Source organism: Ancylobacter sp., from assembly GCF_965249975.1.
In the GTDB taxonomy this organism is placed as follows: Bacteria; Pseudomonadota; Alphaproteobacteria; order Rhizobiales; family Xanthobacteraceae; genus Ancylobacter.
Window position 1 is genome coordinate 443587 of the sequence record NZ_CBDFNE010000003.1, and the last position, 56697, is coordinate 500283.

At 67.9% G+C, this 56697-nt stretch carries 51 protein-coding genes (2 of these 51 cut by a window edge); 11 read left to right on the plus strand and 40 right to left on the minus strand.

All coding sequences use genetic code 11. The annotated features are described in order from the left end of the window. The 15 genes from urtE to recJ all read right to left on the minus strand — a co-directional run. Positions 1 to 385, minus strand: the 5' portion of a protein-coding gene (gene urtE, locus ACP2AH_RS02350; protein ID WP_425104317.1) for an urea ABC transporter ATP-binding subunit UrtE. Its footprint begins 311 nt before the window's first position; only the first 385 of its 696 coding nucleotides appear in the window; the start codon lies at positions 383 to 385; the stop codon falls past the left edge of the window. 5 nt (positions 386 to 390) lie between these two features. Next, positions 391 to 1197 (minus strand): urea ABC transporter ATP-binding protein UrtD, encoded by an 807-nt coding sequence (urtD, locus tag ACP2AH_RS02355; protein ID WP_425104318.1) that lies wholly within the window; start codon positions 1195 to 1197, stop codon positions 391 to 393. Between the two features lie 11 nt (positions 1198 to 1208). Beyond that, a complete protein-coding gene (gene urtC, locus ACP2AH_RS02360; protein ID WP_425104319.1) occupies positions 1209 to 2351 on the minus strand; it encodes an urea ABC transporter permease subunit UrtC in 1143 nt (380 codons plus the stop codon). 17 nt (positions 2352 to 2368) lie between these two features. After that, positions 2369 to 4003: an urea ABC transporter permease subunit UrtB gene (gene urtB, locus ACP2AH_RS02365; RefSeq protein WP_425104320.1), complete on the minus strand. Its 1635-nt coding sequence runs from the start codon at positions 4001 to 4003 to the stop codon at positions 2369 to 2371. Between the two features lie 193 nt (positions 4004 to 4196). After that, positions 4197 to 5504, minus strand: coding sequence for an urea ABC transporter substrate-binding protein (urtA, locus tag ACP2AH_RS02370; RefSeq protein WP_425104321.1), 1308 nt, complete (start codon positions 5502 to 5504; stop codon positions 4197 to 4199). A 483-nt stretch (positions 5505 to 5987) separates the two neighbouring features. Next, positions 5988 to 6851, minus strand: coding sequence for an outer membrane protein (locus ACP2AH_RS02375; protein ID WP_425104322.1), 864 nt, complete (start codon positions 6849 to 6851; stop codon positions 5988 to 5990). 119 nt (positions 6852 to 6970) lie between these two features. After that, positions 6971 to 8122: an aminotransferase gene (locus ACP2AH_RS02380; protein ID WP_425104323.1), complete on the minus strand. Its 1152-nt coding sequence runs from the start codon at positions 8120 to 8122 to the stop codon at positions 6971 to 6973. Positions 8123 to 8215: 93 nt separating this feature from the next. Beyond that, entirely contained in the window at positions 8216 to 9328 is a 1113-nt protein-coding gene (locus tag ACP2AH_RS02385; protein WP_425104324.1) for a DUF1513 domain-containing protein, read from the minus strand. Positions 9329 to 9339: 11 nt separating this feature from the next. Next, on the minus strand, positions 9340 to 10464 hold the full coding sequence (locus tag ACP2AH_RS02390; RefSeq protein WP_425104325.1) for an imelysin family protein: 1125 nt from the start codon (positions 10462 to 10464) through the stop codon (positions 9340 to 9342). Between the two features lie 15 nt (positions 10465 to 10479). Next, positions 10480 to 11823, minus strand: coding sequence for a di-heme oxidoredictase family protein (locus ACP2AH_RS02395; RefSeq protein ID WP_425104326.1), 1344 nt, complete (start codon positions 11821 to 11823; stop codon positions 10480 to 10482). A gap of 113 nt (positions 11824 to 11936) precedes the next feature. Beyond that, positions 11937 to 13406: a multicopper oxidase family protein gene (locus ACP2AH_RS02400; protein WP_425104327.1), complete on the minus strand. Its 1470-nt coding sequence runs from the start codon at positions 13404 to 13406 to the stop codon at positions 11937 to 11939. Between the two features lie 7 nt (positions 13407 to 13413). Further along, the gene (locus tag ACP2AH_RS02405; RefSeq protein WP_425104328.1) at positions 13414 to 14706 is read right to left on the minus strand and encodes an imelysin family protein; all 1293 of its coding nucleotides are present in this window, start codon (positions 14704 to 14706) and stop codon (positions 13414 to 13416) included. A 160-nt stretch (positions 14707 to 14866) separates the two neighbouring features. After that, the gene (locus tag ACP2AH_RS02410) at positions 14867 to 15166 is read right to left on the minus strand and encodes a hypothetical protein (protein ID WP_425104329.1); all 300 of its coding nucleotides are present in this window, start codon (positions 15164 to 15166) and stop codon (positions 14867 to 14869) included. 312 nt (positions 15167 to 15478) lie between these two features. Further along, complete coding sequence (locus tag ACP2AH_RS02415) at positions 15479 to 16789, minus strand: TIGR03862 family flavoprotein (protein WP_425104330.1); 1311 nt, start codon at positions 16787 to 16789, stop codon at positions 15479 to 15481. Between the two features lie 86 nt (positions 16790 to 16875). Continuing rightward, positions 16876 to 18696 carry a single-stranded-DNA-specific exonuclease RecJ gene (gene recJ, locus ACP2AH_RS02420; RefSeq protein WP_425104331.1) on the minus strand — a complete coding sequence of 607 codons (1821 nt, stop codon included), beginning with the start codon at positions 18694 to 18696 and terminating at the stop codon, positions 16876 to 16878. A gap of 168 nt (positions 18697 to 18864) precedes the next feature. On the opposite strand from recJ, the gene ACP2AH_RS02425 reads away from it, so the two are divergent. Further along, entirely contained in the window at positions 18865 to 20223 is a 1359-nt protein-coding gene (locus ACP2AH_RS02425; RefSeq protein WP_425104332.1) for an esterase-like activity of phytase family protein, read from the plus strand. Positions 20224 to 20274: 51 nt separating this feature from the next. Here ACP2AH_RS02425 and ACP2AH_RS02430 read toward each other — a convergent pair whose 3' ends face one another. Then, on the minus strand, positions 20275 to 21150 hold the full coding sequence (locus tag ACP2AH_RS02430; protein ID WP_425104333.1) for a DMT family transporter: 876 nt from the start codon (positions 21148 to 21150) through the stop codon (positions 20275 to 20277). A 194-nt stretch (positions 21151 to 21344) separates the two neighbouring features. On the opposite strand from ACP2AH_RS02430, the gene ACP2AH_RS02435 reads away from it, so the two are divergent. Beyond that, positions 21345 to 22040 (plus strand): alpha/beta hydrolase, encoded by a 696-nt coding sequence (locus tag ACP2AH_RS02435; protein ID WP_425104334.1) that lies wholly within the window; start codon positions 21345 to 21347, stop codon positions 22038 to 22040. Positions 22041 to 22305: 265 nt separating this feature from the next. On the opposite strand, the gene ACP2AH_RS02440 is transcribed toward ACP2AH_RS02435, so the two are convergent. The 6 genes from ACP2AH_RS02440 to ACP2AH_RS02465 form a co-directional block, all read right to left on the minus strand. Beyond that, positions 22306 to 22647, minus strand: a complete 342-nt coding sequence (locus ACP2AH_RS02440) for a hypothetical protein (RefSeq protein WP_421697417.1) — start codon at positions 22645 to 22647, stop codon at positions 22306 to 22308. 207 nt (positions 22648 to 22854) lie between these two features. Next, positions 22855 to 23850 (minus strand): class II fructose-bisphosphatase, encoded by a 996-nt coding sequence (gene glpX, locus ACP2AH_RS02445; RefSeq protein WP_244377021.1) that lies wholly within the window; start codon positions 23848 to 23850, stop codon positions 22855 to 22857. Between the two features lie 13 nt (positions 23851 to 23863). Further along, complete coding sequence (locus tag ACP2AH_RS02450) at positions 23864 to 25183, minus strand: homoserine dehydrogenase (protein WP_425104335.1); 1320 nt, start codon at positions 25181 to 25183, stop codon at positions 23864 to 23866. Positions 25184 to 25241: 58 nt separating this feature from the next. Beyond that, complete coding sequence (locus ACP2AH_RS02455) at positions 25242 to 26459, minus strand: LL-diaminopimelate aminotransferase (RefSeq protein ID WP_421697415.1); 1218 nt, start codon at positions 26457 to 26459, stop codon at positions 25242 to 25244. 135 nt (positions 26460 to 26594) lie between these two features. Further along, the gene (locus ACP2AH_RS02460) at positions 26595 to 26990 is read right to left on the minus strand and encodes a hypothetical protein (RefSeq protein ID WP_425104336.1); all 396 of its coding nucleotides are present in this window, start codon (positions 26988 to 26990) and stop codon (positions 26595 to 26597) included. 93 nt (positions 26991 to 27083) lie between these two features. After that, positions 27084 to 27716, minus strand: a complete 633-nt coding sequence (locus ACP2AH_RS02465; protein ID WP_425104337.1) for a hypothetical protein — start codon at positions 27714 to 27716, stop codon at positions 27084 to 27086. Between ACP2AH_RS02465 and phaC the strand changes: the two genes are divergently transcribed. Continuing rightward, the gene (gene phaC / locus ACP2AH_RS02470) at positions 27715 to 29424 is read left to right on the plus strand and encodes a class I poly(R)-hydroxyalkanoic acid synthase (protein ID WP_425104338.1); all 1710 of its coding nucleotides are present in this window, start codon (positions 27715 to 27717) and stop codon (positions 29422 to 29424) included. The two genes, ACP2AH_RS02465 and phaC, sit on opposite strands and share 2 nt — an antisense overlap. 6 nt (positions 29425 to 29430) lie before the next feature. Then, the gene (locus ACP2AH_RS02475) at positions 29431 to 30216 is read left to right on the plus strand and encodes a class I SAM-dependent methyltransferase (RefSeq protein ID WP_425104339.1); all 786 of its coding nucleotides are present in this window, start codon (positions 29431 to 29433) and stop codon (positions 30214 to 30216) included. Between the two features lie 18 nt (positions 30217 to 30234). Here the strand turns inward: ACP2AH_RS02475 and argC are convergent, their stop codons facing one another. Next, positions 30235 to 31290 carry an N-acetyl-gamma-glutamyl-phosphate reductase gene (gene argC / locus ACP2AH_RS02480; RefSeq protein WP_425104340.1) on the minus strand — a complete coding sequence of 352 codons (1056 nt, stop codon included), beginning with the start codon at positions 31288 to 31290 and terminating at the stop codon, positions 30235 to 30237. Positions 31291 to 31491: 201 nt separating this feature from the next. On the opposite strand from argC, the gene ACP2AH_RS02485 reads away from it, so the two are divergent. Then, entirely contained in the window at positions 31492 to 31776 is a 285-nt protein-coding gene (locus ACP2AH_RS02485; RefSeq protein WP_425104341.1) for a hypothetical protein, read from the plus strand. Positions 31777 to 31890: 114 nt separating this feature from the next. After that, entirely contained in the window at positions 31891 to 33924 is a 2034-nt protein-coding gene (gene parE, locus ACP2AH_RS02490; RefSeq protein ID WP_425104342.1) for a DNA topoisomerase IV subunit B, read from the plus strand. Between the two features lie 12 nt (positions 33925 to 33936). Here parE and ACP2AH_RS02495 read toward each other — a convergent pair whose 3' ends face one another. Continuing rightward, a complete protein-coding gene (locus ACP2AH_RS02495; RefSeq protein ID WP_425104343.1) occupies positions 33937 to 34566 on the minus strand; it encodes a LysE family translocator in 630 nt (209 codons plus the stop codon). A gap of 5 nt (positions 34567 to 34571) precedes the next feature. Continuing rightward, positions 34572 to 35054: a GreA/GreB family elongation factor gene (locus ACP2AH_RS02500; RefSeq protein WP_425104344.1), complete on the minus strand. Its 483-nt coding sequence runs from the start codon at positions 35052 to 35054 to the stop codon at positions 34572 to 34574. 219 nt (positions 35055 to 35273) lie between these two features. Here ACP2AH_RS02500 and ACP2AH_RS02505 point away from each other — a divergent pair, with 219 nt between their 5' ends. Next, on the plus strand, positions 35274 to 36881 hold the full coding sequence (locus tag ACP2AH_RS02505; RefSeq protein WP_425104345.1) for a DEAD/DEAH box helicase: 1608 nt from the start codon (positions 35274 to 35276) through the stop codon (positions 36879 to 36881). Here ACP2AH_RS02505 and ACP2AH_RS02510 read toward each other — a convergent pair. The 10 genes from ACP2AH_RS02510 to ACP2AH_RS02555 form a co-directional block, all read right to left on the minus strand. Then, positions 36868 to 37776: a mechanosensitive ion channel family protein gene (locus tag ACP2AH_RS02510; RefSeq protein ID WP_425104346.1), complete on the minus strand. Its 909-nt coding sequence runs from the start codon at positions 37774 to 37776 to the stop codon at positions 36868 to 36870. The genes ACP2AH_RS02505 and ACP2AH_RS02510 overlap by 14 nt on opposite strands. A 93-nt stretch (positions 37777 to 37869) precedes the next feature. Next, positions 37870 to 38220 carry a TfoX/Sxy family protein gene (locus ACP2AH_RS02515; protein ID WP_425104347.1) on the minus strand — a complete coding sequence of 117 codons (351 nt, stop codon included), beginning with the start codon at positions 38218 to 38220 and terminating at the stop codon, positions 37870 to 37872. 16 nt (positions 38221 to 38236) lie between these two features. After that, entirely contained in the window at positions 38237 to 38623 is a 387-nt protein-coding gene (locus ACP2AH_RS02520; RefSeq protein ID WP_425104348.1) for a HesB/IscA family protein, read from the minus strand. Positions 38624 to 38871: 248 nt separating this feature from the next. Beyond that, the gene (locus tag ACP2AH_RS02525) at positions 38872 to 39303 is read right to left on the minus strand and encodes a VOC family protein (RefSeq protein WP_425104349.1); all 432 of its coding nucleotides are present in this window, start codon (positions 39301 to 39303) and stop codon (positions 38872 to 38874) included. Beyond that, positions 39300 to 39674, minus strand: coding sequence for an SUF system Fe-S cluster assembly protein (locus ACP2AH_RS02530; protein WP_244377049.1), 375 nt, complete (start codon positions 39672 to 39674; stop codon positions 39300 to 39302). Before ACP2AH_RS02530 ends, ACP2AH_RS02525 begins: the two co-directional genes overlap by 4 nt. After that, positions 39671 to 40921 (minus strand): cysteine desulfurase, encoded by a 1251-nt coding sequence (locus tag ACP2AH_RS02535; RefSeq protein ID WP_425104350.1) that lies wholly within the window; start codon positions 40919 to 40921, stop codon positions 39671 to 39673. Before ACP2AH_RS02535 ends, ACP2AH_RS02530 begins: the two co-directional genes overlap by 4 nt. Positions 40922 to 41070: 149 nt before the next feature. Then, positions 41071 to 42384, minus strand: a complete 1314-nt coding sequence (gene sufD / locus ACP2AH_RS02540) for a Fe-S cluster assembly protein SufD (protein WP_425104351.1) — start codon at positions 42382 to 42384, stop codon at positions 41071 to 41073. A 10-nt stretch (positions 42385 to 42394) separates the two neighbouring features. Further along, entirely contained in the window at positions 42395 to 43159 is a 765-nt protein-coding gene (gene sufC, locus ACP2AH_RS02545; RefSeq protein WP_425104352.1) for a Fe-S cluster assembly ATPase SufC, read from the minus strand. A 124-nt stretch (positions 43160 to 43283) separates the two neighbouring features. Continuing rightward, entirely contained in the window at positions 43284 to 44756 is a 1473-nt protein-coding gene (gene sufB, locus ACP2AH_RS02550; RefSeq protein ID WP_425104353.1) for a Fe-S cluster assembly protein SufB, read from the minus strand. A gap of 114 nt (positions 44757 to 44870) precedes the next feature. Then, positions 44871 to 46040, minus strand: coding sequence for a cysteine desulfurase family protein (locus tag ACP2AH_RS02555; protein ID WP_425104354.1), 1170 nt, complete (start codon positions 46038 to 46040; stop codon positions 44871 to 44873). Between the two features lie 337 nt (positions 46041 to 46377). Between ACP2AH_RS02555 and ACP2AH_RS02560 the strand changes: the two genes are divergently transcribed. After that, positions 46378 to 47043, plus strand: a complete 666-nt coding sequence (locus tag ACP2AH_RS02560) for an alpha/beta hydrolase (protein ID WP_425104355.1) — start codon at positions 46378 to 46380, stop codon at positions 47041 to 47043. 80 nt (positions 47044 to 47123) lie between these two features. Here ACP2AH_RS02560 and ACP2AH_RS02565 read toward each other — a convergent pair whose 3' ends face one another. Beyond that, positions 47124 to 47492 carry a hypothetical protein gene (locus ACP2AH_RS02565; protein ID WP_425104356.1) on the minus strand — a complete coding sequence of 123 codons (369 nt, stop codon included), beginning with the start codon at positions 47490 to 47492 and terminating at the stop codon, positions 47124 to 47126. Positions 47493 to 47694: 202 nt separating this feature from the next. Then, on the minus strand, positions 47695 to 48807 hold the full coding sequence (locus ACP2AH_RS02570) for an anhydro-N-acetylmuramic acid kinase (RefSeq protein ID WP_425104357.1): 1113 nt from the start codon (positions 48805 to 48807) through the stop codon (positions 47695 to 47697). A gap of 125 nt (positions 48808 to 48932) precedes the next feature. On the opposite strand from ACP2AH_RS02570, the gene tyrS reads away from it, so the two are divergent. Beyond that, positions 48933 to 50192 (plus strand): tyrosine--tRNA ligase, encoded by a 1260-nt coding sequence (tyrS, locus tag ACP2AH_RS02575; RefSeq protein ID WP_425104358.1) that lies wholly within the window; start codon positions 48933 to 48935, stop codon positions 50190 to 50192. Positions 50193 to 50306: 114 nt separating this feature from the next. Here the strand turns inward: tyrS and ACP2AH_RS02580 are convergent, their stop codons facing one another. Next, the gene (locus tag ACP2AH_RS02580; protein WP_425104359.1) at positions 50307 to 53816 is read right to left on the minus strand and encodes a hypothetical protein; all 3510 of its coding nucleotides are present in this window, start codon (positions 53814 to 53816) and stop codon (positions 50307 to 50309) included. Positions 53817 to 54051: 235 nt separating this feature from the next. Between ACP2AH_RS02580 and ACP2AH_RS02585 the strand changes: the two genes are divergently transcribed. Continuing rightward, positions 54052 to 54519 (plus strand): peroxiredoxin, encoded by a 468-nt coding sequence (locus ACP2AH_RS02585; protein WP_425104360.1) that lies wholly within the window; start codon positions 54052 to 54054, stop codon positions 54517 to 54519. 36 nt (positions 54520 to 54555) lie between these two features. Here the strand turns inward: ACP2AH_RS02585 and prfB are convergent, their stop codons facing one another. Then, positions 54556 to 55686 (minus strand): peptide chain release factor 2, encoded by a 1131-nt coding sequence (prfB, locus tag ACP2AH_RS02590; RefSeq protein ID WP_425104361.1) that lies wholly within the window; start codon positions 55684 to 55686, stop codon positions 54556 to 54558. A 177-nt stretch (positions 55687 to 55863) separates the two neighbouring features. On the opposite strand from prfB, the gene ACP2AH_RS02595 reads away from it, so the two are divergent. Next, entirely contained in the window at positions 55864 to 56481 is a 618-nt protein-coding gene (locus tag ACP2AH_RS02595; RefSeq protein ID WP_425104362.1) for a glutathione S-transferase family protein, read from the plus strand. A gap of 18 nt (positions 56482 to 56499) precedes the next feature. Here ACP2AH_RS02595 and ACP2AH_RS02600 read toward each other — a convergent pair whose 3' ends face one another. Then, positions 56500 to 56697: the 3' end of a penicillin-binding protein 1A gene (locus tag ACP2AH_RS02600; protein WP_425104363.1), read on the minus strand. 2241 nt of this gene lie beyond the right edge of the window; the window shows 198 of its 2439 coding nt (coding positions 2242-2439); the start codon falls outside the window, past its right edge; the stop codon is at positions 56500 to 56502.

Here is a 56697-nt window from a genome sequence, read left to right on the forward strand (position 1 = left end):
GCCGGCGCATCATCGAATCGAGCACCGGGAACAGCGAGAACACGTCGTCGGGGATGAAGCGTTCCGACCGCTTAAGGGGGGCGAAGCCGGTCTGCAGATTTTCCGCCACGGTGAGCAGCGGGAAGATCTCGCGCCCCTGCGGTACGAAGGCAATGCCCCGCCGCGCCCGCTCGGACGGCGCCATCGCGGTGATGTCCTCGCCATTGAAGCGGATCGTGCCCTTGGCGATGGGCGCCTGGCCGACAATGGCGCGCATCAGGCTGGTCTTGCCGACGCCGTTGCGACCGAGCACGCAGGTCACCTTGCCGGGCTCGGCGGTCAGCGAGACGCCGCGCAAGGCCTGCGCCGCGCCGTAGAAGAGGTTGATGTCCTGAACTTCCAGCATGAGCCCTAGCGCCCCAGATAGACTTCGATGACGCGTTCATTGGCGCTCACCTGATCGAGCGTACCCTCGGCCAGGACCGAGCCTTCATGCAGGCACATGACCCGCACGCCGAGGTCGCGCACGAAGGTCATGTCGTGCTCGACCACAACGACCGAATGGCCGTTGGCGTTGATCGCCCGCAGCAGTTCGGCGGTCTGGGCGGTCTCCGCGTCGGTCATACCGGCCACCGGCTCGTCGACCAGCAGGAGCTTGGGATCCTGCGCCAGCAGCATGCCGATCTCCAGCCACTGCTTCTGCCCGTGCGACAGCGCACCGCCGAGGCGATCGCGATGCTCGGTGAGACGGATGGTCTCGAAAATCTCGTCGATGCGCTCGCGCTCGGCCGCGCTTTCGCGCCGGAAGATGTTGGGCAGAGCGCGCCGTTGGCCCTTCAGCGCGAGGCGGAGATTGTCGAGCACCGTGTGGCTCTCGAACACGGTCGGCTTCTGGAACTTGCGACCGATGCCCAGCGTGGCAATCTGCGTCTCGTCCAGCTTGGTGAGATCGGTGGTGCCGCCATTGAAGAACACGTCGCCCCGATCGGGACGGGTCTTGCCGGTGATGACATCCATCATCGTCGTTTTGCCCGCGCCATTTGGGCCGATGACGGCCCGCATCTCGCCGGGATCGACGGTGAAGGACAGCGCGTTGAGCGCGCGGAAGCCATCGAAGGTGACGGTGACGGCGTCGAGATAGAGCAGCGCCTCGGTCAGTTCCTTCTTCGCGGCAGGTGCCGCCTCGGCAATGGTTTCGAGCGTCGCGGTGTCGGTCATGTCGCTCTCCCTCACTCGGCCGGGCCGGGCGCGGCTATGGGTGCGCCCGGTATGTCGTCGTGCGGCCGGCGCTTTTCGCGCCAGTCGTAATAGGTGCCGACAATGCCCTTGGGCAGGAACAGGGTAACGGCGACGAACAGGCCGCCGAGCATGAAGAGCCAGTAGGGGGCGAGAATGCCTGACGTGAAATAGGTCTTGGCGTAGTTCACCAGCACCGCCCCCAGCGCCGCGCCGACCAGCGTGCCGCGCCCGCCGACCGCCACCCAAACGATGATTTCGATGGAATTGGCCGGCGAGAATTCCGAGGGGTTGATGATGCCGACCTGCGGCACATAGAGCGCGCCGGCGATGCCCGCGAGCATGGCGGAGACGACGAAGGCCACCAGCTTGTAGTTCTCCGCCCGGTAGCCGGTGAAGCGCACCCGCGTCTCCGCATCACGGATGGCGACCAGCACCTTGCCGAAATGCGAGCGGACGAGGAAGCGGCACAGAACATAGCCGAGCCCCAGCGCCACCGCCGATAGCACGAACAGCACCAGCCGCGTGCCGTCCGCCTGGATGTTGAAGCCGAGAATGTCCTTGAAGTCGGTCAGGCCGTTATTGCCGCCAAAGCCCATATCGTTGCGGAAGAAGGCCAGCAGCAGCGCGAAGGTCATCGCCTGGGTGATGATGGACAGGTACACGCCAGTGACGCGCGAGCGGAAGGCGAACCAGCCGAACACCAGCGCAAGAAGGCCCGGCGCGAGCAGCACCATCAGCGCGGCGAAGGGGAACATGTCGAAGCCGTACCAGAACCAGGGAAGTTCCTTCCAGTTGAGGAACACCATGAAATCCGGCAGCACCGGATCACCATAGACGCCGCGCGTGCCGATCTGGCGCATCAGGTACATGCCCATCGCATAGCCGCCGAGCGCGAAGAACGCGCCCTGGCCAAGCGAGAGAATGCCAACATAGCCCCAGATCAGGTCGACGGAGAGCGCCAGCAGCGCATAGGTCAGATATTTGCCGAGCAGCGAGACCACATAGGTCGGCACATGCACCGCCGAATTCGGCGATACGGCAAGGTTAAGGACGGGCACCAGCACCGCGACGACGGCGAGGACGATGAGAAAAACGATGCCGCTGGTGCCGAGCAGGGCGGGCGGACGGGTCATGGCTAAGCCCTTGCTACTCATGCCTCAATCGACCTTCCCTTGAGGGCGAAGAGGCCTCTGGGGCGCTTCTGGATGAACAGGATGACGATGACCAGCAGCGCGATCTTGCCGAGCACGGCGCCGGCATAGGGTTCGAGCAATTTGTTGGCGACGCCGAGCGTCATCGCACCGACGAGCGTGCCCCAGAGATTGCCGACACCGCCGAACACGACGACCAGGAAGCTGTCGATGATGTAGCTCTGTCCGAGGTTTGGCGACACGTTGTCGATCTGGCTCAGCGCCACGCCGGCCATGCCGGCGATGCCGGAACCAAGGCCGAAGGTCATCGCATCGACCCAGTTGGTGCGGATGCCCATGGAGGCGGCCATCCGGCGGTTCTGCGTCACGGCCCGCATTTCAAGGCCGATGCGGGTTAGCCGAAGCGTCGCGAGCAGCGCGAAAAACACCAGCAATGAGAAGACGATAATCCAAAGCCGCCCCGAGGTGATCGCCAGCTGACCGATCTCGAAACTGCCGGACATCCAGCTTGGGGCGCCGACTTCGCGGTTGGTGGGGCCGAAAATGGTGCGGATCGCCTGCTGCAGGATCAGCGAAATGCCCCATGTCGCAAGGAGTGTCTCGAGCGCCCGGCCATAGAGAAAGCGGATGACGGTGCGTTCGATGAGGACGCCGATGAGACCGGTGAAGACGAAAGCGAGCGGGATCGCGATCAGCAGCGACACGTCGAACAGGCCGGGATAGGAGGTGCGGATCACCTCCTGCACGACGAAGGTGGTGTAGGCGCCGAGCATGACCATTTCGCCATGCGCCATGTTGATGACGCCCATCACGCCGAAGGTGATGGCGAGGCCGATGGCGGCCAGCAGCAGCACCGACCCGAGCGAGAGGCCGTACCAGACATTCTGCGCCATGCCCCACAGAGCGAGGTTGCGCTCGATGCCGGCGATCGCGTCGGCAGCGGCCTGTTTCACCTCCGGCGCCGCGCTCTCCGGCACCGAGCGCAGGATGGCGAGCGCGTCCTGATTGCCCTCGGCCCCCACCAGCTGGACAGCGGCAATGCGCTCAGCCGGGGTGATGCCTTCCTTACCGATCAGGATCGACGCGCGGGCGAGGTTCATCGCCGACTTCACCTTCGGGTCGCTTTCCTTGGCGAGCGCGGCCTCAAGTGCCGGCAGGGCGGCCTCGTCACGCGAGCGGCCCACCGCCAGCGCCGCCTCGCGCCGCTTGCCGGCATCGGGGCTCACCAGCGAGAGGGCGCCATTGGCGGCATCGATGGCGCGGCGGACGCGGTTATTGACGCGCACCGGCTTGACGGCGGGCGCCTCGGCGACCGACTGCAGGGTCAGCGGGTCAAGCAGCGCCCCGCCGTCGCCCTGGATGAACAGGCGCGGCGGGGTGCCGCCGAAGACGAGCTTGCCCTCGGCCAGCGCCGTGACGATGCCGGCGGCGGCCGGGCTGCCGCTCAGCGCCAGCGCGCCGAGCGCGGCTTCGGTGTCGTCATATTTGTTGGTGGTGAGCTGGGCCAGCGGGGCGCTGATGTCCGGGGCGCTGCCGCCCTGCGCGGCGGCGCGCCCGAACGGGACGGCGGCACACAGCAGGGCGAGCGCACAAAGCAGGCGGGCGAAGCGGAAAAGGCGAGCGCGTGAGGTCATCATCGTCCGTCGATGTGGCGCTGCGGAAGACCGGAGCGGACTCCGGCGGCGACGGCGGTACGCGAAAGCGGGAGGGGTTCCCGAGCAACCCGGAGCCCTAGAGGGCCCCGGGCCGGTTCCGGCCGCCGCAGGGGCGGCCGGAGATATCAGGCGAAACAGGCGGGAGGGGATGCCCCCCGCCTGCGGCGCGGCCTCACTGGCCGGCGCCGCCGCACTTGCCGGTCTTGACGTTGAAGTTGCCGCAGGAGAGCGGCTTGCGCCAATCGGCAATCAGGTCCTTGGAGCCTTCGAGATAGGGGGACCATTCCTCGGCGACGATCAGGCCGGGGGTCTGCTCGACGATGTCGAACTGGCCGTCTTCCTTGATCTCGCCGATGAGCACCGGCTTGGTGATGTGGTGGTTCGGCATCATGGCCGAGAAGCCGCCGGAGAGGTTCGGCACGGTCACGCCGATGAGCGCGTCGATGACCTTGTCGGCATCGGTGGTGCCGGCCTTCTCGACCGCCTTCACCCACATGTTGAAGCCGATGACGGTGGCTTCCATCGGGTCGTTGGTCACGCGCTTGTCGTTCTTGGTGTAGGCCTGCCACTTCTTGATGAAGGCGGCGTTCTCCGGCACGTCGACCGACTGGAAGTAGTTCCAGGCCGCGAGGTGGCCGACCAGCGGCTTGGTGTCGATGCCGGCGAGTTCTTCTTCACCCACCGAGAAGGCCACGACCGGAATGTCGGTCGCCTTGATGCCCTGGTTGCCGAGCTCCTTGTAGAACGGCACGTTGGCATCGCCGTTGATGGTGGAGACCACCGCCGTCTTCTTGCCCGCCGAACCGAACTTCTTGATGTCGGCGACGATGGTCTGCCAGTCGGAATGACCGAACGGCGTGTAGTTGATCATGATGTCTTCGGCCTTGACGCCCTTGGACTTCAGATAGGCTTCAAGGATCTTGTTGGTCGTACGCGGATAGACATAGTCGGTGCCGGCGAGCACCCAGCGCTGCACGCCCTCATTCTCCATGAGGTAGTCGACCGCCGGAATGGCCTGCTGGTTCGGAGCGGCGCCGGTGTAGAACACGTTGCGCTCGCTCTCCTCGCCCTCATACTGGACCGGGTAGAACAGAATGCTGTTGAGCTCCTTGAAAACCGGGAGCACGGACTTGCGCGACACCGAGGTCCAGCAGCCGAACACGACCGCGACCTTCTCCTTGGCGATGAGTTCGCGCGCCTTTTCGGCGAAGAGCGGCCAGTTCGAGGCGGGATCGACCACCACGGCTTCCAGCTTCTTGCCGAGCACGCCGCCGGCCGCGTTCTGCTCCTGCACCATGAACAGCACGGTGTCCTTCAGCGTCGTCTCGCTGATCGCCATGGTGCCGGACAGAGAGTGCAGCACGCCGACCTTGATCGTCTCCTGGGCGCTCGCGACGCCGCCTCCGGCCAGCGCCAGCGCAGCCGCACCCACAAGCGCGCGACCGGCCATGCGCCGGGCATGCGTGAACATGTTCAGCATCTTTATTCCCTTCTGGAGTACACACGCAGGACCCCCGTCCGCGTGCCGAAGGAATTGTTTGCAACCCGCGTGCCAAGGGCGGCATTGCGGCGATTGGCGGGCGATGCGTCGGCCCAGTTGCCAGCCAACGTCGGAACGGCGCACCAATTCGCCCATTTTTTAATCAAAACTGTTGCGAATTGCACATCACAGCCGACCCATGCCGCGATAGCCTAATTTTTGCGCAACACTTCCCGTCCGCACGGCACCGTGCCGGAGGCGCAGCATTACGAGCGAGCGAGATTTGTGGAGAGGCCGGACAGCCTGCTTTGGCAACAGCGAAGTGGCGCCCGGCTAAAGGGGCACCCATAAGGCGCTAGGGCAGCTCACCCGCGAAAGAGCCCGCCCCTTGGAGGCGACCGCGCGGGTGGCGGCGCACCAGACCCGGCGCCCCGGCCTGAACGGTGAAGGCGCCGGCCACCTGACCGGCGCCCGCGCCAGTGGTCAGAACACGTAGTTGATGGTGAGCGCGACCGCCTGATTGTTCGCGGTCGCGGAATAGTTGCCGCCCGAGGTGCCGGAGAATTCAACCGTCGGGTAAACCGTATCGAACTGGTTGAGGAACTTATTGGTCACCGTGGACGAGGCCGTATAGGAATAATTCAGGTCGAGGAACCAGTTTCGCGTGAGGAAATAGGTCACGCCGACGGTAGCCGTGCCGCCCCAGACCCAGTCGGACGACGAGAAATAGCCGGGTGTCCCGGACACATCGTAGCGATGGTCGAGCTCGGCGAAGCCGATCAGGCCGTTCATGTTGGAATTGACGCGCGAGAGCGTCGGGCCGGCGCCGGCATAGACGAACCCGCGGCCGAAGGAATAACCAATCAGCGGCACCAGCGCGAACTGATGTTCGATTTCAACCTTGTAGTTCTGCAGCAGGTAATTGCCGTTGAACGTACCGGAAATTTCGCCGGAATAGCTGCCGGTCTGCGGGATGAGGATGTTGTCGCGCGAGCCGGTGAGCCCAAGGTTGTTATAGCTGAACTTGGCGCCCCATACCCAGGGCGTGTCGTTGATCGTGCGGTAGAAGCCGCCCTGCAGCACGAAGGAGGCGCCCGTTTCATTCCCGAGATCGGGATAGGTCGACCCCGCCGCCTGCCCGTTGGCGACCCAATGTCCCAGAGCGTAGACATCGCTGACGCCGAAGCCGAACAGGTCCTGATTGCCGAAATCCGCCTTGTTCAAGGCCGCGCCGGCACCGATGAAGACGCCATTCGCCGGCATGAGCGGCTGGGACGCTTCCTGCGCCTGCGCCGCCAGCGGCAGGCCCGCAAGGCAAAGTGCAAAACCAAAGATGCGGTAGTTCATGGTTCAATCCCCCGTGAAGAGTGGGGCGGAAGATAGGGACGCGGATACCACCCTCAACGTCGAATTTTGTTCATATCCTGCTAACCATAGGTCACGGGCTGAGCAACAACATCAAGCTGTTAGCCGGCGTTCAGCCCGCTCAGCCTCTCCAGTGCACGATCCAGCGTGGCGTCGGTCTTGGCAAAGCACAGCCGCACCACGCTCTCGACCGGGTCTTGCGCATAGAAGGCCGAGACGGGGATCGCCGCCACGCCCTCGCGGGCCACCAGCGACAGACAGAACGCCTCATCGCGCAGCTGCGGCGACAGCGGCGCGAGATCGACATTGAGGAAATAGGTGCCGGCCGAGGGCAGCACGCTCAGCCCGATTCGCGTCAGCCCCTCCGCCAGCCGGTCGCGCGAGCGCTCGAGGCCGGCGCGCATGGCGAGAAACCACTCGCGCTCCTTGCCCAGCCCATAGGCGACGGCGTGCTGCAGCGCCGGCGGCGTGGTGAAGGTGAGGAACTGGTGCGCCTTGGACAGCACCCGCATCAGCTCCGGCGCGGCGCAGACGAAGCCGACCTTCCAGCCGGTCATGCCGAAGATCTTGCCGGCCGAGCCGATCTTCACCGCCCGCTCGCGCATCCCCGGCAGGGCGAGAACCGACTGGTGCGTGCGGCCGTCGAAGATGACATGTTCCCACACCTCGTCGCTCACCAGCACCGCCCCGGAGCGGGTGCAGAAATGGGCAAGCAGGGTGAGTTCTTCCGCATCGAACACCCGCCCCGTCGGGTTGTGCGGGTTGTTAAACAGCACAAGCTTGGTGCGCGGCGTAAAAGCGGCCGCCAGCGCGTCCTCGGTGAGCCGCCAGTGCGGCGGCACCAGCCGCACCAGGCGCGGCACGCCGCCGGCACGCTTCACCAGCGGCAGATAGGCGTCATAGAGCGGCTGGAACAGCACCACCTCGTCGCCCGGCTCGATCAGGGCGAAGAGCGCGCCGGCAATGGCCTCGGTGGCGCCGGACGTGATCATCACCTCGCGCTCGGGGTCGAGGTCGAGCCCCTGCCAGTCGCGGTAATGGGCCGCGACAGCGCGGCGCAGGTCAAGGGTTCCCATCATCGGCGGGTACTGGTTCCAGCCGTCGAGCACCGCCTCCGCCGCCTTCTCGCGCACATCGCGCGGACCGGGATCGTCCGGGAAACCCTGGCCGAGATTGACCGCCTCATGCTGGCGGGCGAGCGCCGACATGGTTTCGAACACGGTGGTCGGCAGGGTGGCGAAGAGCGAGTTCATTTCACGGAACCGGAGCGGGATAGAGGGCAGTCGAACGCGTCGGCCCTGTTTTATCCGCCGCAGGCGAAAAGAAAAGCGCCTCCTGCCCCGCGCTCAGCCCACCAGCACGGCGTGGTTGTCGTAGCGCGGGCCACCGGAGCGGCGGGCGACGACACCGACACCCTCGCCATCTGTGGCGATCAGCACCGTCTCGCCGAGGCCGCTGGTGGCGAGGAACTGCCCGGCCTCCCGCGTCGGGGCGAGGCCGCAGCCATCGACCAGCGGCAGCGACCCGATATAGCGCCCGTCACGCCGCCACAGCGCCACCCGGTTGCCGCGCGGGCTGGCGGCGGCGACATAGGCGCCCGACGCATCGAGCGCCACCGAGCCGATATAGGTGCGCAGTCCGCGCCATGCCTCGTCCGGCGCGTCGAAGGCCCGCAGCCCCTCCCCCTCCACCGCATAGAGCAGCGGCCGGGCGACGCCGTCGGCGAGCAGGTCCTGCGCCGCCACCACGGTGAAGCCGTCCGCGCCCGAAGTGAGGTGGCGCAGCGACAGCGAGGCGAGGTCCTCGCTCAATTCCGCCACCGAGCGCACCGCGCCGCTGGCGGGGTCGAGCAGGGCGATACTCGCGCCCGCCACCTCGGCGCCGAGCGCTTCCGGCGTGTGCGGCTCGATACCGCCATTGGCGACGACGAGCGCGCCACCGGCCGGCATCATGTCGTGCGGGCCGATGCCGGCAGAGGCCCATTCCGCCTCCACCGCGAAGCCCGTCTCCACCACGCGGCGGGTGACGACGCCCTGCCCGTCCGCCCGCGCAATCTCCACGGCGAGGAAACGCCGCCCGCCGTCGATGAAGCGGCCATGGCCGGAGAACACCCGGCCCTCGCCCGGCTCGAACGTCGCCAGCACCGCGCCGGCGCGGCGATCGAACAGCACGGCCGTGGTGCCGGGCCGGCGCGCCACGGCGATGGCGGTGCGCCCATCCGGGCTCGGCTCCACCCAGTGCAGGCGCTGCGCGCCGGAACCGACCGGCGTGGCGCCGAAGTCCGGGGCGACCACGACGGGCGCGAAGCCGCCTTCCACGCCGGCGGTGGCGAGCCATTCCGCCTCCAGCAGATGATCGCGCGCATGCGCGGCACCGCTGGCGAACAGCACGCGCGGGCCGGCCGCGAGGGCGCCCAGCGCCCCGACCATCGAGCGCCGGGTAAGATCGATGAGGCCCATCCGCCCCTCCCTCAATCGCCGTCGAGGGCGTTGAAGCCGAGCGGCACGCCGAGGCCCGCGGCCAGCGGCCGGGCGACGCCCGCCTGCGCCGCCTTGAACACCGTCACCGCCGCCTGCAGCGCCTTGCGGCCTTCGGGCGTGGTCGCCGCCGCGCCGATATCCTCCGGCAGGCCCTGCGCCGTCGCCTGCGCCGCCTGAAGCGTCGCATGGAAGCTGGCGCGGTCCTTGGCATCGAGGCCGGCGCTGAGCGCTTCGCCGAGCGCGCTGGCACTGGTCACGATGGCGACGATGGTCTCCTTGGAAAGCCCGCTACGCCGGCGGTCGGAGAGCAGCGGCTTGGCCTCGTCGGCGCTCTTGCCGAGCACCACCAGCAGGCGCTGATCGACCACGCGCTGATAGGCCCCGGCGAGATCGGTGACGATCTGGCTGAGCAGCGCCTTGGGATCGGGGAAATAGACCGGATCGGCCTTGCCGGCGACGAGCTGCGCCAGCAGCCCCTCGCTGCGACTGCCCCATCCGCTGCGGAGTTCACCGGCGATGGTGGCGAGGTTGAGCGCGACGGCGCGGCCGAGCGCGCAGCGCCGCGCCGCTTCCGGCCCCGCCACCAGCGCCGCCTCCGCTCCCTCGTCGTAAAGGATGCGCTCCAGCGCCGGCAGCCCCTGCGCAGCGGCGCTGAGGCGGAAAAAGCGCTGCGGCTGCAACCGCTCATCCGTGGGATCGGCAATCAGTTCGGCGACGGAGCGCCCGACGGCGTTGCGCCGCTCCGGGAATAGGTTGAAGCGGTCCGGCCGCAGCGACAGGATGATCGGGCCGAAGGTGACGAACTCCACCGCCGACCAGGCCTCGGAAGCGGCAACGAAGCGCGCCTTCAGTTCGGCCACACCGGCGGCCGATGGCGCGGCGCAGAAGCCGTCCCATGCCACCTGCTGCGCCTTGGCGGCGCCCAGCAGCGCATCGTAGCGCGGCAGCAGCCAGCTCTCCACCACATCAGGGGCGGAAACCGGCGCGGCATGCGCGCGGCCGACGAACAGGGTGGTGAGCAGGGAGCCGGCAGCGGCGACCGCCGGCATGCCCTGCGCCGCCTGCGCGATCTGTGTCGCAAGCGCCAGGGCCACGGCGAAGGGGGATCGGCTCATGGGCAGGGTCTCGCTTTAGAGAGAAGAGACATAGTCGATCAGCCGGGCGCGTTCGGCCGGCCCCAGCGCGTCGAAACGCGCGCGGGCGCCGGACGCCTCGCCGCCATGCCAGCGCACCGCCTCGGCGATCGTGGCGGCGCGGCCGTCATGCAGCAGGCCGACGCCCCGTCCGAGCATGGATGAAATGCCGGCGAGTGGGGCGGTGCGCCATTCGCCGGCCGCCGCGCCCGGCACACCGGCGGGGTCGGCGAGCCCTTCGCCCATGTCGTGCAGCAGAACATCGGTGAACAGCGCCACCGAGCCGCCGTCGCGGGTGGGCAGCGACGGGCGATGGCAGGCCGCGCAGCCGGTGGTGGCGAACAGCCGCGCGCCGCCCACATCCGGCGCATGCCCCGGCACCTTCAACGCCCTGAGATAGGTGACGAGGCGACCGACAATCGCCTGCGAAATTTCCGGCTCGCCTTCGCCCTCGCGTCCATGCGGGGCGTTGCGGCAGGCGGTCTGCGCCTGCGTGCAGTCGCCCCACGGCTCGGGGCGCAGCGGTGTCGACAGGCCGAGATCGAGCGAAAAGGCTTCCGACGCCTGCCCGGCCAATGTCGGGTGGCTGGCCTTCCAGCCGAAACGGCCAAGGAACGAGCCGCCCTCCGGGGTCTCGAACCGCCGGGCCCGGCCACGCACGCCGTCGCCGTCGCGGTCCTCCGGGTCTTCCAGCGCCAGGATCGCGGCGTCGTCCACCAGCTCCAGCTTGCCGCGCCCACGCAGATCCGGCGCCGCCCGCAGCGACATATGCGTGACGGGGTCGAGTGGGCCATAGCCCGCCGATTCGACATGCGGAAGCCGACGGCCGTGCTCGACCGTCACCGTGAAGGTGCCCTCCGCAGGCACGCCCGGCAGCGTCATGGTCTCCAGCCGATGGCCATAGACGGGATCGGCGCCGCCATCCGTGCGGAACAGGGCAAGCACCAGCCCCAGCCCCTGCGGGCGGCCGGCGGCGTCCAGCGCCGTCGCCCCGGCGCCGCCACCGGCGGGGTGACAGGCCGAGCAGGAGCGCGCATCGAACAGCGGACCGAGCCCGTCATTGGCGCGGGTGGAACTCGGCGCCGGCACCCAGGGCCGCTCGAACAGCGCCTTGCCGATGGCGGCATCGAGCCGGGCGTCTTCGGCAATGGCGGGTGCGGCGGTCGTGGCGGAGACAAGCAGCGCGCAGAGGAGGCCGATGCAACGGATGATACGGCTGCGCGGAGTCTCCCTTGGGTCCCGGATCGGCGTCGCACCGCGCGCGGCGTGTCCGGAAACGGTCGATCCGTCATCGCGGACGCCCGGAGGGCGATCCGGGATCGCAAGCCCAATACGGGACACGATCCGGGCTCTCCGGCTTCGCCTGCGGCAGGGATGACGGCCCGCCGACGTTTCCGGCCCCTTCCTACAGGCCGGCGTGGGCGTCCCTGGCACGAGATGGCGCCGGTCTTCCATCACACCACCCGGAACCAGCCCATCATCCCGGTCTCCATATGCTCCAGGATGTGGCAGTGAAATACCCAGTCGCCGCGTGCGGCCACGAAGGCGGTCTCCACCGCCTCGCCCGGCTGCACCAGCACCGTATCGGCGAAATGGCGCGGCAGGCGGCCGAGGCTGGAAGACATCACCTCGAAAGCATGGCCGTGCAGATGGACCGGGTGGGGAAAGCGCGTTTCGTTCTTGATCTCCACCACATAGGAGGCGCCCTCCTCCATCCGCGCCAATGGCGGCGGCAGGTTGCGGCGCGTGCCGGTGGGCCAGGATTCCGACTGGATGCCCCAATAGGTGGTGGAGCCGACGCACAGGCTGTCGATCAGCGCCTTGGCCAGCGGATCGTCCGGCGGCAAAGCGAGGTCCTTCACCGCCTGATCCGTGGCCTGCTGCAGCGTGAACGACAGGCGCGTCGCCTGCTTCAATGCCGGCTTCGGCAGTTCCGCCTTGGGCAAAGCGAGCGGACCCTTGCGCGACTTGCCCACCTTGCCGGCAGCGATGAGCGTGGCGAACGGGTAGATGTCGGCGGCGCGATAATCGCCCAGCGTCACGGGCGAACCGTCGGCCGGCATGCGGATGTCGAGGTCGATGCGCTGGGCCGGGCCCATGCGCCAGATGCCGTCCGGCAGATCGTCGAGCCGGACCGGCGGCAAAGCATGGCCATCGACGGCGATGAGCCAGGCTTCGCCGCCCTCCACCCCGATATCCATGATGCGGGTGGAATCGATGTTGAGGATGCGCAACCGCGCATGGCCGCCGGCGGGCGCTTTCAGCTCAACCGAGGCCGCGCCGTTCACCGTGCGGGTGGCGCCGAAGGTGCCGGCCTTGGAGGCGCCGTCCGGCTCGGAGAGCGGCAGGTAGCTTCCGTCCTCCTTCAGCCGCCAGTCCTTCAGGCACAGCACATGCTCGGCATCGAAAGTCGGGTCGCGCGAATCCTCGACGATCAGCACGCCGGCGAGGCCCTTGCCGGCCTGCCCGGTCTCGTCGCAATGCGGATGGAAGAAGAAGGTGCCGGGATCGTCCAGCGGCAGCAGATGCACGAAGCGCCCGCCCGGCTGCACCAGCGGCTGGGTCAGGGTGGGCACGCCGTCGAATTCGTTCGGCATGCGGATGCCGTGGAAATGCAGGGTCGAGCCCTCATTGATGCCGTTGACGAAAGTCGCCTTCAGCCGCGTGCCGCGCGGCAGGCGCAGGGTGCGGAAGGGCGTGCCGTCATAGGCGAGGATTCGCGTCGCCGGGCCTTCCGGGCCGAGGAGCTTAAGCTCCATCTCGCCGGCGGTGAGCGTCACTTCCTGCGTCGGCTTGAAGGCGGAAACGTCAAAAGGCGCGCGCGCGGCGCCGGTGCGGCTCGGCGCGAGAAGCGCCAAGCCACCGAACGCCACGCCCGCGCCCAGAAAGGCGCGGCGCGAGAGACCCGCGCCGCCGGTGGTCATGGCCGTCTCACTCGCCGACCTTGGACGGGTCGTCGAGGCTGTCGGAACCTTCGACCTTGATCTTCAGCTTGAGCGCGCCGACCACGCCCTCGATGGCGCGGGTCTGGGCGACGAGCGAATCCACGCCCTTCTGCACCAGCGCGTTGCCCTCGGCATTGCCCTCGCCGATCATCTGGTCATAGGCCTGCTTGCCGCTGTCGGCCTCGTCCTTGATCGCCTTGAGCGCAGCGAGCGCAGCGTCGATCTTGGCTTCGGCCTCCTCGGCGGCCTTCGGCGCCTTGGCGCTCGCATAGGCGGCGATCGAGGCGCCCTCGACCACGGATCCGTCGACGCGGGTGTACTTGGCCCGATAGATCGAAGCGATGCCGACCTCGTCGTAATAGTGCGAATTGTGGGTGTTGTCGGAGAAGCAGTCATGCTCCTCCTCGGGGTCGTGCAGGATGAGGCCGAGCTTCATCCGCTCGCCCGCGAGTTCGCCATAGGACAGCGAGCCGAGGCCGGTGAGGATGGTGGCGAGCGCGGTCTTGTCCTTCTGCTTCACCACGGCGGCGCGGGCCTTGCCCTGCTTGCCCCACCACTTCGCCATATCCTCAAGGTCGCTCACCAAGAGGTCGGTGGCTGCCTTGAGATAGGCGGCGCGGCGCTCGCAATGGCCGTTGCTGCAGTTCGCGGTCGAGTAATCGGTTGCCGGGCGCTTGCCGGCACCGGGGCCGGTGCCGTTGAGGTCCTGGCCCCAGAGCAGGAATTCGATGGCGTGGTAGCCGATGGCGACGTTGGATTCGACGCCGCCGGCCTCCTGCAAGCTGTCGAGCAGCTTCGGCGTGATGGTGGTGGCGTCGATGGTCTTCTTGCCGACACGGATCTTGGTGTTGGCGATCACATTGGCGGTGTAGAGCGGGTTCTCGTCGGAGGTCTCGCCATAGCTCTTGTCGACATAGTCGATCAGGCCTTCGTCCAGCGGCCAGGCATTCACGCGGCCTTCCCATTCATCGACGATGGGATTGCCGAAACGGAAGCCCTCGGTCTGCTGGTAGGGCACGCGGGCGGCCTTCCAGGCGGCCTTGGCGGCGTCGAGATTGGCCTCGGTGGGCGTGGCGATGAGGGTGTTCACCGCGCTCTGCAGCGCCTTGGCGGTGGTCAGGCTGTCCGTGTACATCGCCTCGGCGATATCGGCATAGATGGCGACGATGTCGCGCACCTTCGGCGCCGGGGTGTCGGCAGCGGCGGGACCGACGGCAAAGGCCGCTCCCAACGCGATGGCCGCGACGAGCGGCGTGGCGAACAGTGATCTGACTCGCATGGATGGTCTCCTTCCGCGCCCCCGGGCGCCTTAGCGGGAGACTCCTACGCCACCGCCGGAAGCAGTCGCAAGTGTTCGACCTTAGATTAGAATTGTTTCACTTTAAAACAACAACGACCATCTAAGCGCCATCACGAACAGGCAGAGAAAATACTATAAATCACCCCGCCGAGGATGACGCAACGTCACGAAGCGGTTGCAAGGCTTCGGCAAGTTCGTCGTCCGTGACGGTCGCGAGCGGTTTCATCAGCTTGGCAGCTTCGGTGCGGCGGCCGGGGCGCATCACCAGCACCACCGTCTCGGCACCGCCGCAGGCGGGGTCGCCACAGGCGATCTCGCTGATGGAAATGGTGGTCTCCTCGTCCACCCCGAGAATGAGCCGCGCCTTCGCGGCCAGCTCGCGGGCGGCGTCGGGCGCGGCTTCCGGGCTGGCGCCCCGGCGAAAAAACAGACGTGCCATCGTCACTCCCTGCGGCCGCGTTGCATCCCCCGGGAGGCCCGCCTCACAGCAGGTAAGCCCGCTTGCCAGGCCGCGCAAGCGGCACAGGCGGCACGGCACAAGCCGCAAGTAAAAGTTACCGACTCTAGTTTAGAACTGTAACAATGCCGGAAGATAATTGTTGTGAGCACTCAGAAACGAGAGTATCCACACTCACAACACCGCAGATGAGGCGCGAATACATCAAGCGCCGCCGATCTTGCCGGTGACGATTTCGCGAGGCCACTTCCCGGCAGGTCTCGTGAACCACGCGGGACGACGGCACGCGCTCCCTCAGCCGTCGTCCCGCGTCTCCTCCGCGGCGGGCGCCGCCGTCTCCCCCGCCTCCCATTTCCCCACCCAGGGCGCGGGTAGCGGCATTCCGAGATGGGCGAGCACGCCGCACGCCGCCGCATGGCCGGTGGCGAACGAGGCCTGCAGCAGATAACCGCCGGTCGGCGCCTCCCAGTCCAGCATCTCGCCGGCGATGAACACGCCCGGGCGGGCGCGCAGCATCAGCCGGTCGTCGACCATGGCGCGCGTGACCCCGCCGGCGGTGGAAATGGCACGCTCCAGCCCGGCCATGGCGGTGACGTCGAGCGGCACCGCCTTGATCCGCGCCGCCAGCGCGATCGGGTCCGCCGGCAGCGGCCCCGCCTCGCGCAGCAGGCCGGCGGCGGCGGGCGAAAGGCCGGCCGCCTTGCGCAGACGGTTCGCCAGCGATTCTCCCTTGCGGGACGCGGCCAGGCGCGCGGCCAGCGCGACCTCGCTCATATCCGGCCGCAGGTCGACAAGGAGCGTCGCGTAGCCCTCAACGGCGATCGCCTCGCGCAGAGCGGCGGAGAGCGCATAGACCGCGCCGCCCTCAAGGCCCGCTCCATCGATCATCGCCTCGCCGCGAACCCGGCGGGTGCCGAGGGACAGCGCGATGCGCTTGAGCGGCGCCCCGGCAAAGCGGGCCCGGAACGGTTCCGACCAGCCGATGCGGGCGCCGCTATTGGCCGGGCGCAGTGGGGCGATCTCCACGCCCTGCCCGCGCAGAACCTCCACCCAGCCGCCATCGCTGCCGAGGCGCGGCCAGCTGGCCCCGCCGAGCGCGAGTAGCACGGCGTCGGCCGCGACCTCCACCTCTCCCGTCGGCGTGGTGAAGCGCAGCGCGCCAGCTTCGCTCCAACCACGCCAAAGATGACTCCGGTTCAGCGTCACGCCGAGCCCGTCGAGCCGTGCCAGCCACGCGCGCAACAGGGGAGAGGCCTTGAAGCTGCGGGGGAAGACGCGGCCGGAGGAGCCGACAAAGGTCGCCTCGCCCAGCCTCTCCGCCCAGTCCCGCAGCCGGCCAGGGGGAAAAGCGTCGAGCATCGGTGCCAGCCAGTCGGCGGCGTCGCCATAGCGGGCGAGGAAGTGTGCGCGCGCCTCCGAATGGGTGAGGTTCAGCCCGCCGCGCCCGGCGATGAGGAATTTGCGCGCCGGCGAGGCCATGCGCTCGAACAGGGAAACGCGACAGCCGGCCTGTGCCAGCCCCTCGGCGGCGATCAGCGCCGCAGGGCCGGCGCCGATGATCGCGACATGGGGAATTGCCGAGTCGCGGCAGGGCTCTGCAGTCACCGGCTGACAGTCCGATTCAGCGCGGGAGGCGTTCGGCCGTCCCACTCGCGATCTGATTCCGAAAGGCTCGCCAACCTCATGATCCTTCACCCGATTTCCGGCGCGCAGGCATCGGTGATGCGCAGGCTCACCTGCGTGCGGCCCTGCCAGGAATCGAGGTCGAGCGTGCCGGCGACATGGAGCAGCTGTCCCCTCGCCTCCAGCAGCGTCGCGCCGAGGGGCGTGTCGACCGCGCGGAAGGCGACGGCGGAGATGACAGCGCCATCGCTGCCGCGCAGCCGCACCCGCATCTGCCCGGCGCTGCCGGGTTCGGCATAGACGACGCGATGGGCGGGGAAAGCGAAGATGGGCTGCGGGTTGCCGGCGCCGAACGGCCCGGCGCGCTCGACGAGTTCAACCAGCTCTGCCGTCGCCCCGGCGGCGGACAGCGCGCCGTCGATCAGCAGTTCATCCACCGCCCGCGCCTCTTCCACCGTCGCCGCCAGAGCCTGTTCGAGATAGGCGCGCAATTCGCCCAGCCGCTCCCGCGCCACGGTGAGGCCCGCCGCCATGGCATGGCCGCCGCCCTTCACCAGAATGCCGGTCTCCACCGCCCCGCGCACGGCCCGCCCGACATCGACGCCGGGGATGGAGCGGGCCGAGCCGGCGCCGGTCTCGCCGGTGAAGGCGATCGCGAAGGCGGGCCGGCCGAACTTCTCCTTCAGCCGCGCCGCCACCAGCCCGACAACGCCGGGGTGCCAGCCCTGCCCGCTGGAGAGCACCACCGCCCCCGCCCCGGCATGGCCGAGCGCGGCGTCGGCTTCCGCCTCGGCCTCGGCGACGATGGCGCGCTCCACCTGCTGGCGCTCGGTGTTGAGGCGGTCGAGCTCGGCGGCAATCGCCTGCGCCTCGATGGGATCGCGGGTCAGCAGCAGCTTGGTGCCGAGCGTCGCATTGCCGATGCGCCCGCCGGCATTGATGCGTGGGCCGAGCAGAAAGCCGAGATGCCACGCCTTGGGCGGTCCGGAGAGGCGCGCCGCGTCCATCAGCGCGGTGAGCCCCGGTCGCTCGCGCTTGCGCAGCTGGATCAGCCCCTTGGTGACATAGGCACGGTTGAGTCCCAGCAGCGGCACCACATCCGCCACCGTGCCGAGCGCGACGAGATCGAGGCTGGCGAGCAGGTCCGGCGCCGGGCGCTCCTTGGTCCACCAGCCGCGGTTGCGCAGTTCGCGCAGCAGTCCGACAGCGACGACGAAGACCAGCCCGACGGCACAGAGATGGCCGAGGCCGGAGAGATCGTCGGCGCGGTTTGGGTTCACCAGCGCCGCCACCTCGGGCAGCGCCTCGCCAGCCTGGTGATGGTCGATGACCAGCACGTCCAGCCCGATGGCGCGGGCACGGGCGAAGGGCTCGAAGCTCATCGTGCCGCAATCGACCGTCACCAGCAGCGTGGCGCCGCGCTCGGCCAGCGCCTCGATGGCGGGGATGTTCGGCCCGTAGCCCTCGAAGATGCGGTCGGGAATGTGGAAGGCGGGGTCCAGCCCGCCGGCGCGCAGCACTTCCACCAAGAGGGCGGTGGCGGTGGCGCCGTCGACATCATAGTCGCCGAACACCGCCACCTTCTCCCCGCGCATCACCGCATCGGCGAGGCGGGCGACGCAGGCCGGCATGTCGGTCAGCGTGTCGGGATCGGGCAGCAGGCGCTTCACGGTCGGGTCGAGCCACGCCTCGACCTCGTCAATGGCGACGCCGCGCCCGGCCAGAACGCGGGCGAGAATTTCCGGCACGCCGTGGCGCTGGACGATGGCAAGCGTGGTCTGGGCGCCGCGCACGTCCAGCCGCTCGCGCCAGAAGCGACCGGTGGCCGAACGGGTCACGCCGAGAAAGGGACGCGGTGGCGGGGCGGCGGTGGGAAGGACGAGACTCATGGCGCGCAGGATAAGCCCGAACAACGCGCCCGCGTCGAGAGCTGCGCGCGCAAAGACGGGCGCGGGGGCGTCATCGCGCCGTCACGCTGCCGTAACGCGAGGGACATGGGCGGCGGGCAGAAGGCGTTCTCCGGCCTCGCGCCGCATGCTGCTGACAAGGAGACCCCCATGAATCGCCGCCTCCGCCTGTCCCTGCTCGCCGGCGCCGCGCTCGCGCTGCTCGCCACCGGCGCCCGCGCCGACCAGACCTTTCCCGCCACCCTCGCTGGCCATGCCGTGCTGCCTGCGGAAACCTTCATCGCCATGCCGGACGACGCGCCGGAGGACCTGAAGGTCTCCGGCAAGTTCACGACCGGCACGCGCGTCGATGCCGTCGGCACGGTGGAAGGCAAGTCCGCCGGCCGCCCCACCGGCGTGAAGCTACCCTTCAAGGGCCAGCCGGTGCAGGGCCATTCGGGCATCAAGGTGATGCCGGATGGCAGCTTCTGGATCATCACCGACAATGGCTTCGGCTCCAAGGCCAACAGCCCGGACGCGGCGCTGTTCCTGCGCCACTACACGGTGGACTGGGCCACCGGCACGTTCCAGCCGATCGAGACCGTGTTCCTCACCGACCCCGACAAGAAGGTGCCGTTCCGCATCGTTCATGAAGGCACGCAGAAGCGCTATCTGACCGGCGCGGATTTCGACCTCGAAAGCTTCCAGATCATCGGCGACGACCTGTGGATCGGCGAGGAGTTCGGCCCCTTCCTGATCAAGGCCGACAAGTCCGGCCGGGTGCAGGCGGTGTTCGAGACCGTCGCCGGCGAGACGCCGGTGCGCTCGCCCGATCATTACGCCGTCGCCTCCCCCGCCGCGCCGAACGCGCCGGCCGCCTTCAACGCCCGCCGCTCCAAGGGTTATGAGGGCATGGCGGCCTCCAAGGACGGCAAATATCTCTACGCCCTGCTCGAAGGCCCGCTGTGGGACGCCGACAAGAAGGACTGGCAGAAGACGGCGGACGGCAAGGAATTCCTCCCCATCCTCGAATTCGACGTGGCGAACCAGAAGTGGACGGGCCGCATGTGGCAGTACGTTCTGGAGCAGAACGGCAATGCCATCGGCGACTTCAACATGATCGACGGCACCACCGGCCTGATCATCGAGCGCGACAATGGCGAGGGCACGGCCGACAAGGCCTGCGCCGCCGGGACCAAGGGGCCGGACTGCTTCCACGACCTCGCCAAGTTCAAGCGCATCTACAAGATCGAGCTGACCGACGCCAATGCCGGCCAGAGCGTGCGCAAAATCGGCCACATCGACCTGATGAAGATCGCCGACCCGGACAAGAAGGCGCGCAAGCCGCTCAATGACGGCGTGCTGACCTTCCCCTTCTTCACCATCGAGAATGTCGACATGGTCGACGCCACCCACATCGTGGTCGGCAACGACAACAACCTGCCCTTCTCCTCCTCGCGCGATCCCGCGAAGGCGGACGACAATGAGCTGATCCTGCTCGAAGTGGGCGAGTTCCTGAAGGCGAAGTAAGCCGAACGCACGAAGATGGGCCGGGGCGGCGACGCTCCGGCCTTCGTCCGCTCACGCCGTGTCGGGCAAGGTCGGGTCCGGCAGGTTGCGCGGCCGGCGCAGGATGAGCGCAACGCCCGCTACCATGACGAGGCCGCCGATCACCTTCAGCGGCGAGGGATCGTCGCCGATCAGCAGGATGCCGAAGGCGACGGTGAGCAGCGGGTTCAGCATCGAATAGGGCACGACGGCGTTGATGGAATGGCGCTGCAGCAGCCAGTACCAGATGCCATAGGCGAGGATCGACGAGGCAATGGCGCTGTAGGCGACGCAGAACCAGCCATGCCAGCCCGCGCTCGCCACCATGCCCCAGCGATCGCCCTCGAAGAACCACGACATCAGCAGGATCTGCGGAATCGCGAACAGCGACGACCAGCCCATGATGGTCATCGGCTTGATGTCCTTGAGCTGCTTGATGATGAGATTGGTCACCGCCCAGCCGGTGGCGCTCACCACGAGCAGAAACAGCGCCAGCGGCGGCGGCAGGGTGGGGCCGAGCGCGAGCACGAAGATGCCCGCCACCGACACCGCCAGCCCGGCGAGGCGCACCCGGCCGAGCGGCTCCTTCAGCACGAGGCAGGCAAGCACCGTCGCGATCGGCGCGCCGAGTTGGATGACCACGGCGCTGGTGCCGGCCTCCGAATCGGCCAGCGCGGCGAAGAGCAGGCCGAAATGCACGGTGCCGAACGTGAAGGACACCAGCAGCACGCCCGGCACCTGGTCGCGGCGCAGATGCAGCACCGGGCACAGCAGCGCCGCCACCAGCGTGAAGCGCAGCGCGCTCATCAGCATCGGCGGAATCTCCGCGATGCCCTGCTTGATGACGATCATGTTGAGGGCCCACACGCAAATGACGGTGAGCGCGAGCAGCTTGTGCTTGAATGGCATGGGACCGGGACGGCAGGAACGGAAAGACGACCCGGAAACGGGCAGCATGCGCCAGCGAGTCGCCAGCTCGTCCGCTGATAGGCCACGGCCGCGGCGCTGCAAAGCCCCGGCCGGCCATGCCAGCCCTGCGCCGCTTTCATGAGGCCCGCCGGCCACGGCTTGCACCAGCGCGCCGGCCCATTATGGTGCGCGCCATGCTGAACCTGTCCCTGCTCGGTCGCCTCGCCTTCACCCATGCCGCGCCGTCGAAGCCCGCGCTGCCGCCCGGCCGGCACGATCTCGGCCTGTTCGAGACTCGCGACGCGGTGCTGATCGTGCCGGAGGGCGTCGACCCCGCCCGCCCGACGCCGCTGGTGACGCTGTTTCACGGCGGCGGTGGCAGTGCCGAGAAGATTCTGCCCATGCTGCGCCACCACGCCGAGACGCGCGGCTTCCTGCTGCTGGTGCCGCAGTCGCTGCTGCCGACCTGGGACATCGTCATCGCCGGCAACGGGCCGGACCTGGAGCGGCTCGACATGGCGCTGGCCGACGTGGCGGCGCGCTTTGCGCTCGATCCCACCCATTTCGCCTTTGCCGGCCATTCCGACGGCGGCAGCTATTCGCTCTCCACCGGGCTGAGCAATGGGCGGATCGTCACCCACATCCTCGCCTTCTCCGCCGGCTTCATGACCGTGCTGGCACAGGAAGGCGCGCCCAAGGTGTTCATCGCCCACGGCCAGAACGACACCCAGACGCCGATCGCGACCGCCGGCCGCTCACACGCCGCCAAGCTTCGCCCGGCGGGCTATGAGCTGACCTATATCGAGCACCCCGGCCCGCACGCCTCGCAGCCGGACATGGTGCAGCTCGGCGTCGACTATTTCCTGAAGGACGTGGCAAAGGCGGTGTGAGCGGCGCCACTACTGCGTCATCCCGGACCGCCGAAGGCTGACCCAGGATCGCAAGCCGGCCCCGGGGCGATCCCGGCTCTCCGCTGCGCTTCGGCCGGGATGACGAACGCGTGGCACGGAGGGCCGGCCCGCCGCGAAGACGGAAGCGGAACTGCCATAACGAAAAAGGCCGGCAAGATGCCGGCCTTTCCGCAGAATATGCGCAGCCTTAGAGTGCGATCCGATCAGCTTGCGATGCAAGCGGGTCGGCGCGTGCTCTCGTGGCTCACGCCACCTTCTTCGCGGTCTTGGCGATCTCGGCGACTTCGCCCTCATAGGTCGCGACCTTGGCGGCGAACTCGGCCGGGCTCGCCTTCAGCGCGGCCTTCACATCCGACGCCCAGGTGGTGTTGCGCAGGGTGAAGGTGTTGGTGGCCGAGGAGCCGTACTTCTTCGAGAACGCCACGTTCAGCTTGAACGGAATCGGCTCGGAAGCGAGATAGTTAGTGGTCGGGTGCTCCTTCACGAAAGCCGTATAGGCCTCGGCGACCTCCTGGTACTTCTCGGCGGCGATCAGCGCGTCGATCTGGGACAGCAGGGGCGGAAGCAGCGAATGAGGAGCGGTCATGATGGGTCGTTCCCTTGGCAATTGGCTTGGCGTTCGGGTGCGGGGCGCCCCTGACGGGCGCGCCTGCGCACGGCTCTGGTATACAACACACCGGGCCGACGCCAAAGCGCCCAGTTGACGCCTGCGGACACAGCCTCGCGCGCGCCGGGCGAAACGAAAACGGGGCGCCTGAGCGCCCCGTCCGTGTGTCATCCGCGTCGCGAAAGCTCAGCCGAGATGGAACTTGGAGAGGTCGCGATGCTCGGCCTCGATCCAGCGCACCGTGCCGGTGGCGGAGCGCATGACGACGGTGTGGGTCTTCACCACGCCCTTCTCATACTTCACGCCCTTGAGCAGATTGCCGGTGGTCACGCCCGTGGCCGCGATCAGGCAGTCGCCGCGCACCATGTCGGTGATGGTGTAGATCTTCTTCGGGTCGGTGACGCCCATCTTCTTGGCGCGCTCGCGCTTGGCCTCGCTGTCGAGGATGAGGCGGGTGTACATCTCGCCGCCGATGCAGCGCAGCGCCGCCGCCGCCAGCACGCCCTCGGGCGCGCCGCCGGTGCCGAGATAGATGTCGACGCCGGTCTCGTCCGGGTTGGTGGTGTGGATCACGCCGGCCACGTCACCATCGGTGATCAGCTGCACAGCGGCGCCGGTGCGGCGCACCGCCTCGATGATCGCGGCATGGCGCGGACGGTCGAGGATCAGCGCGCTGATCTCCGAAGGCTTTACGCCCTTGGCCTTCGCCAGCGACTGGATGTTGTCCTCGGGGCTGGCGTCGATGTCGATCGTGCCCTTGGGGTAGCCGGGGCCGATGGCGATCTTGTCCATGTAGACGTCGGGCGCGTAGAGCATCGTGCCGCCCTCCGCCATCGCCATCACGGCGATGGAGCCGGGCATGTTCTTGGCGCAGAGCGTGGTGCCTTCCAGCGGGTCAACGGCGATGTCCACCGCCGGGCCCTTGCCGGTGCCGACTTCCTCGCCGATGAACAGCATCGGCGCCTCGTCGCGCTCACCTTCGCCGATCACGATACGGCCGGCGATGGGCAGGCGGTTCAGTTCGCGGCGCATGGCGTCCACCGCCGCCTTGTCCGCCGCCTTTTCGTCACCCCGGCCGCGAAGGCTGGCCGACGCCACCGCCGCCCGCTCGGTGACCCGCACCAGTTCGAGCGTCAGAATGCGCTCCAGCACCTGGTCTTCTTTGACCGTGATCCCCGACATCGTCCCTGCCCCCTTAGTCCTTCTCGATCCGTATCACCTGCGGCGGCGAGGCGATGACGCCATCGATCTCGATGGCGGCGATCGCGCGGCGCACCGCGTCCTCATTGGTGGCGTAGGTGATCAGCACCACCGGTGCCGGATCCTCCGCGCTCTCCGCCCGGTCGCCCCCGTGGGGACGGCCGCGACGGTGCTGCATTATGGACTCGAGCGAGATGTTCTGCTCGGCCATATGGCGGGCAATGGCGGCCGCCGTTCCCGGCCGGTCGACTGCGGCGAGGCGAATGTAATAGCCGCCCTCATGGCGCCGGATGGCGGCCTTTTCCGCCGGCTGCAGACTCTCGGCCGTCCAGCCGAAGGGCGCGCCGGCCTTGCCGGCGGCGGCGTCGCAGAGATCGGCCACCACCGCCGAGGCGGTGGCGTCGCCGCCAGCACCCGGCCCGACGAGGGTGAGCGCCACCGCATCGCCGTCGATCGCCACGGCATTGGTGACGCCGGAGACCTGGGCGATCGGCCAGTGCTTCGGCACCATGGTCGGGTGCACGCGCAGTTCCACCTGGGTGCCGATGCGGGCCGCGACGCCGAGGAGCTTGATGCGATAGCCGAGCTCGTCCGCCGCCTCGATGTCAGCCAGCGTGATCGAGCGGATACCCTCGATATGGATCGCCTCCGGGTCCGGCTTCACGCCGAAGGCCAGCGAGGCGAGCAGAGCGAGCTTGTGGGCGGTGTCGAAGCCGTCGACATCGAAGGTCGGGTCGGCCTCGGCATACCCGAGCTGCTGCGCCTGATCGAGGCAGGTGTCGAAGGACAGCCCCTCTTCCTGCATCCGGGTGAGGATGTAGTTGCAGGTGCCGTTGAGAATGCCGGAGACGCGGGCGATCTCGTTGCCGAGCAGCGCCTCGCGCAGGGTCTTGATGACGGGAATGCCGCCGGCGACCGCTGCCTCGAAATGAATGGCGACGCCCGCCGCTTCGGCCGCGCGCGCGAGTTCCACGCCGTGATGGGCGAGCAGCGCCTTGTTGGCGGTGACGATGGAGTGGCCGGCGGCGATGGCCGTCTCAACCGCCGTCTTGGCGATGCCGTCCGGGCCGCCGATCAGTTCGACGAACACGTCGATGTCGGGGTCGCGCGCCAGTTCGACCGCGTCGTCGTACCAGCGCAGGCCGGTAAGGTCGCAGTCCCGGTTGCGCGAACGGTCGCGGGCGCTGACAGCCACCACTTCGACCGGCCGTCCCACCCGCGCGGCAATCGCTTCCGCGCGGCGGGCCAGCATGCGCACCACACCCGCGCCGACCGTACCGAGGCCGGCGATGCCAATTTTCAGCGGCGGCGCCATTATGTGTCCGAACTCAACAAACGTTCCGAATGCGGCGCCGCCCGGAAGGGCCGGGCCTTTAGCGCGCCGCGGCGAGAGGGACGACGTTGTGCAATGTTTCCGCGCCGGTTTCAAGGAAGCGGCGGATGTTGCGCGCGGCCTGGCGGATGCGCTGCTCATTCTCCACAAGGGCGATGCGCACATACTCGTCGCCATGCTCGCCGAAGCCGACACCGGGCGCGACGGCGACATCCGCCTTCTCGATCAGCAGCTTGGAGAATTCGAGGCTGCCGAGATGACGGAACTTCGGCGGAATCGGCGCCCAGGCGAACATGGAGGCGGTGGGCACGGGGATTTCCCAGCCCGCCTTGCCGAAACTGTCCACCAGCGCGTCGCGGCGCTTCTTGTAGACGCTGCGCATCTCGGCGATGCACTCCTGCGGGCCGTTCAGCGCCGCCGTGGCCGCCACCTGGATCGGGGTATAGGCGCCATAGTCGAGATAGGACTTCACCCGCGCCAGCGCCGCGATCAGCCGGTCATTGCCGACCGCGAAGCCCATGCGCCAGCCGGCCATGGAGAAGGTCTTGGACATGGAGGTGAATTCGACCGTCACATCCATCGCGCCCGGCACCTGCAGCACCGAGGGCGGCGGGTTGTCGTCGAAATAGACCTCGGAATAGGCGAGGTCGGAGAGCACGATCAGATCGTGCTTCTTCGCGAAGGCGACGACGTCGCGGTAGAAATCGAGGTCCGCCACCTGTGCGGTGGGGTTCGAGGGATAGCAGAGCACCAGCGCCAGCGGCGAGGGAATCGAATGCGCCACCGCGCGCTCCAGCGCGTGGAAGAACTCCGGGCCCGGCTCGCAGGGCACGGAACGGATCGCCGCGCCGGCCATCAGGAAGCCGAAGGCGTGGATGGGGTAGCTGGGGTTCGGCACCAGGATCACGTCGCCCGGGGCGGTGATGGCCTGCGCCATATTGGCGAAGCCTTCCTTGGAACCGAGAGTCGCCACCACCTGGGTATCAGGGTTCAGCTTCACCCCGAAACGGCGCTCGTAATAGGCCGCCTGGGCGCGGCGCAGGCCGGGAATGCCCTTGGAGGCGGAATAGCGGTCGGTGCGCGGGCGGCCGATCGTCTCCTTGAGCTTTTCAACCACATGGTCCGGGGCATCGAGGTCCGGATTGCCCATGCCGAGATCGACGATGTCGGCACCGCCATTGCGGGCGGTAGCCTTCACGCGGTTGACCTGCTCGAACACGTAAGGCGGCAGCCGGCGAATACGATGGAAATCGGTCATGGGTCTCAAGCTCCAGGCCGCCCCGTTCCTAGGAGACGGCGTCACGCGCGCTTCATATCACCTCTCGCGCGCCCGCACAGCGAGGGATGTCAGCCTAAAGGGGCAGAAGGAAGGTATTCGCGCAGCCTGTCGCGCTTACTGGCCGGCCTGCCCGTCCTGTCCGTCCTCGATCTGGCGAAGCATCTCCTTCTCGCGCTGGCTGGCGAGATTTTCGAGGTTCTTCTGCATCGCCTGCTGCTGCTGCGGTGTCATCACCGGCCGGTCGCCAATCTGCGCCGGCGCGCCGAAGGTCGGATAGGCCGGCTCCGGCAGCTTCTGCCGACCGGCGGGAGTCGTCGCGGCCCGCGACGAATCCGCCGAGGCTGCCGCCGATTCGCCCGAACCGGAGGTCGTCGCGGCGCCGGAGCCACTGGTGGACCTTTCCAGCGAAGCGCAGCCGGCAAGCGCCAGCGCGGCAAGCGCGGCGCCAGCGAGAAGAATTGTGCGCGCGACGGACGTGCCGCCCTGCCTGCCCTGCCCGTGATCCACCATGCCCTCCCCTCAGGCGTCGGCCATCTTCCGCTGCTACGCGGAACCGGCCGTTACGCACTCGCTAGCACCGGATGGCGCGTCTATTATGGCCACCTATGAACGTACCAACCCGCGGGGACAAGCGGTGAGCAGCCGACGCAGCAGATCGATACCGTCCGCCCCGGCAAAATCCGCGCCGGCGAAAACGAGTGAGGCGCAGCGCACGGCGCCGACCGACGCGCCCGCAACTCCGCCGAAGCCTGCGGCGCGCACGCGGGTGACCAAGGCGGCCGCGGCCCCGCAGCCAACCGTTGCCGCACCGGCGGCGGCGCCAAAGGCATCGGCCCCGGACGTAGCGTTGAAGAAGTCGGCGGCGAAGAGCCCGGCGCAGCCTGAGGTGGCGGTCGAATCCCCGGCGGCCTCCATACCGGGGCGCAAGTCCGCGAGCAAGAAGGCGCCCGTCCCCCTCGCCGCCGAACCGCCCGCGCCGGCCACCGCGCCGCGCGCGCGCCCGGTGAAAGTTGCACCCGCCGCGCCGACGCCGGCCCCGGCACCCAAGGCGCCGGAAGCGGCGGCCCCGCCCTCCCAGGCCGAGCCCTCGCCTTCAAAGCCCTCCCCTTCAAAGCCCTCGCCGTCCAAACCGGCCCCGGAAGCCGCCGCGCCGGAGACGCCGCGCCCCGGCGCGATCGACCTCGAAGCCTTCGCCGGCAATCTGGCGCGGATGATGGAGGAAGGCGGGCGCGCCATGGCCGCCTATCTGCGCCCGCGCGAGGAAGGGCGCATTCGCGACGATATGGCGGAAGAACTGACCGAGGTCGCCAAGACCATCGGCAATGTCGCGGAATATTGGCTTGCCGATCCGCAGCGCACGGTGGAGGCGCAGTCACGCCTGATCGGCGGCTATCTCGACCTCTGGACCACGGCGCTGAAACGCCTCGGCGGCGAGAAGACCCAGCCGGTGGTGGAGCCCGCCACCCGCGACTCGCGCTTCGCCGACCCGGAATGGAACTCCAACCCGTTCTTCGATGCGCTCAAGCAGGCCTATCTCCTCACCGCCAATTGGGCGGCGGACATGGTCGAGGAAGCCGAGATCGACGCCCGCACCAAGCACAAGGCGGAATTCTATGTGCGCCAGATCGCTGGCGCGGTCTCGCCCTCCAATTTCGTGCTGACCAATCCGGAACTGCTGCGCACCACGCTCGCCTCGAATGGGGAGAATCTCGTGCGCGGCATGAAGATGCTGGCGGAGGACATCGAGGCCGGCGGCGGCGACCTGAAGATCCGCCAGACCGACGATTCCAAGTTCCACGTCGGCGAGAATCTCGCGGTCACGCCCGGCAAGGTGATTTTCCAGAACGAGCTGATGCAGCTCATCCAGTACACGCCGCAGACGGAAAGCGTGCTGGCGACGCCGGTGGTGATCATCCCACCCTGGATCAACAAATTCTACGTGCTCGACCTGACGGCCGAAAAATCCTTCGTGCGCTGGGCGGTGGAAAGCGGGCTTACCGTGTTCATGGTGTCCTGGGTCAATCCCGGCCCGGAACTCGCTGCCAAGGGCTTCGAGGACTACATGAAGGACGGTGTGCTCACCGCCTTCGACGTGGCGAAGAAGGCGGCAGGCTCCAAGGACTTCCACGCGGTGGGCTATTGCGTCGGCGGCACCATGTTGGCGATGACGCTGGCCTGGCTGGCGGCTACGGGCACCAAGCCCGGCCTCGCCAGCGCGACTTTCCTCACCACTCAGGTCGACTTCACCTATGCCGGCGACCTCAAAGTGTTCATCGACGAGGAGCAGGTCGCCAGCCTCGAACGCAAGATGCTGGAAGCGGGAGTGATGGAAGGCAGCAAGATGGCCAACGCCTTCAACATGCTGCGCGCCAATGATCTCATCTGGCCCTATGTAGTGAACAATTATCTCAAGGGTCAGGCGCCGTTCCCGTTCGACATTCTTTACTGGAATTCGGATTCGACCCGGCTGCCGGCCGCCAACCATTCTTTCTATCTGCGCAACTGCTATCTCGACAACAAGCTGGCGCAGGGTCGACTGATGCTCGCTGGCAAGACGCTCGACCTCACGGCGATCGACGTGCCGATGTACAGCGTGGCGACGCGCGAGGACCACATCGCCCCGGCGGCCTCGGTCTTTCTCGGCCTGCAGAAATACCGAACCCCGGGCCGCTTCGTGCTGGCCGGCTCCGGTCATATTGCCGGCGTCATCAACCCGCCGGCGCGCGGCAAGTACCAGTACTGGACCGGCGGACCGGCGGCGGGGACGCTGGAGGACTGGATCGCCAAGGCGGAGATGCATCCCGGCTCCTGGTGGCCGGACTGGCGCGGCTGGATCGAGGAACGCGGCAGCGCCCGTGTACCCGCCAGCACCCGCATCCCGGGCGAGGGTCCGTACAAGGCGATCGAGGACGCGCCGGGCAGCTATGTGAAGGTGCGGTCATGAGGTGCCATGGCGCCCTGCCCGCGTTTCCAGCTCATTCCTTCAGGCGCCGCCATGTATGATTTCGAGTGGCACAAGTCGCATGGCCGGCAGACATCCCGCTCGGCGGAAATCGTCATCGCACTGCTGCGCGCGTTTCATGATCCGACATCGGTGCTCGATGTCGGCTGCGGCGACGGGCGATGGCTGGCGGGCTTTCCGGCGGGCACGGACATTGTCGGTCTCGATGGGCCGTGGACGGACCAGAGCCGCCTGCTGATCCCCACGGAGAGCTTCCGCGTCGCCGACCTTGAGTCCCGCCTCGACCTCGGCCGGCATTTCGATCTGGCGGTCAGCCTGGAAGTGGCGGAACATGTCGGCGCGGAGTGCGCGCGGCAATTCGTCGACAATCTCACACGCCACGCCGACATCGTTCTCTTCGGCGCCGCCATCCCCTATCAAGGCGGCTTCCGCCACATCAACGAACGCTGGCAATCCTATTGGGCAGGGCTGTTCGACGCCCAAGGCTACCAGTTGTTCGACCCGTTTCGCGGGCAGATCTGGGACCTGCCGGAGGTCAGCTTCTGGTACAAGCAGAACATGCTGCTCTATGTCCGGCGCTCACGGGGTGAACTGATCGACCGGGTGCAAACCTATATCCGCGAACAGCGGGTCAACCAGTTGCCGGTCGATATCGTTCACCCCGAACGCTACGAGGCCATTGCCTCCTACGATCAGATCGCCTTCAAGCCGCTGCTCCGGCGACTGCCGGCCCGCACGCTGGGCAAGGCTTACAGCCTGCTGCGGCGTGGCTGACCGGCCCTCGCCGGCCGCTTACGGGAACAGCGCGATCTGCTCCAGGCCCAGCGTCTCGGGATAGCCGAGCACGAGGTTCATGTTCTGCACCGCCTGGCCGGAGGCGCCCTTCACCAGATTGTCGGTGGTGGAGATCACGATCACCCGGTCCGGCGCGCGGTCCTTCACCACGCCGATGAACGCCATGTTCGAGCCCTTGACGAAGCGCGACTGCGGCACCTGGCCGAGCGGCAGCACATGCACGAAAGGCTCGTTCTTGTAGAAATCCGCCAGCACCCGGTGCACGCCCTCCGCCCCAACGCCGGCGCCAGTCTTGAGGTAGATGGTGGCATAGATGCCGCGCGTCATCGGCACCAGGTGCGGCGTGAAGCTCGGCGCGATCGTGCGGCCGGCGGCCTTGGAGAATTCCTGGTCCAGCTCGGCCATGTGGCGGTGGCTGCCGACGCCATAGGCGTGCATGCCTTCCGTCACTTCGGTGAACAGCAGGTTCTCCTTCGCCGAACGCCCCGCCCCGGTGACGCCGCTCTTGGCGTCGATGACGATGTGCTCGGGCTCGATGGCGCCGGCCTCGATCAGCGGCACCACGGGCAGGATGGCCGTGGTGGTGTAGCAGCCGGGATTGGCGACCAGCCGCGCCTTGCGGATGTCGTCACGGTAAAGCTCGACCACGCCGTAGACAGCTTCCTGCTGCAGCTCCAGCGCCTGGTGCGGGTGGCCGTACCAGCGCTCATAGGCGCCGTCGTCGCGCAGCCGGAAATCGGCGGAGAGATCGACCACCTTCACATGCGGCGCGGTCTCGAACACGTTCTTGATCACGAGCTGGGTGGTGCCGTGCGGCAGGGCACAGAAGACAAGGTCAACGTCCTTCCACGCCACCTGCTCGATGGTGATGAGGTCCGGCAGCTTGAACGGCGCGAACTGGGGGAACACATCCGCCACCGCCTGACCGGCCTTGCGGTCGGCGGTCAGCGCGACGATCTCGACGCGGGGATGGCGCAGCAGCAGGCGCAGCAGTTCCGAGCCGGTGTAGCCCGAGGCCCCGAGGATGGCGATCCGCGCCTTGCTGTCCGTCATGGTGGCGACCCTTCCTGCTGGCGCGCCCGCCGTGACGAGCCGGGGACGCGCATGGAGCTGCGCCCTTACACCTTTCGCATGTCCGACGAAAGACAAGAGCGGCCCCGGCTGGCGCATGGCGGCTGCGCGCGTCGGGCGGGAACCGGATGGAAGCGCCGCCGCTTCTCCTCCGGCCTCTCCTCGGACAGCCGGAGCCCCACCATGAACGATCCCCTCGCCTGGTTTGAGACCGGCCTCGCCATGACCCGGCTCGGCATGGACATGCAGGTGGTGATCACCGAGCGGCTCACCCGCCTCGCGCGGGGCGACGCCGCTGCCGGCGTCGAGGCGATGCGGATGGTCACGGAGAAGACGCTGGCGCTGGGCGAGGTCAATGCCCGGCTGATGAAGGCGGCTGCGGCCGGCCGGCTGGGTACGGTCGGGCCGGAGATCGTCGCGTTGTACGGCGCCAAGGTGCGCGCCAATCGCAAGCGGCTGAAGCGCTGAGCCGCCGGCGCGCATGGCGCCCATGTTCACGGAGCGTTCCGGTTTCGCGCTGGCCCTGTCATAGTGCTAAGGAAACCGAATCGGTTCCTGACCACGACGAGACCGCCCGCGCCCATGTCGAATTCTGACGACCTCTTCGCCGCTGTTCCCGCCCCGCGTCCGCGTGCCGCTGCGCGCCCCGCCGCGCTGCGCGAGGGCACGCCCGGCGAGGCTGGCTACACCGCCGCCGACATCGAGGTGCTGGAGGGGCTGGAGCCGGTGCGGCGCCGGCCGGGCATGTATATTGGCGGCACCGACGAGAAGGCGCTGCACCACCTCTTCGCCGAAGTGGTCGACAATTCGATGGACGAGGCCGTGGCCGGCCATGCCAGCTTCATCGAGGTGGAACTGACCGAAGACGGCTTCCTTACCGTCACCGACAATGGCCGCGGCATCCCGATCGAGGAACACCCGAAATATCCCGGCAAGTCGGCGCTGGAGGTCATCCTCACCACGCTGCACGCGGGCGGCAAGTTCGACAGCAAGGTCTACGAGACCTCCGGCGGCTTGCACGGCGTCGGCGTCTCCGTGGTCAACGCGCTGTCGGACGTACTGGTGGTCGAGGTCGCGCGCGGACAGACGCTGTACCGCCAGACCTATTCGCGCGGTGTGCCGCAGGGCGCGATCCAGGAAGTTGGGCGCATCCTCAACCGCCGCGGCACGCGGGTGAGCTTTCATCCCGACGCGCAGATATTCGGCGAGAATGCCCGCTTCAAGCCGGCCCGCGTGTTCAAGATGGCCCGCTCCAAGGCCTATCTGTTCGGCGGGGTGGAGATCCGCTGGAGCTGCGACGCCTCGCTCGTCGCCGGTACCGACATCCCGGAGAAAGCGGTGTTCCGCTTCCCCGGCGGCCTGCGCGACTATCTCGCCGCCGACATCGAGGGCCATACTCTGGTCCATCCCGACATCTTCTCCGGCAAGACCCAGCGCCCCGGCGGCCATGGCTCGGCGGAATGGGCGGTGGCATGGCTGGGCGATGCCGATGGCAGCATCTCCTCCTATTGCAACACCATCCCGACCGCCGAGGGCGGCACGCATGAGACCGGCCTGCGCGCCGTGCTGCTGAAGGGCCTGCGCGACCATGCCGAGCGCACCGGCGCGGCCAAGCGCGCGGCCATCGTCACCGCCGACGACGTGATGGCCGGCTGCGCCGCCATGCTCTCGGTGTTCGTGCGCGAGCCGGAATTCCAGGGCCAGACCAAGGAGAAGCTGGCCACCGCCGAGGCCACCCGCATCGTCGAGGCAGCGCTGCGCGACCCGTTCGACCACTGGCTCGGCGGCAACCCGGCGCAGGCCAACCGCCTGCTCGACTGGGTGGTGGAGCGGGCCGAGGAGCGGCTGCGCCGCCGGCAGGAAAAGGAAATCTCCCGCAAGACCGCGGTGCGCAAGCTGCGCCTGCCGGGCAAGCTGGCGGACTGCTCCAACAATTCGGCGGCGGGGTCCGAGCTTTTCATCGTCGAAGGCGATTCAGCCGGCGGCTCGGCGAAGCAAGCGCGCGAGCGCCAGACCCAGGCGGTGCTGCCGCTGCGCGGTAAAATCCTCAACGTCGCCAGCGCCGGGCGCGACAAGCTCGCGGCGAACCAGCAGCTCGGCGACCTCGTGCAGGCGCTGGGTGCGGGGACGGGCGCGAGCTACCGTGAGGAAGACCTGCGCTATGAGCGGGTCATCATCATGACCGACGCCGATGTCGACGGCGCGCATATCGCCTCGCTGCTCGTCACCTTCTTCTACCGGCAGATGCCGAAGCTGATCGAGAACGGCCATCTCTTCCTCGCCGTGCCGCCGCTCTACCGCATCAGCCAGGGCGCCAAGACGCTCTATGCCCGCGACGAGGCGCATCGCGACGAATTGCTGCGGACGGAGTTCTCCGGGCGCGGCAAGGTCGAGATCGGCCGCTTCAAGGGCCTTGGCGAAATGATGCCGGCGCAGCTGAAGGAAACCACCATGAGCCGCAAGACGCGCACCTTGCTGCGCGTCACCGTGGAGGAGGCCGAGCGCGCGGCCACGGCCGATATTGTCGAGCGGCTGATGGGCAACAAGCCGGAAAGCCGCTTCACTTTCATCTCCGAGCGCGCCGCCTTCGCGCGCGAGGAATTGCTGGATATCTGAGCGGAGCGTGCTCTAGCGCCGTTCAAAGGCGAGCCGCGCGGCGAGACCGAGAAAAATCAGGCCGGTGAGGCGCTGAAAGCCGCGGGCGATCCGCTCGCGCGTCCGCAGCCAGCCGCCGATCCCGCCGGCGAAGCCGCCCACCAGCGCATTCACCACCGTGCCGCCGGCATTGAACACCGTGCCGAGCAGCAGGAACTGCAGAAAGCCCGAGCCGCGCGAAGGATCGACGAATTGCGGAAGGAAGGCGAGGATGAACACCGCCACCTTCGGGTTCAGCACATTCACCAGCACCGCCTCGCGGAAGGCGCGCCAGGGCGTGTGCCGGCGGCCCGGACCCGGCTCCAGCGCCAGACCCGTGCTGCGCAGGGCCTGCACCGCCAGCCAGACGAGATAAGCCACTCCGGCCCAGCGCAGCATCTCGAACGCGCCGGGATGGGCGGCGAGCAGGGCCGCAAGGCCAAGCGCGGCAGCGAACACATGGATGAAGCCACCGGCGGCGATGCCGAGGCTGGCGGCAATGCCCGCGCGGGGGCCGGACTTCATCCCCTGGCCGAGGCAGAACATCATGTCGTTGCCCGGCGTGAGATTCAGCGCCAGCGCCGCCGGGACGAAGAGCAGCAGCGTTTCCAGCGAAACCGGCATGGCGTTCACCCCTTCACCGGCTCGGGACGCGGATCGACGGCGACGATATCCATGACCCCGCCCGGCAGCGTCACCTCGTCGCCGATCCATTTGCCCGTCAGCGCGCGGGCCACCGGCGACACCCAGCCGATACGGCCCAGCGCCGGATCGGCCTCGTCCTCGCCGACGATGCGGAAGGTGCGGCGGCCGCCCTTCTCATCCTCCAGCGTCACCGCCATGCCGAAGGTGATGGCCTCGCCCTCCTGCGGCGGGTCCACCGGCTCGGCATTGGCGCGGCGCGCCGACCAGTAGCGCAGCTCGCGCGAGGCGGCGGCCACGGCGTCGCGCTCGCCCCGGGCGCCGGCGGCGGACAGCGCCTCGCGCTGGCGGGCGATTTCGGCGTCGATCTGTGCCAGGCCCCGGCGGGTGACGAGGTTGCGATTCGGGCTGACAGGCCTTTCGGGCAGCGTATCCGCGCCGCTGTCTTCTTTCACGAAAGCGCGGCTCATCGCGCGACCTGCCTTCCCCTGCGGGGCCGCGTCGGGCCGGAACATGCCGAAAAGCCCTTGACAGCGGCCGAATACGTTGACTTTCCGAGCGTTATGCCTATGGTGCAACGCGTCGTCATACCATATCCGACTGAGGCGCTCCGCGCGACGACGATGCAACCATCCCCGGTTACGGCTCGGGGGTTCGGTGTGCGGTGCGCAGCCGCAGAATTGATCCAGATGCCTTTTAAAGAACTGGGCCTGAGCGACAAGGTGCTCGCGGCCGTTGCCGATACCGGCTACACCGAGCCGACGCCGATCCAGGCGCAGGCCATTCCGCATGTGCTCGCGCGCCGCGATGTGCTGGGCCTCGCGCAGACGGGCACCGGCAAGACCGCCGCCTTCACCCTGCCGATGCTGACCCTGCTGGAGCAGGGGCGCGCCCGGGCCCGCATGCCGCGCACGCTGATCCTCGAACCCACGCGCGAACTCGCGGCGCAGGTCGAAGAGAACTTCACGCGCTACGGCAAGAACCACAAGCTGAACGTCGCCCTGCTGATTGGCGGCGTCTCCTTCGGCGACCAGGATGCCAAGCTGCTGCGCGGCGTCGACATCCTCATCGCCACGCCGGGCCGGCTGCTCGACCATGTGGAGCGCGGCCGCCTGCTGCTCTCGGGCATCGAGATCCTCGTCATCGACGAAGCCGACCGCATGCTCGACATGGGCTTCATCCCGGACATTGAGCGCGTGTGCAAGCTGGTGCCGTTCACCCGGCAGACGCTGTTCTTCTCCGCGACCATGCCGCCGGAAATCCAGCGCCTCGTCGCGCAGTTCCTGTCAAACCCGGTGCAGATCGAGGCCTCCCGCCCCTCCTCCACCGCCTCGACCATCACCCAGCTGCTGGTCGCTTCCCCCAAAGAGGACTTCGCCAAGCGCGAAGTGCTGCGCGGGCTGATCGACAGCGCCGAGAACCTGCAGAACGGCATCATCTTCTGCAACCGCAAGAGCGAAGTCGCGGTGGTTCACAAGTCGCTGCTGCGCCATGGCTACAAGGCGGTGTGCCTGCATGGCGACATGGACCAGCGCTCGCGCATGCAGGCGCTCGACCAGTTCCGCACCGGCGAGGCCACGCTGCTCGTCGCCTCCGACGTTGCCGCGCGCGGGCTCGACATTCCCGCTGTGAGCCATGTGTTCAACTACGACACGCCGCATCACGCGGAAGACTATGTACACCGCATCGGCCGCACCGGTCGCGCCGGGCGTGCGGGTGCTGCCTTCACCATCGTCACCGCAGGCGAGGTCAAGTCGCTGGCAGCGATCGAGAAGCTGATCGGCCGTCCGATCGACTGGAAGGACGGCGCCGGTCTCGACACCGTGCCGGCAGTCGAGACGCGCGCCCGGCCGGGCCGCGAAAAGACGAGCCGTGAGAAGCCTGCCCGCGAGAAGGGCCGTGGCGGTCGCAACCGCGAGCGGGAAGATGGCGGCGAGAGCCGTGGCGCCCGTCCCGCCCGCCGCCGCGAAGCCGAGCCGGCCAGCGCGCCGGTCGAGGCTGTGGAGACGACGGTCGTGGCTGAGGCTCCGGCCAAGCCCGCGCGTCGTCGGTCCCGGCCGGCCGAGGCGGAAGCCGCTCCGGCCGCCGTCGCGCCCGCCGCCCCGCCCGTGGCCGCCTCAGCTCCGGCGAACGCCCCGCGCGGGCGTGGCCGCGAGAAGGCAGCCCCCGCCCCGGCGCGCGCGCCGGTTACCCCGCTCACCCATCGCCGCCCCGACCGGGCACCGATGGACGAGCCGGCCGACACCTCGCACCTGCCGGCCTTCCTGCTGCGGCCGGTGAAGATCAAGGCCGGCTGAACGGCTCGCCTGCCTTGGGCTGCGGAAGGGCGGAAGCGGCTTCCGCCTGATCCATAGCGGCCACGGTCTTTGCCGTGCGCGTTCGGCGCGGCGATGATGCGGCCGGCGTCTCCATGGGCGTGGCCGGCGCGCGGGTAACCGCGCGTAGATGCTTGATCAGGTCGCCCCGCACGCCGCCAGCGTCGCCCGACGCGGCCCAGCCGGAGAAGCCGATCTCCACCCGGTCCAGCGCCATCTTGGCGATGGACGCGGACGGACCGGGTTCCCGGGAGACGCGCGGGTCGTTCTTCAGGAAGGCCAGCCCCTTCTCCATCACCCCCTCAATGTCGCCGTCCGGCTTCAGTTCCAGTGCGAAGCTGAAACTGCGGGCGCCATAGACCGAGCGGTTGATGATCGGCGAACCCCACACCCGGCCGTTCGGCATCAGCACCTGCACATTGTCGCCCGCGGCGAGTTCGGTGGTGAACAGGGTAATGGCCTTCACCGTGCCGCTTTGCCCGCCGACTTCGACGGAATCGCCGACCTTGAACGGGCGGAAGAGCAGCAGCATCACCCCGGCGGCGACATTGGACAGCGTGCCCTGCAAGGCAAGCCCCACCGCCAGCGAGGTGGCGCCCAGCACCGCGATCAGGCTGGTGGTCTGGATGCCGAAGCGTTGCAGCACGGCGAGCCCGACGAAGACCAGCACGGTGTAACGGGCGAGGCTTGAGAGGAAGCCGACAATGGTCGGGTCGACGCGATGCGTGGCGTTCAGCGCGCGGGTCACCAGCCGATCCACCACGCTCGCCAGCCACCAGCCGATGACCAGCAGCGCGACGGCATAGAGAATGTTCAGCCCGTAAAGGACGATGAGGTCGCCGAGCCCGTTCAGGCCACCATAGCTGTCGAGATCCATCAATTATCGCTCCGTGCGCGTCCAGGAGCCCGGCACCGCCGGGACCTTCGGCAAACACGTGCGAAGCGGGCGGGTTCCCACTGCGGGCATGTTTCAGCGCTGGCGGGATCGACGCGGGGCGGCGACAGCGCTGGCCGCGCGGGCGACGGCAAGGGCGCGATGGGCGAGCGCGGCGGCGAATTCGCCATCGTCGAGCGCCGGCTCGGGCAGCGACCAGTAGCCCACGCTCACCCGCCTTCCATCCTTGCGCGCATAGGTGAAGGGTTCCGCCCCGGCGGCGGCCAGATCGGTGGCGAAGTCCGCGTCGGTTTTGAGATAGAGGCGCCCGTCGATCACCAGACCGAACATCACGCCGTCGGCATAAAGGCCACGCCCGCCGAACAGGCGGCGGGTGCGGACCGGCCCGAACGCAGCGAAGAGATCGGCGATGTCGGCCTCATCCATCGCGCGCCGGGAGCGATCAGGCGCTGGCGCCGGCGGTCTCGGGCCGTACGGGGGTGATGGCGACGGATTCGCCGCAGCCGCAGGCCGAGGTCTGGTTCGGATTGTTGAACACGAACTGGGCAGCGAACTTGTCCGCCTTGAAGTCCATTTCGGTGCCGAGAAGATAGAGGATCGCCTTGGGGTCGATCAGCACCCTCACGCCCTTATCTTCGACCACCTCGTCGAACTTGCCCGCCTCTTCGGCGAATTCCATCGTGTATTCCATGCCGGCGCAGCCGCCATTCTTGACGCCGATGCGAAGGCCGGCCACCGGCTTTTCCGAACGCGCGATCACCTGCCGCACGCGGTCGGCAGCAGCGTCGGTCAAGGTCATCACCTTGGGGCGGGGGCGGGATTGGGTCATGCTCACTGTCTCCACATCGACGCCGGTTCAAGGCCGGCGGATCGGTCCCGCCTAATGTGGGGGATGCGCCGGGCTCCGGCAAGGGCGAAGGCGGCGGTGCTTCGCCGCCTCAAGCGACGTCATCCTGAGGTGCGAGCGAAGCGAGCCTCGAAGGATGCTCGCTCGGACGCGCCCAACCTATCATCCTTCGAGGCCCGGCCCATGGCAGGCCACCTCAGGATGACGGCGGACAACGCAAACGACCGGCTTCAATAATTCGGCCACAGCCCCGGCGTGGCCAGTTCGACCATGTGATGGTCCGGGTCGCGGAAATACAGGCTGACCCCGCCACCCTTCCAGTTCACCCGCCCTTCAAGCGGCACCCGATGGGTGGCGAGATGCTGCTCCCAATGCGCCAGAGCGCTTTCCGGGATCGCCAGCGCGTAATGCAGCGCGCCGCTGCCATCATGCGGCGGGATGGTGCCTTCCGCCATCACCACCGGCTCCAGCGTGGCGCCGCGCAGGAACAGCAGGAGCACGCTGCCCGGCCCGGCGCGATAGGCGCAGAAGCGGTCATCGGCGACCATCGGCTCCAGCCCCAGCACCCGCTCATAAAAGGCGCGGGCGCGGGGCATATCGTCGACATAGAGGCCGGTTTCCAGCACGCCGGACAGCGGCGGCGCGACGGGAGTCTCGCTCACCACAGATTCAGCGCCAGCCGCGCTTCCTCAGACATCCGGCCCTGATCCCACGGCGGATCGAAGGTGAGATTAACGGTGGCGCCGGCGACGCCGCCGACGCTCGCCACCGCGCCTTCCACCATGCCCGGCAGTTCGGCCGCCGAGGGGCAGTTGGGCGTGGTCAGCGTCATTTCCACCGCGACCTGGCGATCATCGGCGATGTCGACCTTGTAGATGAGGCCGAGCTCGTAGATGTCGACGGGAATTTCCGGGTCATAGACGGTCTTGAGCGCCGCGACGATGTCGTCGGTCAGGCGCTCAAGCTCCGCCTCCGGGATGGCGGCGTTCACGGCCGGGGTGTTCGGCGTGTCGGAGGTCTGGGCTTCGCTCATGCGAAAAGATCCTGAGCCTTGATGAGGGCGTCGGCGAGAATGTCGACTTCCTCATGCGTGTTATAGAGCGCGAACGACGCCCGGCACGTCGCCGTCACACCATATCGCCCCAGAAGCGGCATCGCGCAATGGGTGCCGGCACGCACCGCCACGCCGGCGCGGTCGATGACGGTGGCGATGTCGTGCGCATGCGCGCCCTTCACGTCGAAGGCGAAGATGGCGCCCTTGCCCGGCGCGTCGCCATAGACCTGCACGGAATTGATCTGCGCCAGTCGCTCGCGGGCATAGGCGCCGAGCGACGCCTCATGCGCGGCGATGCGCTCGCGGCCGAGGCTTTCCATATAGGCGAGAGCCGCACCGAGCCCGATCGCCTGCACGATGGGCGGCGTGCCGGCTTCGAAGCGATGCGGGGGCTCGCCATAGGTGACGCCCTCTTCGGTGACGGTGCGGATCATCTCGCCGCCGCCCTCGTAAGGCGGCATCTTCTCCAACAGCGCCCGCTTGCCATAGAGCAGGCCGATGCCGGTCGGCCCGTAGAGCTTGTGGCCGGTGACGGCATAGAAATCGACATCGAGGTCGCGCACGTCCACCGGCATGTGCACGGCGGCCTGCGAGCCATCGACCACCACCACGGCGCCGGCCTCATGAGCGAGGCGCGCGATCTCCTTGATCGGCGTCACCGTGCCGAGCACGTTGGACATATGGGTGATGGCGACGATCTTGGTCCGCTCGTTGAGCAGCGCCTTGAAGGCGTCGAGATCGAAGGCGCCGTCCTCGGTCACCGGCGCCCATTTGATCACCGCGCCCTTGCGCTCGCGCAGATAGTTCCACGGCACGATGTTGGAATGATGTTCCATGATCGAGAGCACGATCTCGTCACCCTCGTCGATCGACTGGCCGAGCGAGGACGCCACGAGGTTGAGCGCGCCGGTGGCGGAGCGGGTGAAGATCACCTCGTCCAGCGTCGGGGCGTTGAGGAAGGCGCGGCAGCGCTCGCGGGCTTCCTCATAGGCCTCGGTCATCGCATTGGCGAGGAAGTGCAGGCCGCGATGGACGTTGGAATATTCGTTCTCATAGGCGAAGCGCATCCGGTCCAGCACCTGCACCGGCTTCTGCGCCGAGGCCGCATTGTCGAGATAGACCAGCGGCTTGCCGTAGACCTGCTTGGACAGGATGGGAAAATCCTGCCGCACGCGGGCAACGTCATAGGTGCCGTCGGTGACGGCGGGATGGAGGGTGATGGTCATCGGTCGACCTTTCTGGCGCCACACGGGCGAACATCCTTCGAGGCCGGCCTTTGGCCGGCGCCTCAGGATGACGTGGTGCACAAGGGCAACGTCATCCTGAAGTGCGAGCGAAGCGAGCCTCGAAGGATGCTCGCCCCGTCCAATCCGCCTCAGGCCCGCGCCGCGAGCCAGGCTTCCGCACGCTCGACCAGCGCCTCGCGCAGGCCGTCATGCTCGACGGTTTCCACCGCCTCGCCGACAAAAGCCTGCACCAGAAGGCTCTGCGCCTCCTTCATCGGAATGCCGCGGGCGCGCAGATAGAACAGCAGTTCGTCGTCGATCGCCCCGCAGGTGGCGCCGTGGCCGCACTGCACGTCGTCGGCGAAGATCTCCAACTCCGGCTTGTTGTCCATCTCCGCCTCGTCGCCGAGCACCAGCGCGCGGCTCATCATCCGCCCGTCGGTCTTCTGCGCCGCCTGGCGGACGACGATCTTGCCCTGGAACACGCCGCGGGAGGAATCGTCGAGCACGTGCTTGAACAGTTCGCGGCTCTCGCAGCCCGGCACCTGATGGTCGACATAGAGCGTCGTGTCGGCGTGCTGACGGTTCTTCAGCAGCGAGGCGCCGTTGAAGCCGACATGGCTGTTCTCGCCGGACAGCGTGGCATAGAGCGAGGTGCGCGCGACGCCGGCGCCCAGCGAGAAGCTGAAGGTGTGAACCTTCGATTCCCGGCCGACCGCGAACAGCATGGTCGCGAGGTGGAAGGCGCCCGCGCCATCCTCCTGCAGCCGCACAACATCGAGATGCGCCTCGTCGCCGACCACGAACTCGGTGGCGGCGTTCGCCTGATAGGCGAGGCCGTCCGGCCCCTCGAAGCTCTCGGCATAGGTGAAGGCGGCGCCCGCCCCGACCACGACCAGCGACCGGACATAGCTCGCCGCCGCCGTGGCGCCGGCGAACACATGCGCAACATGCAGAGGCCGTTCGATTTTCGCCCCCGGCGCCACGGTGACGACCACGCCGTCCTTGGCCAACGCGGTGTTCAGCGCCAGCGCCGCGTCATAGCGGCCGGGCTGCATGCCGCCGAGACGGCTCAGCACCTCGTCGCCCGCCGCGATGGCGGCGGACAGGGTGGTGACGGTGAGCCCCGCCTCCAGATCGGCGAGATCGGACAGTTCCGGCACCACGGCGCCATTGGCGACGACGATGCGGCGGGCCTCAACGTCGCGCAGCAGGCGCGCGCGCGCATCCGCTTCGGCCACGGCGGCGGTGCCGGCCACCGGCACCGCCTCGCGCATCAGGCTGCGCAGGTCGGTGTATTTCCATTCCTCGACCCGCCGGTGCGGCAGGCCGTTCTCCTCGAAGGCGCGGGCAGCGGCGCGGCGCAGATCGGCCAGCCGGTCGCCGCCTTCCGCCACGGCGCCGAGCGAGGCGAGGATCGCCTGTTCGGCCGGCGTGCGGATCGGACGGATGTCAGCGTTCATGTCAGCCACCTCACGCCGCGTCCTGCTGGTACTCGGCATAGCCATTGGCTTCGAGTTCCAGCGCCAGTTCCTTGCCGCCGGAGCGCACGATGCGGCCCTTGTTCATCACATGCACGAAGTCGGGCACGATGTGGTTGAGCAGGCGCTGATAGTGGGTGATGACGATCATCGCCCGGTCGGGCGAGCGCAGGGCATTGACACCCTCCGAGACGACCTTGAGCGCGTCGATGTCGAGGCCGGAATCGGTCTCGTCCAGCACGCAGATCTTCGGCTCCAGGATCGCCATCTGCAGGATCTCGGCGCGCTTCTTCTCGCCGCCGGAGAAGCCGACATTGACGCCGCGCTTCAGCATGTCCTGGTTGATGCCGAGATGGGCAGCCTTGTCCTTGACCAGCCGCAGGAAGTCGGGCGTGGAGACTTCGGCCTCACCGCGCTTCTTGCGCTGGGCGTTCAGCGAGGCGCGCAGGAAGGTCATGGTGGCGACGCCGGGCACTTCCACCGGGTACTGGAAGGCGAGGAACACGCCCTTGGCAGCGCGCTCGTCGATTTCCATGGCCAGCAGGTCCTCGCCGTCGAGGGTGACGGAGCCGTCCGTGACCTCGTAATCCTCCTTGCCGGCGAGGATGTAGGAAAGGGTCGACTTGCCGGAGCCGTTCGGCCCCATGATGGCGTGAACCTCACCGGGATTCACCTTCAGCGAGAGGCCCTTGAGGATCTCCTTGCCGTGTTCGCCGTCGATCTTGGCGTGGAGATTGTCGATGTCGAGCATAGCCATGTCAGTGTTCCGTATCTGATGCGCGTCGACCGGCCGGAGCGGAGCGCCGGGAGCGCGCTGAAATCTGGGAGCGATCCCGGATCGCGGCAGGGCCGCGTCCGGGAGAACGATTACGGACGGGCCGTCAGCCCACCGAGCCTTCGAGGCTCACCGCGATCAGCTTCTGCGCCTCGACCGCGAACTCCATCGGCAGCTGCTGCAGCACGTCCTTGACGAAGCCGTTGACGATCAGCGCCGTCGCTTCCTCGGGATCGAGCCCGCGCTGGCGGCAGTAGAACAGCTGGTCGTCGGAGATCTTCGAGGTGGTGGCCTCGTGCTCGAACTGGGCGGAAGAGTTCTTCGACTCGATATAGGGCACGGTGTGCGCCCCGCACTTGTCGCCGATGAGCAGGCTGTCGCAATTGGTGAAGTTGCGCGCGCCGGTGGCCTTGCGGTGGGCGGTGACGAGGCCGCGATAGGTGTTGTCGGAATAGCCCGCCGCGATGCCCTTGGAGATGATGCGGCTCGACGTGTTCTTGCCGAGATGGATCATCTTGGTGCCGCTATCGACCTGCTGGCGCCCGTTGGAGATGGCGATCGAGTAGAACTCGCCCTGGGAATTGTCGCCGCGCAGGATGCAGCTCGGGTACTTCCAGGTGATGGCCGAGCCGGTTTCCACCTGCGTCCAGGAGATCTTGGAGCGGTCGCCGCGGCAGTCGCCACGCTTGGTGACGAAGTTGAAGATGCCGCCCTTGCCGTCCTTATCGCCGGGGTACCAGTTCTGCACCGTCGAGTACTTGATCTCGGCGTCATCCAGCGCCACCAGCTCGACCACGGCGGCGTGCAGCTGGTTCTCGTCGCGCATCGGCGCCGTGCAGCCTTCGAGATAGCTCACATAGGCGCCTTCATCGGCGATGATGAGCGTGCGCTCGAACTGGCCGGTGTTGCGCTCATTGATGCGGAAATAGGTCGACAGCTCCATCGGGCAGCGCACGCCCTTGGGCACGTAGACGAAGGAGCCGTCCGAGAACACTGCCGAATTCAGCGTGGCGAAGTAGTTGTCGGTCACCGGGACGACGGAGCCGAGATACTTCTTCACCAGCTCGGGATGCTCACGCACCGCCTCCGAGATCGGCATGAAGATCACGCCGGCCCGGGCCAGTTCCTCCTTGAAGGTGGTCGCCACCGAGACCGAATCGAACACCGCGTCGACCGCCACCTTGGTGGCGCCGCTCTCGATGCCGAGCAGCGCATCGCGCTCGCGCAGCGGGATGCCGAGCTTCTCGTAGGTCGCGAGAATCTCCGGGTCGATATCGTCGATCGACAGCGCTTCCTTCGCCTTGGGCGCGGAATAGTAATAGAGGTCCTGATAGTCGATCGGCGGGTAGCTCACCCGCGCCCAGTCCGGCTCGCGCATGGTCTGCCAGCGGCGGAAGGCGTCAAGCCGCCATTCCAGCATCCATTCGGGCTCGTTCTTCTTCGCCGAGATGAAGCGGACCGTATCTTCGGTCAGGCCCTTGGGGGCCTTTTCGGACTCGATCTCGGTAAAGAACCCGTACTTGTACTGATCGACATCAAGGGAGCGGACCTGGTCCACTGTCTCCTGTACGGCCGGCATCGTCTCATCTCCTCTCCCACGCGGGGTCAAGGCCCGCGGGTCAGGTCAACCACTCCGCGGAAGCTGCCGAAGCCGCTCCCGCGCCGTCTCGCCGCCCACCGGCGGCGCCTTGCCTCACGCCGCCGCGCGGCGACGCAAAAGACCGGGCAACACCCGGCGAAACACGCCGAGCGCCCGGTCGACATCCTCTTCCCCGCTCGACCAGCCGAAGGACAGGCGGAACGCGGAGCGCGCAATACGCTCGGGCACGCCCATCGCCCCCAGCACATGCGAGGCCGCGACCTTGCCCGACGAGCAGGCGGCGCCGGCGCTCACAGCGAGGCCCGCGAGATCGAGGGCGATCACGGTGGTCTCGGCCGGCACGCCCGGCAGCGCGAAGCACGAGGTGTTCGGCAGCCGGTCGACATCGCCCACGAGCAGGACAAGCTCGGGAAACTCGCACCTTAGAGCGTCTTCAAGCCGTTCGCGCAAGCCATTGATGCGCACGCCGTCGGCGTCCACAGAGGCGCGCGCGCTCTCGGCCGCCGCGCCGAAGGCAGCGATGGCGGGCACGTTCTCGCTGCCCGCCCGCCGGCCGCGCTCCTGCGCGCCGCCGCAGATCAGCGGGGCGGGGCGCAGATCCGGGTCGGCGAGGATGAGGGCCCCCGCCCCCGGCGCCCCGCCGAGCTTGTGCGCGGACACCGACATCAGATCGACGCCCAGCGCGGAAAGGGAGAGCGGAATGCGCCCGGCCGCCTGCACGGCATCGGTATGGACCAGGGCGCCCTGCTCATGGGCGCGGCGGGCGGCTTCCGCCACCGGCTGCAACACGCCCGTCTCATTATTCGCCACCATCAGCGACAGCAGCACCCGACGCCCGGCGGCGGCGTGGCGCGCCAGCGCCGCGTCGAGCCCGTCGAGCCGCAACCGCCCGCGCGCATCCACGGGAAGAACCTCGACCTGCTCCGGCGCGAAGCGATGACCGCGCAGAACGGCGGCATGTTCCACCGCGCTTACCAGCAGCGCGTCGAAGACGAGAGGCGTTTCACCGCGCCGGTAGTCCGGCGTCAGTGCCAGCGCATCCGCCTCCGTGCCGCTGGAGGTGAAGACCACCCCCGCCGGACTCGCACCTACCAGAGCCGCCACCCGCCCCCGTGCCGCGTCCATCGTGCCGCGCGCGGCGCGACCCTCGGCGTGCACAGAAGAGCCGTTGCCGATGGCATCGAGTGCCGCCAGCAGGGCTTCCCGCGCTTCCGGGCGCACATGCGAGGTCGCGTTATGATCGAGATAGGTGCGTGCGTTCATGGGTTCGGAGGCTCGCAGTTCCTTTTACGTCTCCTATATAGGAAGGCGCGGCGTCGTCTGCCCCTTCCCTTCGGCTAATGCTTGCAAATTCAGGCGCCGTCCGTCATAGCTGACCGTCCCGTCTTCTTCGTTGGGCTTTCGGTCGCGCGCTGGTTGACTGCGACGCAACCGCAACTTGACGTAGATGTTTAGAATTATTCTAATAAGTTAGGGCTCCCGCCCCAGGTCGTCAAGGCGCATGCGGTAAGGCGGTCTTTCGGGACGCAATCCGGTACGGGTTCAGCGGCCCACCGGACCACATTCGCCTTGCCCCGCCGCAGTCAAGGTCTCGAACTTCATGCCTGAGGTCATCTTCACCGGCGAGAAGGGGCGGCTGGAAGGCCGCTACCAGCCGGCCAAGCAGCGCCACGCGCCCATCGCCATCATCCTGCACCCGCACCCCCAGTTCGGCGGCACGATGAACAACCCGGTCGTCTACAATCTCTATTACCAGTTCGTGAACCGGGGCTTCTCGACGCTGCGCTTCAACTTCCGTGGCGTCGGCCGCTCGCAGGGGTCCTTCGACCACGGTCAGGGCGAGCTGGCGGACGCCGCCGCCGCGCTGGACTGGGCGCAGTCGATCAACCCGGATGCGCGCGCCTGCTGGATCGCCGGCTTTTCCTTCGGCGCGTGGATCGGCATGCAGCTGCTGATGCGTCGTCCGGAGGTGGAGGGCTTCATCTCCATCGCTGCGCCGGCGAATCTCTACGACTTCTCCTTCCTCGCCCCCTGCCCGTCCTCCGGGCTGTTCGTGCATGGCGACAAGGACGCGGTGGTGCCGTTCTCGGCCGTCACCGGCCTGGTGGAGAAGCTGAAGACGCAGAAGGGCATCGTCATCGACCAGCAGACCGTGCCCGGCGCGAACCACTTTTTCGACGGCCGGACCGAGGAACTGATGGAAGTCGTCGGCGCCTATCTCGACAAGCGCCTGCCTGACACCGCCAAGAAGACCAGCGCCGCCTGAGGCGTCACTCTCGGCCCAGACACGAAAAAGCCCGGCGCTGCACGCGCCGGGCTTTTGCTTTTGCGGGAGACGGTGGGGGGTCAGTTCAGCACGAGACGCGGCGGGTTGGTGACGGTGACCTCGTCACCCTCGCGGGCGATCTCGACGATGCTCGCCGCCGTGTCGACGGCACCGGGTACGGAAACGCTGACCGCCTGGTCCGGCTTGAGCGTGGCGGCAACGCGCACGGGGGCGCCACCGGCGACGCTCAGCGTCGCAACGACGTGATAGCCGTCATTCTGCGGGGTGTAATACGCAACGCCATTCACATAGCCGATATTGATCGTCTGGGCGGTGGCCGGCTTCAGGCCGGCAACCTTGTCGGCGGCACGGACGGGGGCGATGACGGCGACGGCGATGAGGCCGCCGGCAACGGCAAGCGGCAGGATATCGCGGCTGAGGCTGCGCATGTCGAAGGCTCCAAAGTTTCTGTCCAGGCGTGTTGAAGAGGAAGCTGCCTGCCTGGCGAGCCGGACTTCCGGGAGCCCTCAAACTACATGGAATATTGTGCACCGCATCATCAGATTGCGCATCGCACCATTGCATTTCAGGAATACTGCGACATTCTGTGTCGTATATTCAATTTTTCTGAATGATGCCTTCAGCTTCTCTTCACGCCGGCGCGATCACTCGTCCGCCACTCAGCGGGTCCACAACGCCGGTCGTGGTGGGAAAGCTCAGCGGCAGGCCGCGCAACGCCCGCACCGCGAGGAAGCCGAAGGCCTGTGCCTCCAGCGCGTCGCTGGACCAGCCCACAGCCTCCGCGGTCAGCACGCGCAACCCGAGGCGCTCGCCGAGCATGCGCAGCAGCGTCGGGTTATGCGCCCCTCCCCCCGCCGCGATCAGGAGTCCCGGCCGGCGCGGCAGATGCGGCAGTACGGCAGCGACACAAGCGGCGGTTAACGCCGTCAACGTCGCGGCGCCATCGGCGGTGCTCATCGCCGAAAGCCCTCCCCGCTCGGCCACCCAGGCACGGAACGCATTGCGGTCGAGTGATTTGGGCGGACGTTGCGCGAAGAAGGGGTGATCGAGCAGCCGGGCCAACGCGGTCTCGTCCACCGTGCCGGCGGCGGCCATGGCGCCGTCGCGGTCGAGCGGCGCGCCGGTGCGCGCCTGCATGAAATCGTCGATCAACGCATTGGCCGGGCCGGTGTCGCAGGCGATCGGATCGGCGTCGCCGTCGAGATAGGTGATGTTGGCCACGCCGCCCAGATTGAGCACCAGCAGCGGGCCCTTTTCCGCCAGCCCCCGCGCCAGCGCGCGGTGATAGACCGGCACCAGCGGCGCCCCCTGCCCGCCGGCCGCGACGTCGGCGGCGCGCAGATCGTAAACCAGTGCCGGCCCCGGCGCGCCGGTCATTGCGCGCACCGCCCGCGCCAGCGCCGGCCCGTCGCCGATCTGCACGGTGAGCCGGATCTCCGGGCGGTGCAGCACGGTCTGGCCATGGAAGCCGATGGCCGCCACGTCCCGATGCTGCCTATGCGCCGCGAAGAAGGCGTCCAGCGCCTGCGCGTGCCGCGCGGTGAGCAGCGCCTCCGCCTCGGCGAGCACACCCGGGCGGGCGTCACGGTCGGTCAGCGTGCGCGCCTCCTCCAGCGCGGCAACGAACAGGGCGCGGTCTTGCGCGCTATAGGGATAGGTCGACGCGGGCCCGAAGGCGGCGACGGCTTCGCCATCGGTGTCGATCAGCGCCACGTCGACCCCGTCGAGCGAAGTGCCGCTCATCAACCCGATCGCCTTCACCGCGCGCGCTCCCGCTTACTCCGCCCACCGTCCGGGGTGCGTTCGCGGCGGGAAGCTGATACATGACCGGCCAATCCTAACATGGCGTTGATGTCCGCAGGCCCGAGATGAGCAGCTTCAAATCCGATTTCCTCCGCACCCTCAGCGAGCGCGGCTTCATTCATCAGATCTCCGATGAACAGGGGCTCGACGCTCTCTTCGCCAAGGAAACGGTGACCGCCTATATCGGCTTCGACCCCACCGCGCCGAGCCTGCATGCGGGCGGGCTCATCCAGATCATGATGCTGCACTGGCTGCAGAAGACCGGCCACCGCGCCGTCTCGCTGATGGGCGGCGGCACCGGCATGGTGGGCGATCCGTCCTTCAAGGACGATGCCCGCCAGCTGATGACGGTGGAGACGATCGAGGCCAACATCGCCTCCATCAAGCGCGTGTTCTCCAACTACCTCACCTATGGCGAGGGCCCGACCGACGCGCTGATGATCAACAATGCCGACTGGCTGCGCGATCTCAACTATCTCGAATTCCTGCGCGATGTCGGCCGGCATTTCTCGGTCAACCGCATGCTGTCCTTCGACAGCGTGAAGACGCGCCTCGACCGCGAGCAGTCGCTGTCCTTCCTCGAATTCAACTACATGATCCTGCAGGCCTACGACTTCGTCGAACTGGCCAAGCGCTACGATGTGCGGCTGCAGATGGGCGGCTCGGATCAGTGGGGCAATATCGTCAACGGTATCGATCTCGGCCACCGCATGGGCACCAAGCAGCTCTACGCGCTGACCTCGCCGCTGCTCACCACCGCCTCCGGCGCCAAGATGGGCAAGTCGGTCAATGGCGCGGTGTGGCTCAACGCCGACATGCTCGGGCCCTATGAGTTCTGGCAGTACTGGCGCAACACCGAAGACGCGGATGTGGAGCGCTTCCTCAAGCTCTACACCACCCTGCCGATGGACGAGATCGCCCGGCTGGCGCAGGAGGCGAAGGGTTCGGCGATCAACGAGGTGAAGAAGCTGCTCGCCACGGAAATTACCGCCCTTCTCCACGGTCGCGCGGCGGCAGAGGCGGCGGCGGAGACGGCGCGCAAGACCTTCGAGGAAGGCGGCATTGCCGCCGACCTGCCGACCGTTGAAGTGCCGGCGGCGGAACTGGCGGCTGGCATCGGCGTGCTCGCCGCCTTTGCCGAAAAGACCGGCCTCGTCGCCTCCAATGGCGAGGCACGGCGCCAGGTGAAGGGCGGCGGGCTGAAGGTGAACGACTCCACCGTGACCGACGACAAGGCGGTGCTGAGCGAGCGCGACCTCACCCCGGAAGGCGTGATCAAGCTTTCGCTCGGCAAGAAGAAGCATGTGCTGCTGAAGCCGGTGTGAGGGCTTCGCCTCCACACGTCATCCCGGACGGCCGGAGGCCGGCCCGGGGCCGCGTGGCAATAGCGGGTAGCGATCCCGGCTCTTCGCTGCGGCCGGGATGACGCCCCGAACAGCCTACCGCGTCGGCACCACCGCCGGCGGAGTCGGGTCTGGCGCCTGGCGGAACTCGAAGATCTTGCGCAGGAAGCCCGGCGCCACCGCCGAGATCGGATTGACGCGGAGCGTCGGGCCGGACACCGGGCCGACGATCTCATAGGTCACGCCGACCAGCCCCTCATTCGGCCCGCCGCCAAGGAAAAAACCGACGACCGGCAGCCGGCTGAACAGATTGTTCAGCCCATAGGCCGGCACATAGGTGCCGCGCACCGACACGCGGTCATTGGCGAGATCGAGCGTACCGTCGAAGGTCGAGCCGATGGACGGCCCCCAGATGGCACCGTCGCGCAGGGTGATCTGCTGCGCCGAGCGCTGGAAATTGACCTGCAATTTGCGGAAGGCGATGGCCGATCCCGGCTGCGGGCGCCCGTCGCGCACGGTCTGCGGCGCGGCGGCGATCAGCCGGTCGAGACCGGCTTCGCCACGGATGACGAAATCGCGCACATTGATCACGCCGCTCTGCGGCCGGCCACCACCGGGCGCATCGACATCGACCCAGAGGTCACCACCCTGGATCTTCGGGTAGAGATCGATGAAGCGCAGCAGCGCCCCGGCATCGCTGGTGGCCACGCGCAGCTGCGGGCGGCCATTGCCCTGAGTCCGCAACTCGCCGGTCACGCCACCGGAACGGCCGACAAGCGCGCCAAGCGAAAAGCTGCGCAACTCGCCATTGCGGCGCGAGAGCACCAGGACGAGGTCGCGCATGGTCTCGCCATTATTGCCGGCGACCACGCCGAGCTTCACGTCGAGGTCGACATCGGGCGGCCGCACCGTGCCGGGGCCGCTGGGGGGCGTGTCGGTCAGCTGCTTGAGGAAGGCGCGGGCCTCGATCACCTCGCCGCGCACGGTGATCTTGTAGGTGCCGTCCACATTCTCAAGCTTCAGATTGGCCTTGTCGCCATCGGCGAGCTTGAAGGTCGGCAGATTGGCACTCAGCACCCCGCCCTTCGGATCGAGGTCCACCGTGCCGCGTATGTCGACCCCCTGCCCGCTCACCACGAGATCGTCGAGCCGGGTAAGGCGGTCGGTGATGTGCGCCTTGGCGGTCATCTTGGCCGCCTTGCCGGCGGGCTTGGTCCAGCCGGGCACGAGGTCGACCAGCTTGGTTTTGGTGAGGTCCAGCTCGACATCCACCGTCTTCGCCTTCGCGCCGACCACGCCGGCGAGCTTGACGCCGAGCGGGCCGGCCATTCCCGGCAGTTCGAAGCCGAGCTTCTGCCGTGCGGAATCGTCGAGCGAAGCGGCAACGGCGAACGTGACATCCCCAGTGGCGGGGCGGTTGTACTCGAAGCTGGCCGGAGCGCCGCCGAACTTGCCCTCGCCGCGCGCCACCGTCGCCGCCTGGGTCACGAAGGCACGCACCGTGGCGTCGGTGAGATTCTGGTTGAACACCATCTTGGCGGCGGCGAAATCCTCCAGCGTGGCGTCGAACGCATAGTCGATATCGGAAGGCTGGATATTGTCGGACAGCTTCACGCTGATCTGCGCCGTACCGTCGACCGTACCGGAGACGGCCTGGGGATCGATCGGCACATAGGTCGGCCCGCGCAGCGGCGGGATGCCCGCCAGTTCGATGGCCGCGGCCGCCGGACCGCTCACCTTGACCTGAACCTTCGCCTCCGGCTTGGGCGGAGCGGTGTCGGAGATGTCGAAGATGCTCTCAGCGATCTCGAGCCGGCGTTGGCCGGGCGTCTCCATCGCCGCCTTCGCCACCGACACATGCGCGGTGCGGCCGGTGATCTTGACCACCACATCGGCATCGATAACCGGCGGCAGGCCGGGCACCGGGACGAAGCGTCCCTTGGTGCCAGTAATGGCAATGTTCAGCCCGTCATCGGCTAGCGGGTTGTCCTTCTTGCCGATCGAATCCAGCGGCGCGTTGAAGAAGATGCTGGCCTGGCTGACATCGCCGGAGATCAGATGATCATAGACCCATTTGCGCGGCGCCGGCGCGGCCACGGCCGGCCAGAGCCGGATCAGCGAGGTGGCTGTCATCGGCGTCGCATTGACGTTCATGGACAGCGAGGGGGTCGGCCCGCCGAGTTCCAGCGCCCCGCCGAGGGTGATCCCGCCCTGCGGTCCCTTGAGATCGCCGCGATCGATGCTGGCGCGCTGCGCCACCGGATCGAAGGAGAGATCGATCGCGATATCGTCCAGCACGAAGGGCGGCACCTCATTCTGATGCGGCCCGCCACCAAGGAAGCTGGCGCGCGCGGACTGGGTGTGCAGCCGCCAAAGGCCGGCACGATCGGCGGGAATGTCCACCGTTCCGGCAAGGTCCATGGCGAAGGGGCCAGCCTGCGCTGTCACCGAGGTGAGGTTGATCCGCCGCGCCGCCGGATCGAGGGTGAAGGCGACCACAGCCTCGTCGATCAGCATCCGCCCTTCCGCGTCGGAGCCGAGCTGCAATTCGCCGGCACCGGCGGCCAGCCGGCCGCTGGTGGCAAGCACCACACCGCGCGCGTCGATGGTCGCGGAAAGGTCCGCCGACAGCGGCGAGGTGGCGAGAATATCGCCCCCCGCCTTGCCGGCGGCGATCAAGAGATCGCGCGGCGCGAGGTCCCGCACCTGCAATTCGAGATCGCGCCGGCCCTCCACCGGCGCGCCGAGCGTGGCACGCGCCGACCAGGGCCCGTCCATGCCGCCGGCCGTGATGTCGAAGGTGACGCCTCCCTCCGCCGGCCGCGACAGCGAGAGGTCGATGTCGTCGAAGGTCCATTCGCGCCCGCTCACCTCGTTGCGGATGACGACGATGCCTTCCTTGAGGCCGATTTCGCTCAGTGTCCCGCCATCCAGCCCACCCTGATCGAACTGGCGGGCGAGCGCGGCGAGGCTGGCGAGGCGGAGCGGACCGAACGGGGTGTCGAGTTGCGCTGGCGGCGCAACATCCGGCGCGCCGGGTTCGGTCGTGGCCGTCGCCTCGGCGGGCGCCGCCGTGGCGGGTTCGGCCGTCGGCACGGTGGCGAGAAGCTTGGGCTGCGCGCGGGCGCCATCCGGGGCGTTGGCCTCGGTGGAGATGGCGAGTTGGCCCTCCGCGTCGATGAACACGTTCAGCCGCACGCCGACCAGATCGACCCGCTCCGGCTGCATCAGCCAGGGCAGCCAGCTGTCCTGCAGCGCGACTTCGGCCTGCGGCGCGGTGGCAATGAGGTCGCCATCGTCGTCGCGCACCGTGATGTCGTTGGCATGAAGCACGATGCCGCCGCTTTTCGCCCGCTCGGCGATAATGGCGCCGATCTGCACCGTGCGGCCAGCGCCGAGACGCGCCTCAAGCGTGCGCTCGACATAGGGCCGCGCCATGTCGACGGTGAGAATGCCGGCGCTGAACAGCAGATAGACGCCGGCGATGGTCGCCGCAGCGATGAGGAAGACCGAGCCGCCCGACCAGGCGCACAGCCGCAACCAGCGCCGCCGGCGCGCCGGCGCCGCGCAGGCCCGGGGCGGTCGCTTGACGCGAAGGCGCTTCACCTGGCGCTTGCCGGCCGTTGGCGACCTGTGCGTCGTCTGCTCTCTCATCTACGGCACGAATCCTTGACTTCGAGGCATAATGCCCGTGTGGGCGGCGGGCGGCGACAGCTTATCCACGCCCATGCTGACATCGTGCTGTTCGCCCGGCACAATTGGCGGCCGGCGCGTCATGGGCCTCCCCCTCAGCACCGTTTCCCCCTGCCGATCACCCCCAAACACGCCGAAAGGAAGGCACATGACCGAGATTGCCGTAGGCGCCCCTGCACCTGACTTCACTCTGACCACAGATTCGGGCGAGGTGCTGTCGCTCGCCGGCTGCCGGGGCCGAAAGCTGGTGCTTTATTTCTACCCCAAGGCCGGCACCTCCGGCTGCACGGTGGAGGCGCATGATTTCAACCGGCTTAAGGCGGATTTCGACGCGGCCGGCACGCTCGTGGTCGGCGTCTCGCCCGACCCGGACAAGGCGCTCGCCAAGTTTCGCGCCAAGGAGGGACTGACCTTCCCGCTCGCCGGCAATGAGGACCACGCCATGCTCGAAGCCTATGGCGTGTGGGCGGAGAAATCCATGTACGGCAAGAAGTATATGGGCGTGGAGCGCACCACCGTGCTGATCGATGCCGAGGGCAAGATCGCCCGGCTCTGGCCAAAGGTGAAGGTCGCCGGCCACGCCGAAGAAGTGCTGGCCGCAGCGCAGGCACTGTGAGGCCCGGCGGGGCGCGGCGCGCGCCCCGCCTTGCGCTCAGTCCACATCCTCGACGCTGGCCGGACCGCCGCCATAGGCGCGCTGCGCCAGCGCCGCTTCCATAAACGGATCGAGATCGCCGTCGAGCACCTCCTGCGGAGTGCCCGAGGTGACACCGGTGCGCAGGTCCTTCACCAACTGATAGGGCTGGAGCACATAGGAGCGAATCTGGTGGCCCCAGCCGATATCGGTCTTGGCGGCCTGGTCGGCAGCAGCCTGCGCCTCGCGCTTCTTCAGCTCCATCTCATAGAGCTTGGCACGCAGCATCTCCCACGCCGTGGCGCGGTTCTTGTGCTGCGAGCGGTCGCCCTGCGCCACCACGGCGATACCGGTGGGAATATGGGTGAAGCGCACAGCGGATTCGGTCTTGTTGACGTGCTGGCCGCCCGCGCCGCCGGAGCGCATTGTATCGATGCGCAGGTCGCTTTCCTTGATGTCGACGACGATGCGGTCGTCGATGACGGGATACACGTCGACACTGGCGAAAGAGGTCTGGCGGCGGGCGTTGGAATCAAAGGGCGAGATGCGCACCAGCCGGTGCACCCCGGCCTCGGTCTTCATCCAGCCATAGGCATTGTGGCCCTTCACCAGAATGGTCGCGGATTTGAGCCCAGCGGTTTCGCCCGCCTGCTCGTCCACCAGCTCGACCTTGAAGCCGCGCCCTTCCGCCCAGCGCGTGTACATGCGCAGCAGCATCAGCGCCCAGTCCTGGCTGTCGGTGCCGCCGGCACCGGCATGGACTTCGAGATAGCTGTCATTGGCGTCCGCCTCGCCCGACAGCAGCGCTTCGAGCTGGCGGCGCGCCACCTCGGCCTTCAGCTTGACCAGAGCCGCGGCGGCCTCGTCGACGACGGAATCGTCGCCCTCGGCCTCCCCCATCTCGATCAGCTCGACATTGTCCGCCAGTTCGCGCTCGATGCGCTCCAGCGCGCCGAGACCGTCCTCCAGCGTGCCGCGCTCCTGCATAAGCTTCTGCGCGCGCTCAGGATCGTTCCACAGATTGGGGTCCTCGGCGAGCGCGTTCAGCTCGGCAAGGCGGGCCTTGGAACGGTCGAAATCGATGTGCTGCCGCAGCAACTTTGCGGCTTCCCGGATTTCGTCGACGCTCGCGGCGAGCTCGGCGCGCATATTGGCTACTCTCGAAAGGACGTTGAAGGCGGCGGAAAATAGAGGCGTTGCCCCTAGGTGTAAACGCCCCGGCCCCGGCTTGGCGGCTTAGGGCTGCCATGCGTGTGTATTGCGGGCGGCTTGCAGGTGGTAACGGCGGTTCTAGGATGTGGCCCTCGTTGCAACAAGGAACTTCCGATGCACCTCGTCGGCATGCTCGATTCGCCCTATGTGCGCCGCGTGGCGGTGTCGCTCACCACTCTCGGCCTGCCCTTCACCCACGAATCCGTGTCGGTGTTCCGCCATTACCCCCGGTTCCAGGAGATCAACCCGGTGGTGAAAGCCCCGTCCCTGGTGACGGACGGCGGCGTGGTGCTGATGGACTCGACCCTCATCCTTGAGCATGCGGAGAGACTGGCGGCGCCGGGGCGCTCGCTCACGCCGAACGATCTGGCCGAGCATGCCCGCGCGCAGCGCGTCATCGGGCTCGCGCTGGCCGCCTGCGAGAAGAGCGTGCAGATCGTCTATGAGCATCAGTTGCGCCCGGCGGAGAAGCTGCACCAGCCTTGGCTCGACCGGGTAAAAGAACAGCTCTTCGCTGCCTATCGCCTGCTGGAAGACGAGGTCGGCACCACGGAAGGCTGGCTGTTCGGGGCTCGCCCGCTGCAGGCAGACATCACCGCCGCCATCGCCTGGACCTTCACCACACGGATGATCCCGGAGGTGATGCCGGCCGACGCCTTCCCGGCCGTCGCCCGGCTCGCCGCCCGCGCCGAGGCGCAGGACGCGTTCAAGGCCTGGCCCTATGATGGCTGAGGCGCCGCCGGGCGTGGCTCAGTAGAGCCCGCCCGTGCCGCTGGCGCCGACCGCGCGATCGGCATCCGGGTTGATGCCGATCGGGTTGCCCGCCGCATCGGTGGCGCCGATGATCGAATAGCTGTCCGGCGGCGCGGTGCCGGGCTTGAAGGCTTCAAGGATGGACGCTTCGCCCGGCCCGGCGCGCAGGCCGGTCTTCGGGTTGATGCGGATCAG

Bases quoted from the DNA above. Each gene is read 5' to 3' on its own strand.
- urtD (WP_425104318.1), bottom strand. From the start codon at position 1,197: ATGACCGACACCGCGACGCTCGAAACCATTGCCGAGGCGGCACCTGCC.
- urtC (WP_425104319.1), bottom strand. From the start codon at position 2,351: ATGACCCGTCCGCCCGCCCTGCTCGGCACCAGCGGCATCGTTTTTCTC.
- urtB (WP_425104320.1), bottom strand. From the start codon at position 4,003: ATGACCTCACGCGCTCGCCTTTTCCGCTTCGCCCGCCTGCTTTGTGCG.
- urtA (WP_425104321.1), bottom strand. From the start codon at position 5,504: ATGCTGAACATGTTCACGCATGCCCGGCGCATGGCCGGTCGCGCGCTT.
- ACP2AH_RS02375 (WP_425104322.1), bottom strand. From the start codon at position 6,851: ATGAACTACCGCATCTTTGGTTTTGCACTTTGCCTTGCGGGCCTGCCG.
- ACP2AH_RS02380 (WP_425104323.1), bottom strand. From the start codon at position 8,122: ATGAACTCGCTCTTCGCCACCCTGCCGACCACCGTGTTCGAAACCATG.
- ACP2AH_RS02385 (WP_425104324.1), bottom strand. From the start codon at position 9,328: ATGGGCCTCATCGATCTTACCCGGCGCTCGATGGTCGGGGCGCTGGGC.
- ACP2AH_RS02390 (WP_425104325.1), bottom strand. From the start codon at position 10,464: ATGAGCCGATCCCCCTTCGCCGTGGCCCTGGCGCTTGCGACACAGATC.
- ACP2AH_RS02400 (WP_425104327.1), bottom strand. From the start codon at position 13,406: ATGACCACCGGCGGCGCGGGTCTCTCGCGCCGCGCCTTTCTGGGCGCG.
- ACP2AH_RS02405 (WP_425104328.1), bottom strand. From the start codon at position 14,706: ATGCGAGTCAGATCACTGTTCGCCACGCCGCTCGTCGCGGCCATCGCG.
- ACP2AH_RS02410 (WP_425104329.1), bottom strand. From the start codon at position 15,166: ATGGCACGTCTGTTTTTTCGCCGGGGCGCCAGCCCGGAAGCCGCGCCC.
- recJ (WP_425104331.1), bottom strand. From the start codon at position 18,696: ATGAGTCTCGTCCTTCCCACCGCCGCCCCGCCACCGCGTCCCTTTCTC.
- ACP2AH_RS02425 (WP_425104332.1), top strand. From the start codon at position 18,865: ATGAATCGCCGCCTCCGCCTGTCCCTGCTCGCCGGCGCCGCGCTCGCG.
- ACP2AH_RS02430 (WP_425104333.1), bottom strand. From the start codon at position 21,150: ATGCCATTCAAGCACAAGCTGCTCGCGCTCACCGTCATTTGCGTGTGG.
- ACP2AH_RS02435 (WP_425104334.1), top strand. From the start codon at position 21,345: ATGCTGAACCTGTCCCTGCTCGGTCGCCTCGCCTTCACCCATGCCGCG.
- ACP2AH_RS02440 (WP_421697417.1), bottom strand. From the start codon at position 22,647: ATGACCGCTCCTCATTCGCTGCTTCCGCCCCTGCTGTCCCAGATCGAC.
- glpX (WP_244377021.1), bottom strand. From the start codon at position 23,850: ATGTCGGGGATCACGGTCAAAGAAGACCAGGTGCTGGAGCGCATTCTG.
- ACP2AH_RS02450 (WP_425104335.1), bottom strand. From the start codon at position 25,183: ATGGCGCCGCCGCTGAAAATTGGCATCGCCGGCCTCGGTACGGTCGGC.
- ACP2AH_RS02455 (WP_421697415.1), bottom strand. From the start codon at position 26,459: ATGACCGATTTCCATCGTATTCGCCGGCTGCCGCCTTACGTGTTCGAG.
- ACP2AH_RS02460 (WP_425104336.1), bottom strand. From the start codon at position 26,990: ATGGTGGATCACGGGCAGGGCAGGCAGGGCGGCACGTCCGTCGCGCGC.
- phaC (WP_425104338.1), top strand. From the start codon at position 27,715: ATGGCCGCCTATCTGCGCCCGCGCGAGGAAGGGCGCATTCGCGACGAT.
- ACP2AH_RS02465 (WP_425104337.1), bottom strand. From the start codon at position 27,716: ATGGCGCGCCCGCCTTCCTCCATCATCCGCGCCAGATTGCCGGCGAAG.
- ACP2AH_RS02475 (WP_425104339.1), top strand. From the start codon at position 29,431: ATGGCGCCCTGCCCGCGTTTCCAGCTCATTCCTTCAGGCGCCGCCATG.
- argC (WP_425104340.1), bottom strand. From the start codon at position 31,290: ATGACGGACAGCAAGGCGCGGATCGCCATCCTCGGGGCCTCGGGCTAC.
- ACP2AH_RS02485 (WP_425104341.1), top strand. From the start codon at position 31,492: ATGAACGATCCCCTCGCCTGGTTTGAGACCGGCCTCGCCATGACCCGG.
- parE (WP_425104342.1), top strand. From the start codon at position 31,891: ATGTCGAATTCTGACGACCTCTTCGCCGCTGTTCCCGCCCCGCGTCCG.
- ACP2AH_RS02495 (WP_425104343.1), bottom strand. From the start codon at position 34,566: ATGCCGGTTTCGCTGGAAACGCTGCTGCTCTTCGTCCCGGCGGCGCTG.
- ACP2AH_RS02500 (WP_425104344.1), bottom strand. From the start codon at position 35,054: ATGAGCCGCGCTTTCGTGAAAGAAGACAGCGGCGCGGATACGCTGCCC.
- ACP2AH_RS02505 (WP_425104345.1), top strand. From the start codon at position 35,274: ATGCCTTTTAAAGAACTGGGCCTGAGCGACAAGGTGCTCGCGGCCGTT.
- ACP2AH_RS02510 (WP_425104346.1), bottom strand. From the start codon at position 37,776: ATGGATCTCGACAGCTATGGTGGCCTGAACGGGCTCGGCGACCTCATC.
- ACP2AH_RS02515 (WP_425104347.1), bottom strand. From the start codon at position 38,220: ATGGATGAGGCCGACATCGCCGATCTCTTCGCTGCGTTCGGGCCGGTC.
- ACP2AH_RS02520 (WP_425104348.1), bottom strand. From the start codon at position 38,623: ATGACCCAATCCCGCCCCCGCCCCAAGGTGATGACCTTGACCGACGCT.
- ACP2AH_RS02530 (WP_244377049.1), bottom strand. From the start codon at position 39,674: ATGAGCGAAGCCCAGACCTCCGACACGCCGAACACCCCGGCCGTGAAC.
- ACP2AH_RS02535 (WP_425104350.1), bottom strand. From the start codon at position 40,921: ATGACCATCACCCTCCATCCCGCCGTCACCGACGGCACCTATGACGTT.
- sufD (WP_425104351.1), bottom strand. From the start codon at position 42,384: ATGAACGCTGACATCCGTCCGATCCGCACGCCGGCCGAACAGGCGATC.
- sufC (WP_425104352.1), bottom strand. From the start codon at position 43,159: ATGGCTATGCTCGACATCGACAATCTCCACGCCAAGATCGACGGCGAA.
- sufB (WP_425104353.1), bottom strand. From the start codon at position 44,756: ATGCCGGCCGTACAGGAGACAGTGGACCAGGTCCGCTCCCTTGATGTC.
- ACP2AH_RS02555 (WP_425104354.1), bottom strand. From the start codon at position 46,040: ATGAACGCACGCACCTATCTCGATCATAACGCGACCTCGCATGTGCGC.
- ACP2AH_RS02560 (WP_425104355.1), top strand. From the start codon at position 46,378: ATGCCTGAGGTCATCTTCACCGGCGAGAAGGGGCGGCTGGAAGGCCGC.
- ACP2AH_RS02565 (WP_425104356.1), bottom strand. From the start codon at position 47,492: ATGCGCAGCCTCAGCCGCGATATCCTGCCGCTTGCCGTTGCCGGCGGC.
- ACP2AH_RS02570 (WP_425104357.1), bottom strand. From the start codon at position 48,807: ATGAGCGGCACTTCGCTCGACGGGGTCGACGTGGCGCTGATCGACACC.
- tyrS (WP_425104358.1), top strand. From the start codon at position 48,933: ATGAGCAGCTTCAAATCCGATTTCCTCCGCACCCTCAGCGAGCGCGGC.
- ACP2AH_RS02585 (WP_425104360.1), top strand. From the start codon at position 54,052: ATGACCGAGATTGCCGTAGGCGCCCCTGCACCTGACTTCACTCTGACC.
- prfB (WP_425104361.1), bottom strand. From the start codon at position 55,686: ATGCGCGCCGAGCTCGCCGCGAGCGTCGACGAAATCCGGGAAGCCGCA.
- ACP2AH_RS02595 (WP_425104362.1), top strand. From the start codon at position 55,864: ATGCACCTCGTCGGCATGCTCGATTCGCCCTATGTGCGCCGCGTGGCG.